The organism is Mojavia sp., assembly GCF_059505145.1.
This window is the reverse complement of the sequence record NZ_JCACKA010000036.1, coordinates 57672-115342: the sequence shown is the minus strand read 5'-3', so window position 1 is coordinate 115342 and position 57671 is coordinate 57672. Positions and strand designations below refer to the sequence as shown.

At 41.3% G+C, this 57671-nt stretch carries 53 protein-coding genes and 1 pseudogene (1 of these 54 only partly in view); 20 read left to right on the top strand and 34 right to left on the bottom strand.

Translation table 11 applies throughout. From position 1 onward, the window contains the following. Nucleotides 1-60 precede the first annotated feature (60 nt). The 4 genes from AC5JL8_RS06835 to AC5JL8_RS06820 all read right to left on the bottom strand — a co-directional run bounded on the left by AC5JL8_RS06835 (nt 61) and on the right by AC5JL8_RS06820 (nt 5213). Entirely contained in the window at nt 61-1284 is a 1224-nt protein-coding gene (locus AC5JL8_RS06835) for a family 10 glycosylhydrolase (RefSeq protein ID WP_495879029.1), read from the bottom strand. Nucleotides 1285-1811: 527 nt separating this feature from the next. Next, the gene (locus AC5JL8_RS06830) at nt 1812-3956 is read right to left on the bottom strand and encodes a peptidase domain-containing ABC transporter (protein WP_495879028.1); all 2145 of its coding nucleotides are present in this window, start codon (nt 3954-3956) and stop codon (nt 1812-1814) included. Nucleotides 3957-4058: 102 nt separating this feature from the next. Beyond that, nucleotides 4059-4313, bottom strand: a complete 255-nt coding sequence (locus AC5JL8_RS06825) for a hypothetical protein (protein WP_495879027.1) — start codon at nt 4311-4313, stop codon at nt 4059-4061. A 657-nt stretch (nt 4314-4970) separates the two neighbouring features. Continuing rightward, nucleotides 4971-5213: a hypothetical protein gene (locus AC5JL8_RS06820; protein WP_495879026.1), complete on the bottom strand. Its 243-nt coding sequence runs from the start codon at nt 5211-5213 to the stop codon at nt 4971-4973. An 881-nt stretch (nt 5214-6094) separates the two neighbouring features. On the opposite strand from AC5JL8_RS06820, the gene AC5JL8_RS06815 reads away from it, so the two are divergent. Continuing rightward, nucleotides 6095-7429 (top strand): beta-barrel domain-containing protein, encoded by a 1335-nt coding sequence (locus AC5JL8_RS06815; protein WP_495879025.1) that lies wholly within the window; start codon nt 6095-6097, stop codon nt 7427-7429. A 221-nt stretch (nt 7430-7650) separates the two neighbouring features. Here AC5JL8_RS06815 and AC5JL8_RS06810 read toward each other — a convergent pair whose 3' ends face one another. Next, on the bottom strand, nt 7651-8850 hold the full coding sequence (locus tag AC5JL8_RS06810) for a DUF4336 domain-containing protein (RefSeq protein WP_495879061.1): 1200 nt from the start codon (nt 8848-8850) through the stop codon (nt 7651-7653). 171 nt (nt 8851-9021) lie between these two features. Next, complete coding sequence (locus AC5JL8_RS06805) at nt 9022-9459, bottom strand: hypothetical protein (protein ID WP_495879024.1); 438 nt, start codon at nt 9457-9459, stop codon at nt 9022-9024. A gap of 513 nt (nt 9460-9972) precedes the next feature. Here AC5JL8_RS06805 and ypfJ point away from each other — a divergent pair. Next, a complete protein-coding gene (ypfJ, locus tag AC5JL8_RS06800) occupies nt 9973-10830 on the top strand; it encodes a KPN_02809 family neutral zinc metallopeptidase (protein ID WP_495879023.1) in 858 nt (285 codons plus the stop codon). Nucleotides 10831-11162: 332 nt separating this feature from the next. After that, a complete protein-coding gene (locus AC5JL8_RS06795) occupies nt 11163-11561 on the top strand; it encodes a nuclear transport factor 2 family protein (RefSeq protein WP_495879022.1) in 399 nt (132 codons plus the stop codon). A 48-nt stretch (nt 11562-11609) separates the two neighbouring features. On the opposite strand, the pseudogene AC5JL8_RS06790 reads toward AC5JL8_RS06795, so the two are convergent. The 5 genes and pseudogenes from AC5JL8_RS06790 to AC5JL8_RS06770 form a co-directional block, all read right to left on the bottom strand. Beyond that, nucleotides 11610-11774 (bottom strand): annotated as a pseudogene (locus AC5JL8_RS06790) (zinc ribbon domain-containing protein); the annotation flags it as partial. A 141-nt stretch (nt 11775-11915) separates the two neighbouring features. Further along, a complete protein-coding gene (locus AC5JL8_RS06785) occupies nt 11916-12188 on the bottom strand; it encodes a hypothetical protein (protein ID WP_495879021.1) in 273 nt (90 codons plus the stop codon). An 89-nt stretch (nt 12189-12277) separates the two neighbouring features. Continuing rightward, on the bottom strand, nt 12278-12451 hold the full coding sequence (locus tag AC5JL8_RS06780; protein WP_495879020.1) for a hypothetical protein: 174 nt from the start codon (nt 12449-12451) through the stop codon (nt 12278-12280). Between the two features lie 220 nt (nt 12452-12671). Then, nucleotides 12672-14531 carry a response regulator gene (locus tag AC5JL8_RS06775; protein WP_495879019.1) on the bottom strand — a complete coding sequence of 620 codons (1860 nt, stop codon included), beginning with the start codon at nt 14529-14531 and terminating at the stop codon, nt 12672-12674. A 1307-nt stretch (nt 14532-15838) separates the two neighbouring features. Continuing rightward, a complete protein-coding gene (locus AC5JL8_RS06770; RefSeq protein ID WP_495879018.1) occupies nt 15839-17968 on the bottom strand; it encodes a hybrid sensor histidine kinase/response regulator in 2130 nt (709 codons plus the stop codon). A 182-nt stretch (nt 17969-18150) separates the two neighbouring features. Between AC5JL8_RS06770 and AC5JL8_RS06765 the strand changes: the two genes are divergently transcribed. The 10 genes from AC5JL8_RS06765 to AC5JL8_RS06720 all read left to right on the top strand — a co-directional run bounded on the left by AC5JL8_RS06765 (nt 18151) and on the right by AC5JL8_RS06720 (nt 27709). Then, entirely contained in the window at nt 18151-18522 is a 372-nt protein-coding gene (locus AC5JL8_RS06765) for a response regulator (protein WP_495879017.1), read from the top strand. A 507-nt stretch (nt 18523-19029) separates the two neighbouring features. Beyond that, nucleotides 19030-19665 (top strand): hypothetical protein, encoded by a 636-nt coding sequence (locus AC5JL8_RS06760; RefSeq protein ID WP_495879016.1) that lies wholly within the window; start codon nt 19030-19032, stop codon nt 19663-19665. A 170-nt stretch (nt 19666-19835) separates the two neighbouring features. Then, a complete protein-coding gene (locus tag AC5JL8_RS06755) occupies nt 19836-20636 on the top strand; it encodes a hypothetical protein (protein WP_495879015.1) in 801 nt (266 codons plus the stop codon). Nucleotides 20637-20747: 111 nt separating this feature from the next. Then, entirely contained in the window at nt 20748-21572 is an 825-nt protein-coding gene (locus tag AC5JL8_RS06750) for a hypothetical protein (RefSeq protein WP_495879014.1), read from the top strand. 53 nt (nt 21573-21625) lie between these two features. Next, nucleotides 21626-24094, top strand: coding sequence for a glycoside hydrolase family 31 protein (locus AC5JL8_RS06745; protein WP_495879013.1), 2469 nt, complete (start codon nt 21626-21628; stop codon nt 24092-24094). Between the two features lie 40 nt (nt 24095-24134). Next, entirely contained in the window at nt 24135-24293 is a 159-nt protein-coding gene (locus AC5JL8_RS06740; RefSeq protein WP_495879012.1) for a peptidoglycan-binding domain-containing protein, read from the top strand. 170 nt (nt 24294-24463) lie between these two features. Next, nucleotides 24464-25021: a hypothetical protein gene (locus tag AC5JL8_RS06735; protein WP_495879011.1), complete on the top strand. Its 558-nt coding sequence runs from the start codon at nt 24464-24466 to the stop codon at nt 25019-25021. Nucleotides 25022-25363: 342 nt separating this feature from the next. Continuing rightward, the gene (locus AC5JL8_RS06730) at nt 25364-25681 is read left to right on the top strand and encodes a hypothetical protein (protein WP_495879010.1); all 318 of its coding nucleotides are present in this window, start codon (nt 25364-25366) and stop codon (nt 25679-25681) included. A 187-nt stretch (nt 25682-25868) separates the two neighbouring features. Continuing rightward, the gene (locus AC5JL8_RS06725) at nt 25869-26723 is read left to right on the top strand and encodes a DUF1206 domain-containing protein (protein WP_495879009.1); all 855 of its coding nucleotides are present in this window, start codon (nt 25869-25871) and stop codon (nt 26721-26723) included. Between the two features lie 260 nt (nt 26724-26983). Then, a complete protein-coding gene (locus AC5JL8_RS06720) occupies nt 26984-27709 on the top strand; it encodes a hypothetical protein (protein WP_495879008.1) in 726 nt (241 codons plus the stop codon). Between the two features lie 126 nt (nt 27710-27835). Here AC5JL8_RS06720 and AC5JL8_RS06715 read toward each other — a convergent pair whose 3' ends face one another. Beyond that, on the bottom strand, nt 27836-28138 hold the full coding sequence (locus AC5JL8_RS06715; RefSeq protein ID WP_495879007.1) for a hypothetical protein: 303 nt from the start codon (nt 28136-28138) through the stop codon (nt 27836-27838). A 77-nt stretch (nt 28139-28215) separates the two neighbouring features. Next, entirely contained in the window at nt 28216-29229 is a 1014-nt protein-coding gene (locus AC5JL8_RS06710) for an alpha/beta hydrolase (protein WP_495879006.1), read from the bottom strand. 107 nt (nt 29230-29336) lie between these two features. On the opposite strand from AC5JL8_RS06710, the gene fdhD reads away from it, so the two are divergent. Next, nucleotides 29337-30176, top strand: a complete 840-nt coding sequence (gene fdhD / locus AC5JL8_RS06705) for a formate dehydrogenase accessory sulfurtransferase FdhD (RefSeq protein WP_495879005.1) — start codon at nt 29337-29339, stop codon at nt 30174-30176. Here the strand turns inward: fdhD and AC5JL8_RS06700 are convergent. The 4 genes from AC5JL8_RS06700 to AC5JL8_RS06685 form a co-directional block, all read right to left on the bottom strand. Next, nucleotides 30136-30459 (bottom strand): hypothetical protein, encoded by a 324-nt coding sequence (locus tag AC5JL8_RS06700; RefSeq protein ID WP_495879004.1) that lies wholly within the window; start codon nt 30457-30459, stop codon nt 30136-30138. The genes fdhD and AC5JL8_RS06700 overlap by 41 nt on opposite strands. A gap of 32 nt (nt 30460-30491) precedes the next feature. Further along, nucleotides 30492-30740, bottom strand: a complete 249-nt coding sequence (locus AC5JL8_RS06695) for a hypothetical protein (protein WP_495879003.1) — start codon at nt 30738-30740, stop codon at nt 30492-30494. A gap of 24 nt (nt 30741-30764) precedes the next feature. Next, complete coding sequence (locus tag AC5JL8_RS06690) at nt 30765-31052, bottom strand: GIY-YIG nuclease family protein (protein WP_495879002.1); 288 nt, start codon at nt 31050-31052, stop codon at nt 30765-30767. A 218-nt stretch (nt 31053-31270) separates the two neighbouring features. Then, the gene (locus AC5JL8_RS06685; protein ID WP_495879001.1) at nt 31271-31477 is read right to left on the bottom strand and encodes a winged helix-turn-helix transcriptional regulator; all 207 of its coding nucleotides are present in this window, start codon (nt 31475-31477) and stop codon (nt 31271-31273) included. Nucleotides 31478-31666: 189 nt separating this feature from the next. Here AC5JL8_RS06685 and AC5JL8_RS06680 point away from each other — a divergent pair, with 189 nt between their 5' ends. Continuing rightward, nucleotides 31667-31978: a TRADD-N-associated membrane domain-containing protein gene (locus tag AC5JL8_RS06680; RefSeq protein WP_495879000.1), complete on the top strand. Its 312-nt coding sequence runs from the start codon at nt 31667-31669 to the stop codon at nt 31976-31978. Between the two features lies 1 nt (nt 31979). Here AC5JL8_RS06680 and AC5JL8_RS06675 read toward each other — a convergent pair whose 3' ends face one another. The 12 genes from AC5JL8_RS06675 to AC5JL8_RS06620 form a co-directional block, all read right to left on the bottom strand. Continuing rightward, nucleotides 31980-32252 carry a hypothetical protein gene (locus AC5JL8_RS06675; RefSeq protein ID WP_495878999.1) on the bottom strand — a complete coding sequence of 91 codons (273 nt, stop codon included), beginning with the start codon at nt 32250-32252 and terminating at the stop codon, nt 31980-31982. Between the two features lie 360 nt (nt 32253-32612). Then, nucleotides 32613-34256 (bottom strand): acetolactate synthase large subunit, encoded by a 1644-nt coding sequence (locus AC5JL8_RS06670; protein ID WP_495878998.1) that lies wholly within the window; start codon nt 34254-34256, stop codon nt 32613-32615. Between the two features lie 201 nt (nt 34257-34457). Then, entirely contained in the window at nt 34458-35825 is a 1368-nt protein-coding gene (locus tag AC5JL8_RS06665; RefSeq protein ID WP_495878997.1) for an NAD-dependent succinate-semialdehyde dehydrogenase, read from the bottom strand. A 252-nt stretch (nt 35826-36077) separates the two neighbouring features. After that, a complete protein-coding gene (locus tag AC5JL8_RS06660; protein WP_495878996.1) occupies nt 36078-37694 on the bottom strand; it encodes an adenylate/guanylate cyclase domain-containing protein in 1617 nt (538 codons plus the stop codon). 536 nt (nt 37695-38230) lie between these two features. Further along, a complete protein-coding gene (ylqF, locus tag AC5JL8_RS06655; protein ID WP_495878995.1) occupies nt 38231-39112 on the bottom strand; it encodes a ribosome biogenesis GTPase YlqF in 882 nt (293 codons plus the stop codon). 24 nt (nt 39113-39136) lie between these two features. Next, nucleotides 39137-39544 (bottom strand): VOC family protein, encoded by a 408-nt coding sequence (locus AC5JL8_RS06650; RefSeq protein WP_495878994.1) that lies wholly within the window; start codon nt 39542-39544, stop codon nt 39137-39139. A gap of 98 nt (nt 39545-39642) precedes the next feature. Beyond that, on the bottom strand, nt 39643-40332 hold the full coding sequence (gene hpsJ-A, locus AC5JL8_RS06645; protein ID WP_495878993.1) for an HpsJ-like protein, cyanoexosortase A-associated: 690 nt from the start codon (nt 40330-40332) through the stop codon (nt 39643-39645). Between the two features lie 98 nt (nt 40333-40430). Then, nucleotides 40431-41291 carry a cyanoexosortase A gene (crtA, locus tag AC5JL8_RS06640; protein WP_495878992.1) on the bottom strand — a complete coding sequence of 287 codons (861 nt, stop codon included), beginning with the start codon at nt 41289-41291 and terminating at the stop codon, nt 40431-40433. Beyond that, entirely contained in the window at nt 41288-42154 is an 867-nt protein-coding gene (locus tag AC5JL8_RS06635; protein ID WP_495878991.1) for a PFE-CTERM domain-containing protein, read from the bottom strand. The genes crtA and AC5JL8_RS06635 overlap by 4 nt, the downstream gene beginning before the upstream one ends. 360 nt (nt 42155-42514) lie before the next feature. Continuing rightward, nucleotides 42515-42967: a response regulator gene (locus AC5JL8_RS06630; RefSeq protein WP_495878990.1), complete on the bottom strand. Its 453-nt coding sequence runs from the start codon at nt 42965-42967 to the stop codon at nt 42515-42517. Between the two features lie 56 nt (nt 42968-43023). Next, nucleotides 43024-43455, bottom strand: coding sequence for a response regulator (locus AC5JL8_RS06625; protein ID WP_495878989.1), 432 nt, complete (start codon nt 43453-43455; stop codon nt 43024-43026). 216 nt (nt 43456-43671) lie between these two features. Continuing rightward, the gene (locus AC5JL8_RS06620; RefSeq protein ID WP_495878988.1) at nt 43672-47670 is read right to left on the bottom strand and encodes a PAS domain S-box protein; all 3999 of its coding nucleotides are present in this window, start codon (nt 47668-47670) and stop codon (nt 43672-43674) included. A gap of 665 nt (nt 47671-48335) precedes the next feature. On the opposite strand from AC5JL8_RS06620, the gene cas6 reads away from it, so the two are divergent. The 5 genes from cas6 to AC5JL8_RS06595 all read left to right on the top strand — a co-directional run bounded on the left by cas6 (nt 48336) and on the right by AC5JL8_RS06595 (nt 52594). After that, a complete protein-coding gene (gene cas6 / locus AC5JL8_RS06615; RefSeq protein ID WP_495878987.1) occupies nt 48336-48998 on the top strand; it encodes a type I-MYXAN CRISPR-associated protein Cas6/Cmx6 in 663 nt (220 codons plus the stop codon). 2 nt (nt 48999-49000) lie between these two features. After that, the gene (gene cas8a1, locus AC5JL8_RS06610) at nt 49001-50578 is read left to right on the top strand and encodes a type I-MYXAN CRISPR-associated Cas8a1/Cmx1 (protein WP_495878986.1); all 1578 of its coding nucleotides are present in this window, start codon (nt 49001-49003) and stop codon (nt 50576-50578) included. Beyond that, complete coding sequence (locus AC5JL8_RS06605) at nt 50556-51524, top strand: CRISPR-associated protein (protein ID WP_495878985.1); 969 nt, start codon at nt 50556-50558, stop codon at nt 51522-51524. Before cas8a1 ends, AC5JL8_RS06605 begins: the two co-directional genes overlap by 23 nt. Next, a complete protein-coding gene (gene cas5 / locus AC5JL8_RS06600) occupies nt 51521-52159 on the top strand; it encodes a type I-MYXAN CRISPR-associated protein Cas5/Cmx5/DevS (RefSeq protein WP_495878984.1) in 639 nt (212 codons plus the stop codon). The genes AC5JL8_RS06605 and cas5 overlap by 4 nt, the downstream gene beginning before the upstream one ends. A gap of 276 nt (nt 52160-52435) precedes the next feature. After that, nucleotides 52436-52594, top strand: a complete 159-nt coding sequence (locus AC5JL8_RS06595) for a hypothetical protein (RefSeq protein ID WP_495878983.1) — start codon at nt 52436-52438, stop codon at nt 52592-52594. A gap of 188 nt (nt 52595-52782) precedes the next feature. Here the strand turns inward: AC5JL8_RS06595 and AC5JL8_RS06590 are convergent, their stop codons facing one another. The 5 genes from AC5JL8_RS06590 to AC5JL8_RS06570 form a co-directional block, all read right to left on the bottom strand. Continuing rightward, nucleotides 52783-53166 carry a hypothetical protein gene (locus AC5JL8_RS06590; protein ID WP_495878982.1) on the bottom strand — a complete coding sequence of 128 codons (384 nt, stop codon included), beginning with the start codon at nt 53164-53166 and terminating at the stop codon, nt 52783-52785. Nucleotides 53167-53217: 51 nt separating this feature from the next. Beyond that, the gene (locus AC5JL8_RS06585) at nt 53218-53511 is read right to left on the bottom strand and encodes a helix-turn-helix domain-containing protein (RefSeq protein WP_495878981.1); all 294 of its coding nucleotides are present in this window, start codon (nt 53509-53511) and stop codon (nt 53218-53220) included. 102 nt (nt 53512-53613) lie between these two features. After that, nucleotides 53614-54696: a hypothetical protein gene (locus AC5JL8_RS06580; protein WP_495878980.1), complete on the bottom strand. Its 1083-nt coding sequence runs from the start codon at nt 54694-54696 to the stop codon at nt 53614-53616. A gap of 1 nt (nt 54697) precedes the next feature. Continuing rightward, nucleotides 54698-56323, bottom strand: a complete 1626-nt coding sequence (locus AC5JL8_RS06575; protein ID WP_495878979.1) for a restriction system-associated AAA family ATPase — start codon at nt 56321-56323, stop codon at nt 54698-54700. After that, nucleotides 56320-57671 carry the 3' portion of a restriction endonuclease subunit S gene (locus tag AC5JL8_RS06570; protein WP_495878978.1) on the bottom strand. It continues 313 nt past the right edge of the window, so only the last 1352 of its 1665 coding nucleotides appear in the window; the start codon falls outside the window, past its right edge; its stop codon occupies nt 56320-56322. Before AC5JL8_RS06570 ends, AC5JL8_RS06575 begins: the two co-directional genes overlap by 4 nt.

The following is a 57671-nucleotide window of genomic DNA, read 5'->3' as shown; positions in this document are numbered from 1 at the left end:
GCAGGGGAGAAGGTTTCTGATGTTGCTAAATCATTTCGCAAATATGCAACGCCTAAAAGTTTATTCAATCCTGGCGCGAAGTGCGGGAGAGCGGAATAAAGATTGAAGTCCAGCCTGTCTTTCTGCAACTTCTTCTGGGGCAGATTCCCACAAACTTTCGTAGTAGAAGAAGGCTACACCCAAGCCGCGTTCTTGAGCAGCCCGCACTTGTGAATGAATTTGCCGCATTGGGACTGGCTTATTTCGCAATCCTGCCATAATTCCAACTCCGGTTGGAATCACTTGCTGCGCTTCTCGAATTTCTGTTCGGGAAAGATTGGCAATAAAATTTTGAAGATTGGGACGATAAATTTGCACAATTAACTCGTCTACAATATTCAATCGTATCCAGGTAAGCCAGTCTTGTAGTTGAAACTTGTAAGCAAAGTCGTAGTAATTGGGGGAAACAGAAAAAATTGCTTTGGGTTTTCTGGCTTTGACAGCTTGGTTGAGTTTTACCATGAACGCTGTGATTTTATCTGCCCGCCATTTTACCCATGCTGGATCTTGAGGATTGCTTGGGGGATTATTCTTAGTTTCTTGAGTGTACAGTGCCACTGTGTATGGATCGTAGCCAAATTCGTGGGGTAAACTCATGTGATCGTCAAACTGAATGCCATCAGCATCATACTGGGTGACGTTTTCTAACACGAGATCAGTGATAAACTGCTGCACTTGTGGATGAAAGGGATTGAGCCACATAACCTCACCCGCAGCACTAATAGAAGTTTGGCTACCATCCCGCTTTTGCGTAAACCAATTTGGATGATTCAATACCAGTTCTGAGGTTGGCGGAGCCATAAAACCAAACTCAAACCAGGGAATCACGAGTAAGCCTTGGCGATGGGCTTGGTTAATTAAGTCTGCAAGGATATCATGTCCATCGGTTCCTCGCAAAACAAAGGGTTGGATACCTCTACTTTTTGCTACGGCGCTGGGATACATCACATAGCCAGAATTCCATATTACGGGATAAATAGTATTAAAGTTCATCCGCCGCAGTTGGCTCACGGCATCCTGCACTTTGGCTCGTTCCTTGAGAATATCGATATCGTTGTTGGTCATCCAAACCCCGCGAATTTCTTCACGGGGTAGCTGGGCGATCGCAGGGGTGAAGTTACCTACCAGTAATGCCGTCACGCACGATATTAAAACAAGTATCGGGAAAAAGCGTTTGAGCCACGCCTGACGAAAACTCACTCCGCGTCTATGTCGCCAACCTGGAATTAGAAAAATCAATTTCATAGGTTTGAATGATGCGTTAACTACCCACATGCGCCATTGCTTGCTTTGTGATGAAGTCCACTAGTCATATAGTCTACAAGCATTTATGCTTACTAAAGAATTAGTTAATTGGTAGTCGCGCATCCCTGGATCAAAATTTGTCCTCAGAGAACCTGGAGCAAATTCAGCAATTTCAGTAAATTAAGATAGTTGACGTAGCTAGTATCTATTAGTGCCCAATATACCCTACACATTTAGAATAAAAGCTCAATTTAGTCGTAGATAAAGCATTTTATTTATCTGCAACCCAAAATTTACGTATAAATTTTGTATTATTCAAAACTTAAATTTTATCAAGTATGGAAGTGTTAAAATAATATGTTAGAGAGTGTCAGAGCTTCTAACTTTTGGAAAGAGGTTTTGATACAGCTGGCAGCCCTTATCCACAAATTGGACTATGGGCGCGGGTGGACAAGGCTCAACCATAGTCTTTTTCTCAGTTTTGCGATCGCCTTCAATTATACTTTGACAAGAGTGATAAAACAGAGTTAAGGGGTTAAAAAGTCTAAATGGTTTCCTGGTTGGGCACGCAAATCTTCTACAGTCCCCTGAATTTGTAATTTGCCTTGGTTTAGTAGCACAATCCAATCAGCACGCATAATTACTCTAGGACGGTGGCTAATCAGAATCGTAGTTTTACCTTTACGATGTAACAACAGTTGATTCAAAACTTGAGCTTCACTTACTGGATCAAGTCCAGCAGTTGATTCATCTAAAATTAAGACTGGTGGGTCGTTGATGATGGCTCGTGCTAGAGCCAGTCTTTGGCGTTGTCCACCAGAAATATTTGATCCAAATTCACCTAAGACAGTTTGATATTTTTCAGGGAGTTTACTAATAAAATCGTCAGCCTCAGCAATTTGGCAAGCGGTGACAATTTGCTCAAAGGTGACATGAGGAGAACCTAAACGGAAGTTTTCAACAATCGAGCGACTCCAAAAATGAGCGTCTTGAGGAACAAGGACAACTTGTTGCCGTAAACAATCAAGGGCTAGGTCTTGCAGATTATAAATACCAATGCGAATATTACCAGAATTAGGTGAATATAATCCGGCAATCAGTTTAGCAAGAGAACTTTTTCCACAGCCTGATGTACCAATGAGGGCAACAACCTTACCGCCAGGAATCGTGAGGGAAAAATCCTCCAGTAGCTCTAGCCTGCCGGCGTAGTGAAAGTTTAGATTTGTGCAAATAATATCTGCATTGCCAGGAATTTTAGCAAAGGGTTTTTTAGTATCGTCTGGATTTTCAGGTGTAGAGTCGATAACTTCTGTTAAGCGCTGCGTGGCAGTTTTGGCACGAGTGAATTCATCTATAAATCCAAGTACAGCACCGATTAACCCCAAAAAATTACCATTCATCCCGTTAAATGCCAAGAGTTGACCGATGCTAAGTTCTTTATTAATAACCAGGATGCTACCAAAACCAAGCAAACTAACGCTGCCAATACCATAAACTAACCCAGAGAATATATTATTAATAATTCCAATCTGAATTGTGCGAAATGTTTGGTTTGATAGCCGACCAAATCTGTTTTGAAATTCTTCCCAAAATTGAGGAGCAGCAGTAGTAGTTTTGAGTGTCAGCGCGCCTTTAAAGCTTTCAACGAGAACGCCCTGGTTTTCTGCGTCTAAGACCAATACACTTCTGACTTTTTGTTGAAGCGTAGGCAAGAAAACCACTGTAGATAAACTCATGACAATAGCAACAATGATGGCAACAAAGGTGAGTTTCCAGCTATAGAACAGCATGAAACCCAAAGAAACCACTCCAATAAACAATTGGCTAGGCAGACCGATAACTGCCTGAGAAACTAGCTGATTAATTTGTTGAATATCTTGCAATCTGCTAACAATCTCGCCACTGCGACGGGATTCATAGTAATTCAGAGGCAGCCGCAGAATTGTTCTAGCAAATTCTAGAACTAGCCCTAACTCAAGCCGTTGGGCAAAATGGGCAATCAGGTTATTTTGAACTAGTTGCAGACTACTTGACACCAAATTCATCACTACAACGGCAATAATCACAGCACCAAGAAGCTTGATATCACCTCGAACTAGGACATCATCTGTAAGAATTTGCAGCAGCAAAGGAGAAGTTAACGAAAGCAGTCCGATAACTAGAGCGCAGAGAAAAGCCTCGAATATTATGCCTTTATAAGGCAATACACGCCGCACAAAGCGCCAAAGACCGTCGATTTTATCATCCGGTTGAGCATAAAAGCGAACCGAATCTGGCTCTAGTAAAAGCATCACCCTATCTGACCAAGCCTCCGTTAATTCTTTTCTAGAGACATAACGGATGTTAACGGCTGGGTCGGCAACTACATATTTCTTGCCTTTTTGACCATACAAAACAACCCAGTGGTAGCCTTTCCAGTGAATGATTGCTGGCAGTGGCGCTTGATTCATCCGGTCTAATATTTCATTTGATGCTCTGACTGAGCGTGCATTGAAACCAAGCGCCTCAGCTCCCCGCCTCAATCCCAATAATGTTGTTCCTAATTGTCCAGTACCGACTGCTTCCCGGATGCGATTTAGTGTAAAGTTACGCCGATAATGTTTGGCAACAGAAGCAAGACAAGCCGCTCCACAATCTTCTTCACTATGTTGTGCAACAACTTGATATTTCATTTCACACTCCAATACCCAATAACATCGTGATCAAACCCAAAAAAATAGCAGGGTTGTTCTCCCTGCGTGGTTAAAAATTTGACCAACAGTTGAGTTGTAGTATCATTCCCACTCACTTTCTAATAGGGACAATAGATCATCTAATTCTTCTAACTCTGCAATTTCACCTTCTTCGAGAGTTCGAGTAACTTGGACTTTTACATTTTTTCTACCTGCTTTCCCAGATGATCCCTTTTTTATAATAATTTTACCAGAAATCACCTGATTAGAAAGCACCAAACTCTGACCGCCAGACAGGTTTGCTTCTTCGATTTCATTCAATGGCATAAACATTGGGGTTGTTTGAGCGCTTTTCATGAGCTTACGTTAAGCTAGGTTGCTAATTATCACTTTTGAGCCTTTTACAAAGCTATTTTCATTTGTCTTCAAATTCCCGCAATTAGCCTTGTGAGCTTTCTTACAGAATCTCCCCACTTTTAAATAATCTTCTTTTATTATATCAACAGAGAAAATATCGGTAATTTTAGTATGTCTACCTTTAGACAGATTTACTTAACTGTTAGGAATAAGCTCTGTAAAAACAGTTTCGTTATCGTTCAGAAATTCCTAGCTAGATTGTGATGAAGATGGTCGATTTTTCAGAAATTAGCGTTTAATTTTCCTACTTCGCTAGTCAAAACTCAGCAGTATATTTAGGGAAACGCGCTAATGAAGCCTTATTGACGGTTGTATAATAGCAACCGTCAATAAGGCTTTCGTCAATAAGGCTTTTTTAAGTTTTTTGAAGAAAAGTAGGTGGGTAGGAAAAGGTATGTTAGGATAACCGCAATAAATAGCTAATGGCTACGTAGGATTAAGTCGATTAGCTATTAGGTTCCTACGTAAAAGTAACTTACACCTGCGTCAACAGGGTAATTTTTAATACGCGATCCTTTGTCCAGTAAAGACGCGGTTAAGCGTGTCTTTACGTTAATTATTTCCCTCCTCCTAAACCTCATAAGTTTGCCTATTACTCTAAAGTTTTACGGTGTTCGTTCCACCATCTCCACCAGCTCCACCGGTAAGGGTAATAGTAGACTTGATAATTTTACTCTTATCATCAAGACTCAAAGTAACATCTCCACCATCGCCACCATCGGCTGATTGCGTGATATCAACCTTGACGAGGACAGGTCTGACTTTAGCGGGCTTCCTCTTACCACCAGAAATATTGGCTTCTTCGTTGGGATTGAGTGTAGTAAACAATGTGCTTTCCATAATCTTAGTTCTCACTTAGTAAGGGGAAATGTACAGTTGCACCACATAAAAGTAACCAATAAATAGTATATTTAGTAACTTTTTGTGCTGCTGTTTTGATTATAGAGTTTTTAATAGCTGATGTAGCATTTTTTTTTTAAGAAATATTTAGGACAAAAGTCCAAAAAAATATATTTTTAGGCAGTATTTTATACTTCATTTTAATTTAAAAAGTTATTGCCTACCTAGAAAATATAAGTTTTCTTATACTCTCAGTATGCTGATTTCAGATTATTTCAGATTATTTTTGTAATTTTATTGTTAATATTATTAGTCTAAATAAATACTAATAATATTAAGCATTTATGTGTAAACGACCGTAAAATGCTTTATTTTAGAAAGCTTATAGCGTCTTATATCAATAAAATGATTATTTTTTATACAGATTTTTGTCAACTAATACTGGTTAAATAAAACAGTAGGGTTCTACAATTTAATATAAGTATTATGTCTGAAATAGAGTTTGGTGTTGATTGAATTTATACACTCAGTATTTTAACAAGTATAAGCTATTGTCATATAAATACATTTAAAGCTGCTGGATTTGAGATTAAACGATAAATCAATCTCGACTCTAACGCTCCCTACTATTACCTCTTCATACCTCAAACAATAGAACCTTAACTGAAGGAAAAAGCTTATTTATCTACATATAAACTTTTTAAATAGAAATCAAGATTGGATAAATTGTAGAAGAAAATATAAAGGTTAGGTAAGAATTTTTAGTTGATTCTGGAAATTTATACCAATAGATAGAGGCTAAATCTTGCCTATTTAGCTAGATCTAGCTAGCTAGATTTTTTGCTAGATTATTTGCACAACCAAAATGTCTTTTAGCGCTCATGTTTATAGACCCCCAACCAGACTTTCTCCGCTTAGTCGAAAACGACGAATATCTTCCCCCAATCAATATATGGACAAGGATGGGAGGGATATTTTTAATCGGAACTGTTGGCGTAGCCTTCGGCTTTGCTAGCGTCATTCAATACAACATTACGGTGAAAGCTGATGCTACCGTCCGCCCAACTGGAGAAATACGATTAGTGCAAGCAGCAACCGAGGGAACGGTTACAAGCATCAAGGTGAAAGAAAATCAGGTGGTAAAAAAGGGAGATGAGATTGCACTGCTCGACAACTCCCAATTGCAAAGTAAAAAAAGCCAAATTATCGGAAATATCCGGCAGAATCATTTACAACGAGCGCAAATCAGTGCACAACTAAAAGCGCTACAGGCTCAAATTGCTGCTGAGTCCAATTCGACGCGGCGAGCGATTATCTCTGCTCAAGCTGACCTCAGTGGTAACCAACGGGAATATCGAGACAAGCAAATTACAACTCAGGCAGAAGTGCAAGAAGTAGAAGCCTCTGTAGAGTTAGCGAAGGAGGAACTGAAGCGATATCAGCAGCTGGCAAATACTGGAGCGATCGCAACTTTACAAATCAAGGAGAAAGAACAAGCTTTCAAAGCGGCAAAAGCCAGATTAGAACGCACCAAAGCTGCACTGAATCCCATTGGCGCAAATGTGGCGATCGCACAAGAACGCATTGCCCAAGAACGAGCAAAAGGTGAGTCTACCCTCGCTACATTGAACAAAGAAAAACAACAACTCATCGGACGTCAAGTAGAAATCCAAAATCAAATCAGCAGCGCTCAAGAAGAGTTAAAACAACTCTTATCACAACTGCAAAAAACTGTAATTCGGGCTTCAGAGGCAGGTACTATCCTAAAACTAGAATTAAGAAATCCTGGGCAGATTGTGCGTGTTGGCGATGCGATCGCTCAAATTGCCCCTAGTACAGCTCCTCTGGTGATCAAAGCTCGTGTTGCCGCTGCTGAGATTAGCAAGGTACAGGTATGTAAAGCAGCACAAGTACCAGAATGTACAGAGGGAAAAGTACTAATGCGAGTTTCTACCTATCCTTACCCGGATTATGGCATCCTCAAAGGTGCTGTTAGAGCTATAACTGCCGATGCTATTACACCTCAAGTTAACGGCAACAGTCAAACTGCGCCTTACTATGAGCTGACAATTGAGCCAGAGAAACTTAATTTAAACAAGGACGGTAAATCCTATCCTATTCAACCAGGGATGGAAGTTACAGCTGATATCATTTCCAAAGAAGAAACATTACTGAGATTTATTCTGAGAAAAGCAAGGCTGCTCACAGATTTATAGGTTGATTGATATCGTGTTCGGTTAAAGACTTATCATTAAGACCGCAGGGAGCAGGGGGAGAAAGGGTTTTTACGTTTTTGCACAGATGCGGGAATTATAACTAATTATCCGAACTTGATATGAGAAGGAGAGAAGAATTCTTTTCTTTTGCGGCTTCTTCCCCCAAGTGTTCAGAATTTTGACTGCAACCAGGATATCATCGCTTAAAGAGAGCGATCGCTTTATATTTTCTCTTTGGCTGGTGTAGCAATACCACGCCTAACTAAACTCGCCTCAAGTTCCTTAATAAATCGTAAGTCTTCTTCCGGTAAGGGTTGGCTTTGGGATGGATTCTTCTCCAAAAAAGTGAATGCTTGGCGAAATTGCCGTGAACTGGCCGCAATTGGCGAGTCAAAATGACAGCTGATAATCTGTTGAAAATCCCAACTAGCAACTTTGTCGGCCCAGTCAAGTACTTGTTTTGGCGCTTGGGGAAGAATTAGAGTTTGCAAAATCGGCGCTACAAATAAACGTCCATTTCCTCTTAAAGCATCAAATGAGTACTGCCAGTTTTTTTGCCATCGGAACGGAAATAAACCGAAGTAAGCCTTACTTGAACGATCAGGTGCTTTGAGAGCATCTTGAAATATCTGCCTCAATCCAGCGACCTCCAACACCCTGGGACGGAAGTAAATCGCAAACAATGAGATACGTTGCCATCCTTTGCGACGATTCGCTTGATTATCTTCGATTACCTGCAAAGCGTTGTCTCTGGCATGAAACAGCAAGGGGTATGGATCTAATTGCGCGATCGCAGGTGGATTATCTGGTACAGAAAGTACAGAATCAGTAACAAGCAAAGTGCGCGATCGCTTGTGAAAGATTGCAACTTCACCAAAAGATCCCCGTCCAAGGTTGATGTCTAACACCGCATACTCAAATTCATTGGCGAAGGGAACTTGGCTGTTGTCTTCTGGTAGCACCTGGGTACGTCTTTGGGGAAAGCCAAGCCAACTCAGCGGTAAGTTGATTGGAAAGCTCCATTGGTGCGGAGCAACAAATACCTGCGCTTGGGGAAATTTTCTGGCAAAAGGGCCAACAAAAACTTTATGCTCCAATCCAGAACTAGTTGGCAGGATAATATATTTAACTTCACCGTGCCTTGCCACTAATTCGTTAAGGAGGTAGATACACTCGGTCGTTGGAGCAACAGGTGCGTAGACCAACAAACCACCTACTTCAAGCTTGACCACGGTCATCCGAATTGGCACGATGGTGTAGAGGATGCCTTGAAGCTGGTCGAATGTCCAAATAGTGTCCTTAACTACTTCAAAGCAAAGTGTCCGCCGTTTGCTGTAGGGGTAAAGTGGTACAGCAGGCCAAAACGGCCATGACCAATCTCGCGGATGCATCTGTCGTTCTTGCGACCCTTGTATATTCATCACTGGAAGGGTTGTTGGTTGTGTAGGAATGAGTTTTTAGTAAATATTTTGCGATCGCAGTTCTTTCTAAAGAATTGCCTAGAGACAGGGAGCAGTTCTTTCTAAAGAATTGCCTAGAGACAGGGAAATGAAGGTGTACCTAGCTTCGCAAAAATCAAATAGGGTTTTATATCAAAATTGAGTAACCGTAACACTGATACCAGAATCAAGCCGAGGCACTTTTAAATACTCAATTGGTTCGCTGTTATGTTGAGGAATTTGATTATTAGTTTGGTTCTGGCATTTCTTAAATATAGCTTCTGGATTTTCAAGAAACTCAAGGGGATTAATCTTTTTACATCCTTGCTCTTGCGTAATATAAATTGAATTAGCCGTTTGTTTTAGATCCTGACTTTGCTCACTGACATTACTCCACTTAGCATTAATCGTAGCGGGTTCAGTTATCAGAACAGCTGCTTGATTAGGTTCATCTATTACAGGCAGGATAACAGCAGCTTCATCAAGTTTGCCTGTTGCCGATGGAAAAATATTTTCTTGGTTGGCATAGGCGCTCTGAGTTACAGCGAATGCGCTAACCAGAACAACGAAGACTAAGAGCGAGAATTTCATAATTAAATTTCTCAAGATTCAATGTAAGTGTAAAAATGACAACGAGCTAAATAAAAAACTCAAAAATAGTAGCCTGATATCAGTAGCTACAATAATATTGGTAGTTATAAATACATTTATAGCAAAAATAGTGTTGCGAGTGTGGAAATTAATTTTATACTGGTTTTGTGAACCTACCTAAATCCCTGATTAATGGGTAAATAGTGCGCCCCACATTTTTGTTCAAAAGTTTACAACAGACATATAGAGGAATAGATAGCGCTGTCAGGCTACATCTCTGCTCTGAATAGACATTTTGCACCTATCGCCTTAACAGATAAACCTTACTATAAAATAGCCTTCCTTAAGTTGGAATGACTATTAAATAATTGTTGTCCTTTGGGCAGAAGATTTTAATTGATGAAACTACTAATATTTTTGATGAATTAATAGAACGTCTAACTTCCGTGTGATGTCTCTTGATTCGCCACTGATTCACTTATGTCAGGTTAATTAGCTTGGAGACTCTAGATTATGCGCTGGGAATTTGGCCGTAGAAGCACTAATGTTGAAGACAGGCGTGGAACTCGGCTTTCGGCTCCTGTTGTAGGAGGTGGTATTGGCGCAGTTATTCTATCGCTGGTTGTTGCCTTATTAGGGGGTGATCCAAGTGTAATCTGGGAACAAGGACAAGCACCGAGCGATCGCCCCTACTCACAATCTCCTCAAACACAACGTTCTGCGGGTGATGACCGCATGGCTGATTTTGTTTCAGTTGTCCTAGCAGACACAGAAGATACATGGCGCAGTCTGTTTCAGCAAAGAGGACAGACTTATGCGGAACCCACCTTAGTTCTTTATTCGGATGCAGTGGAATCTGCTTGCGGTTTTGCGCGATCAGCTGTTGGCCCATTTTACTGCCCTAGCGATCAAAAGCTCTATATTGACTTAAGTTTTTATGAGGATTTGAAGACTCGGCATCAAGCACCAGGAGACTTTGCCCAAGCGTATGTAATTGCTCATGAAGTTGGGCATCATGTCCAGAATCTTATGGGCATTTCTAATCGAGTTCAAGCATTGCAGCGTCAAGCTGATAAAGTAGAAGCAAATCAACTCTCAGTCCGGCAAGAGTTACAGGCAGACTGTTTTGCTGGCATTTGGGCGCACCATGCCGAGCGCTCACGGCAAGTATTAGAAACAGGTGATGTTGAAGAAGCACTAAATGCTGCCAGCAGTATTGGTGACGATCGTTTGCAAAGTCAAGCAAGAGGGTATGTTACCCCTGAGTCTTTTACGCACGGTAGTTCAGCCCAAAGAGTCCGCTGGTTTAAGCGGGGCATTGAAACAGGCGATCCAGCGCAATGTAATACTTTTGCAGTTAAAAATCTTTGAAATTGAATTGCGTAGCGTTATCTTTGGGACGACAGCGATCAGTTGAGGCAATCATATCATGTTCGGTTAAAGACTTATCATTAAGACCGCAGGGGGAGCCAGCGCGTTGGTGAGGCAGCGACGGGTACGCAGGGGGTTTCCACGCCACTTGCTACAACGCGGGAAACCCGCGCAACGCAGTGGCTCCCCATGAGCGACTGCCGAAAGGGTTAAGCGACTTGTAGCGACTGGCGTGGCAGGGTGCAGGGGGAGAAAGGCTTTTTACGTTTTTGCACAGATGCGGGAATTATAACTAATTATCTGAACTTGATATCAAAACTCAGGAGAAAGCAATGGGTGAGTCTCCAGAACAAGAAATTGAAAACTTGGAAGTAGAACTAGCTCAGGCAATGCTGCATAATGATGTCGCAGCTTTGGATAAGTTCTTATCGGACGAGGTAATTTTCACCGATCCTCAAGGTGATGTAATCGACAAAGCACAAGACTTGACCCTTCACCAATCAGGTGGCTTGGTGGTCACAACTTATGAAACAGCTGATTTAATCATTCGAGTGTTTGGCTCAACAGCAATTACTAACTTGAAGGCGAGAGTGGGGGGAATGTTCAAGGGTTCACCCTTCTACGGTGTCTACCGTTATACACGCACATACCTGAAAGAGCATGGCAAATGGCGAATTATTGCAGCACAAGCAACAGCGATCGCTTCGGAGGGTGGAATAGATAAGCAATAACGGTTACCTTGACATACTCCCCGCAATTGAATTGCGGGGATTCTGGGATCAGACAGCGATAGCAGGATTAGCCCGTCTTACATCACCTAACCTAACAGTCGATGCCCCGACTGCACAAATATTCCGAGCGGCGTTTTCATCGCGTCCGTTCACAGATTCACAGGATGGGCAACGCCACTCTCTAATAGACAAATCAAGAGTTTCTAAAACGTATTCACTTAACAGAATTTTATTAGTGGGATAGATTCGTATTTCATATTCTGATTCAGCAACGCCAATATTTATTTCACTACCTTTTCCATTCCTCAATATTCTTGTTGAACGCAACTTAGTATTAATAATCTTTATCAAGGATTACCTTTGCTGCTTTCCGTAGAGTTTAGCCAAGGGTACAGCCGTGCAACCGTGGACGAGGATTGAAGCACAAATGACTAGACTACCTATAATCCAGGGTTCTTCCACACCTGCCTGACGCAGTGAAAGGAAAGCATAGAAGAGCGCCGCTACACCAATAGGGCCAAACCACCCTAAAAACAGGGCATCCTGTATCCCTCGCAACCGCCCAAGAAAAGGACGCAGTAACAGTACTGCTGGTAGTCGGCGCAGCAACAGAATCGCTACCGCCAATAGCACACCCTTCCAACCTAACTCGAACCATTGCTGCTAGGGTAGATATAAACCCAATAGCACGAAAATATACAAAGTAAAAAAGCGGTCTACTGCTTCCTGTACGTTTTCTTCTTCAGCTCTGTCACGACCGCCCACAACCATATCAAACGCGATTCCTGCCGCAAAAACTGCCAGATCGCTAATCTTGCTCCTTGTTCTAAAATCATCTCTGGTTTACCCCAGTGAGCAAGGTCGATTAAGCCAAACACAGATGGACTCAATAACACTCCAACTACCAAAGCTATGAGAGGATCTCAGAGAAACAACCTCTCTTTGAGCCAGCCAGACAACAGCCCAAGCCCTAGCACTAGCCCACCAAGTGTCATTAGGGCTATATTTATCTCACTTGGAGTTAACTGGCTCATAGTTTTATTCCTTTAGTAACTCAACAATTCTTTGAGTTGATAATCCAGAGTAGAGACATTAGATACAAAAATTTGTTTAGCATATATAAGCAGAACACCTAGCTTTAGACATCTTGCTAATTAATTGAGTTCGCTCCAGACGGTTCAAAATCTGGGTGATTAGTTTTGAACTCACTATAGGTTTGCTCACACAATCATCGGCACCGAGCGCAAATATTTTCTCAACAATATCTGCTTGTAAATCATCAACAATAAACAGTACTAGTAAAAATTTCCAATACGGATCGTTACGTACTATCTGACAAAGTTCAATGCCATTAATATAAGGCATTTCTACATCTAAAATTAGCAAATCTGGAGAAAATTCTGTCAAAATATCCCAGAAGTACCGTGGGTCTTCAAGAGTTTTTGAAGTAAGTCCTAAAGCTTCTAGAGATTGTTGTATAACAGTTAATATCTGCGGGTCATCGTCTACAACCATGATTCTCGCTTTAGTAATACGAGTTTGTTGTAATACTTGGGTGACTGACTCGAAAATTTGGCTAGGAGGCATGGATTTTTGCAAAAAAGCACGTCCGCCAATTCGTGCAACCTCAACGCGATCGCTAAAATTATTTCGTTCTGTCAAAACTAACACTGGTATTGACGGCGTTGGCGTTTCGCTCACCGTAGGCGATCGCTGGGATAATTCTATTAGTAACTTCAAGCTGTCTTTCTCAATATCAATATCAAGTAGCACCACATCAGGATTTAAAGATGCGATCATCTTTCTGGTGGCCGCGAGATTAGTAGTAATTTTAACTTGTATTTCTTGGTTTACAGCCTCCTTTAGTAATTGCTCAGTTACTTGCTGATCATTGCTAACTACCAATAGTAGAGTTTGAGTTTGTTCAACTGAAGTTTTTTCTAGCTCTCGTTGTAACTCCATCAAGAGCTTATCTAAATAAAAACATTGAGTTTGACTGATGGATGTTTTGCTTTGAAATAAATCTTCTATCTCATTAGCCAGTAGCGAACCCTCTGGAAAACCAAAACTACCCAAAGAACCAACTAGCTTGTGAGCTTCCTGCTCTGCTTTTTGCCGTAGTTGAGCGTCAAGTGTTCCTTTTGTTAAAGCATCAACTGCTTGCTTCAAGACTGCAATGCGCGAACCAACCTTAGCTTTGAAATTTTCCCGTTCTTTAGCAATGGCTGCTAGTAGAATTTGCTGCTGGTTTGAATTTGTTTCTGGCTCAGTTATCGGACAATTTTGCTCATGAGATAGAGCTTTTAAACGATAACCCATCCCGTAAACAGTTTCTATAAAATCGTAGTTAGCACCTGCTGCTTTTAATTTCTGGCGTAAACTTTTGATATGAGATTTAATCGTATTTTCTTCTGGTGGGTCTTTTTCAGCACCCCAAAGTTGATCTACAATCGCACTCCGGCTAAAGGTGCGTTGGTTGTTGCGTAAAAAAAGCTCTAAAATACTAAATTCTTTTGCCGTTAAATGTAATGTAATGTCTGCATAAGCCACTTCACAAATATTAGGATCAAGACGCAAACTTCCCCATTCTAAAACAGGAGGTAAAGAAGTATTTCCCCTGCGTAATAAAGCACGAATACGAGCTGATAACTCTTGAAAGTCAAATGGTTTGACTACATAATCATCTGCACCGGCATCTAAACCGAGAATTTTATCAGTTTTAGTATCTTTTGCCGTTAAAAGCAGAATCAGCATTTTATAGCCTGCTTGCCGTAATTGCCGACAAAGACTGATACCATCCAGCTTTGGCAGAACGACATCTAGCAAAATTAGGTCGTAGTTACAAACACTTACCAACTCCCAACCGGCTTCACCATCAGCAGCAACATCAACCACATAATTTTGTTTAGCAAGAGTCGTTGCTACGGCTTGAGCAAGCAGATCATCGTCTTCAACCAAAAGAATTCTCATGGAAATGTTTGCTTGTAGAAGCAACCTTGAGCGCTATAATCAAATCTCTATAACTTAGGTTATGCCCGTTTTAGCTTTATACGTCATCTATCAAAGGCAAGGCTTAGGCTGGTAGGTCAGTAGAAAACCCCTTATCAGCCAGGAAAGAGCTTTAGTTAGGAAAGCTGGGTATCGTGTTAGCTTGCCGACACGTAATGAAACACAAATCTTTTTTATGTTTCTATATTAAATATAGGGCGTTGCTGATTAATAGGATGAATTTTATTTCGTGCAAAGGCGCAAAGGCGCGAAAAATCAATCTTTCACTTTGGTTAAACATCGTAATTCATCCCGCATTTATGCAACGCCAAATATAGTTACTCTATAGTTACTCTGCAACTAATTGCGAAGAGCAACCTTCAAAAGCTTTGATAACTCTAATTTCTTGTCAAATTTTAATTGTAAAGTTAACTTTTGATTAAATTTATATTAAATGTTAACTAATTAATATATTTATATCAATATATACTTCTACAGACGTAAGAAATAAAAGTTGAAATAAAAGAAAATCTTATTGTTTTCCCATAAAAAAGTATTCAGAGCATTCTTGGAAAATCAACGCTTGTTACACAGCTAAGACTAAGTAAAGGTGACTGGAGCAATAATTAAATATACTTTATTGGGCTGAGACTTAGAAAGCTTTAAGCAATTTCCTAATGCTATTTTGCAGATCTTGCTGACGAGTGGTCATATTTTTTGAAGCAGCATTTTTTTCCAAAAATCAGAGAAATAAACAAAAATTAAGCTCATGAGGGTATTGGAGTATGGAAAGTGCGAATACATCCAAATTAATAGTAATTGCAGTCCTGTGTTCGGTCATATTCTTCATTACTTTGACACTATTCGAGATGATACCTGAGATTCCTGTTGATATCGACTTTAAACCATTTTTTATTCCCCTAGCATTTACTGCCCTTGTTCCTAGAAAATTCTGGCCGCTCTTGGCTGTTTCATTAGCAGATAATCCACTTCCAAACATTGAGAGTGTCGAGAAAACAAGCAACGCAGAAAATCGCTGTGACCAATTACTATTCATTGTTCAATTTTCCAAATATTTTTACATGAACAAATAAGGCGTTGGAAAGCAATCTAATATGCTATGCAACTATATTGTTGTTACTTTCCTAACTGGTTCAAGCTGATGTCAGGCGGTAGTATAACTTCATTAACCGCATGGATAACACCATTTATCGCCTGAATTACACTTTTGAAGATATCTTGAGAAAGTGGAAAACTTGTGGATTATTGACTAATATTGTCAAAATTGCTCATAGTTTACCAGACATTTTACCCAGGCTGGCAACAACCGCAATTAACTCAGCTGCTCTAACTGGTTTAGCTACGTGTAGCTGAAAGCCTGCTGCTAATGCTTCTTTGTAATCTTCTACCCTGGCATACCCCGTCAGCGCCACAGCAGGAATGCGTCCGCCTAGCTCCGGTTCAAGTTCTCTAATTTTACGCATCAGCGCGTAGCCATCCTCGTTTGGCATCCCAATGTCGCTGATCAAGACATCTGGATGTAATTCTTCTAGTGCCTCAAGTGCCTGGCCTGTAGAGCTAAAAGCAGTAACTTTCGCTCCACACTCTTTGAGTACTGCGGTAATCCACTGTCGTACATCGGCTTCGTCATCTACAACTAGTACCCGCAACCCAGTAAGGAGATTGGGGACTGGGGACTGGGGAGAGAAGTGTAAGTTATTCTCTCGTGTCCGTCTGCTCCTCTGCTCCTCTGCTCCTCTGCTTTCCTCTAAAATGGGCAATTTGACTGTAAATATCGCTCCTTGTCCTATTCCCTGGCTTTGGGCTTCGATTATACCACCATGCAGTTCTACCAGATGACGTGCGATCGCCAATCCTAAACCTAGTCCTTTATTTGACCGAGTATGGGTACTATCTGCTTGACGAAAGCGCTCAAATACGTGAGGTAGAAAATCAGCACTAATACCCTGACCTGTATCAGTCACTTGAATTTGAACATAGTTAGGAATTGAACATTGGGAAAACTCTTCCCTAGTACAGACGCGATTAATCGCGTCTGTACCCACTTCCTTTGACAACCGCACCTCAACTCGTCCGCCGTTGGGTGTAAATTTAATCGCATTGGTGAGTAGATTTAACACAACCTGTTGCAAGCGGTCTGAGTCACCCCAAATTTTTTCTATGGAAGTATCAAGTATAGATTCAAGTTGAATATCCTTTGCATCTGCCAGTGATTGTACAACCTCAATTGCGGCTGTAATTACTTCTGCTAAATCAACCAAGTCAATGGAAAGTGAAAGTTCTCCCCTTACAATACGTGAAATATCAAGTAAGTCTTCAATCAGTTGCATCTGCAAGTTGGCGTTGCGTTCAATTGTCTCAAGTGCAAGAGTTGCCCTAGCTTCATCTAGCGCACCGGTTTGCAACATCCCAGCCCAACCGATAATTGCAGTCATGGGGGTACGTAGTTCATGAGAAACTATAGCTAAAAAGTCGTCCTTGGAACGGTTTGCGGCTTCTGCTTCGGCGCGTGCGGCTTGTTCTCGCAGCAGCAATTGCTCTTTCTCTTCTTCAGAGCGTTTGCGTTCAGTAATATCTTGCATAATTTTAGAGAAGCCACGCAGATTTCCAACTTCATCTCGTAAAGGTGTGACTACACAATGTGCCCAGAAAAATTTACCATCTTTGCGGACATGCCAACGATTTTCCTTAGAAAAACCTTCGGTTACGGCTTTTCTTAATACTTGTTGTGGTTGTCCCTGCTCAATTGCTTCGGACGAAAAAATTCGCTCAAAAGGTTGACCAATAATTTCTGCTTCCTGATAGCCTAAAATACGTTCTGCTCCAATGTTCCAACTGGTAAAGTTACCATTTGGGTCTAGCATGAAAATTGCGTAATTAGTTACTCCTTCTACTAGTAACCGATAACGTTCTTCACTTTGACGCAGGCTATATTGACTTTGACGTAGACGCTCATAATTTTGCTGGGCTGCTCGCGCGTTCATTTGAGCTTGCGATCGCGCTTGGCGTAGTGCAGAGTTGAGTGAGCTAATCAACAATCCCACTAACACAAACTGAACCAACCCCACTACACTGAACCCACTTACAGTCAAAGAATAAAAGGGGGGCAAGAGGAAGTAGGCGCAGACTATAGCAGACAAAAAAGTTGCCAATATTCCTGGGTTGAAACCACCATACCAGGAACTAACCATGACAGCAGCTAAAAACAATGGGTAAATAGAATTCAGCCTGTGTAGCTGCCATAAAAGCAGTGTAAGCAGTAAAGCCAGTAAAACGCTTAAGGATGCAATACTATAGCCTTGTAGTTGCGATCGCGTAGCGTCTCCGTAGGTGAATCGCCGTTCATGGAGTGTTCCGTAGGAAAGGCGGGGCGAAGCCCATCGCGTCAATCTCCGCATTTTCTATTACTTCTGGTTATGCCATAGGTTTATTAAACTTCTACACGAGTTTTCCACTTTCAAGTTTTACCTTAGAAAATTAATCTTAAGAGTATGGTAATTCTAAATAGTGCCCCTCACTACACTAAAGGAATTGAAGTAGTCAGCAATCATAATTTCAAACAGCAAGGAAGATAATAACGATGAATACTAAACAAATTTTAGTTATTGATGATGAAGATGATATCCGTCAATTGATTCAGACTTGTTTAGAAATAATGGGGGGTTGGAAGGTGTTGACTGCTACTTCAGGTAATCAAGGATTACTCTTAGCTCAGTCATCTCAACCCAATGCCATCCTTTTGGATGTAATGATGCCTGATATGGATGGTTTGACAACTTTTCAGAAACTACAGGCTAATCAACTAACTAAACATATACCTGTGATTTTATTAACAGCCAGGGGGCGTACATCTGACCAGCGTTTATTTACTCAACTGGGCGTTAGAGGCATAATCAAGAAACCATTCAACCCTCAAAAACTAGCTGTTCAAGTAGCGGCAGCCTTGAACTAAATTATATCGTGTTTGCTTCAAGTCTTATCATTAAGACCGCAGGGGAGAGAAAGGGTTTTTACGTTTTTGCACAGATGCGGAATTATAACTAATTATCTGAAATTGATTTCACATTAATAAATTATAAAGGTTGTTTCAACCTCAGCTATTTTTTGCTTTAAATTCTTAATATTAGTTAGTGTTTGAAATTGATGGCTTATTTACTATAATCCTACTCTATCGATGGTTTTAGCAAGCTATTTCTTAAGTAGTAATTTTTCATAAAATATATATTTTCCACTAGTTTTCCACCTTTACTCCTTAATCTTATAACTAATTCATTATTGAGTTCGGAATACAGTCTGTCCTCATGTCTAATCTTTTGGTTGAGCGGCTCAATATTACCTGAATTACATTTTAAAGATTTAGATTTTTCCAAAAAGAATACTTAGCGGGTGACTATGAGTGTTTTGTCCTTTTATCTCTATTAGATAAAGAAAAAACAAATAAAATTATCAGGAGGTATTTATGTACAATCTCAATCACTTTTCGTTGAAAAAAATTGGATTAGCAGGAACAGCTTTTGGGAGTTTACTAATCAGTTTATCTACAATTTCTCAATCGGCAGTAGCACAACAACAAACTCCTAAACTTAACCCTTGTCCTAGTATTTTCTACGAAGCACCACACCGCGATCGCGTTATGGTTCCAGCAGGATGTCCACCGAATGCTGCAACTTTAAGATTGCAACAACAAGGGCAAACATCAGGCCAATCAACTATTTTGGTGGTTCCTCGCCGTACAGGTGTAAGACCTATACAACCACCTGTTCCAGAAAATAGGCAAAGTGCGATCGCCAATATTACACCAACAGCAGGCACAGTCGATGTGAAATTAAAAAATAACACTAATGTTGGTATCTCTTATCAAGCAATTGGTCATACAGAGCCTCGGTATCTTGCAGGTGGACAAGAGTTTGTTCTACGAGACTTACCAACGCCTATCACTATCACTTTAGTACGTCAAGATGATGGACTGCTAAAAGTTATGCCTATGTCTACCTCTGAAGGGACACTTGCAGTTTCGTTAGATGAAACAACCAATTTCGATAATAATCAAGGTGTATTAAGAATTCAAAAAGATGGTCAGGCCTTCTTGAATTAATGTGCTTTACCTTTACTGCTACTGCAAAAAATCAAAAGTTTTGTGGTCATCCAAAAATATCAAGTTCAGTTGAAAATTCATCACTAGGACTGATGGCAAAATGTGAAAATTTTTGAATAATAATTCATAATCTGGACTTGATATTAGTCAACTAAAATGGAGATTTTGAAATGATTAATTTTCTTCAAACTAAGTGGAGTTCCAAAGGAGCTATTGTTTTAGCACTCTCCACAGTGCTACTTGGAGCTTGTGAGAACAACTTAGAGCGAGAGGCCGCAGTACCAGAAACCAACGTTACTACAGAAGAAGTTGCAGACAATACAAATCAACTAATCGGTAAAACTGTAACGGTTAGAAGTACACCCATTAGAAAATTGGGCCCCTCAACATTTACAGTTAGCGATAAGCAATTCTTTGGTACCGAACCGATTTTAGTTGTAAATGCTTCTGGCAAAACTTTCACTTTACCTACTGACCCAAACATACCAATTCAAGCAACAGGTCAAGTTCGTAATTTTGTGATTGCAGATATTAATCGAGATTACAACTTGGGCTTAGATCCCAACTTGTATAAAGAGTACGAAAGCCGACCTGCGATTATCGCTCAATCAATTGCACTTGCTCCTAAACCAGGTGAAATTACCACAAACCCCAGCCTATACTACGGCAAAACCCTGGCGGTGACAGGTGAAGTAGAAGATATTAGAAATGCCAGTTCTTTCACCTTGGATGAAGACAAGTTATTTGGTGGACAGGACTTGTTAGTGATACGCGCTGCTACTCCCAAAGCAACTGTCAATGAAGGTGAAAAAGTTGCAGTCACGGGGGTGTTGCGTCCGTTTGTTGTAGCTGAACTAGAACGAGAATATGACCTGAACTGGGATTTGACTTTACAGAAGAAACTGGAAGCAGAATACAGCAATAAACCTGTGTTAGTTGCAAATGAAGTTTATCCCTCAGCAATTCCGTAATAGACAATAGAAAACAAGGGAGGTAGAAGAGGTGAGTAGGATTTTTTCAAAAATCAGGCTTTTCACAACTATCAAAACTTGAGTAACCATAAATAAAGACAGCTTTTTACCATGAATAGCCTCAAGACCAACCAGAATAAAAGCAATGACAGTACCCAACGTCGAAGTTTATTAGAATGGCTTGGTCATGCATCAGTATTAATTTTCCTGCTATTTTTGGCTTTGCTAGTTAGAGGAAGTAGTTTTTTTAATTCAGAAGCAACTTTCACTAATACATCTGAAATTGCTAACGATACAGACGAATTTCTCGATAAATCTGTGACCATTAGAAGCAGAGCAATTCAAAAAATTGGTTTGAGTTCCTTCACTGTCAGTGATGCACGATTCTTTAACGGCGAACCTATTGTAGTTATCAATGCTTCAGGTGTGCCTTTCGATCTACCACTTGACCAAAATATAGCAGTTCAAGTTACAGGTCAGGTTCGTAATCTGGTGATTCCGGAAATTGAGCGAAAGTTTAATCTCAACATAGAGCAGGAGGATTACAGAGATTACATCAACAAACCTGCCATTATTGCTCTATACCTTGTACTAGCGCCCCAACCTGGCCAAATAACCCAACGTCCCGAACAATATTATCACCGTCAAGTTGCAGTTAGGGGAAAAGTCGAAAATATCCGCAGTCCGGTTTTATTAACGCTAGATGAAAACCAGTTGTTTGGTGGACAAGATTTACTAGTTTTATTAACAGCACCACCCAAAGTAGCAATAAATCAAGGTCAGACAGTATCGGTAATAGGTGAAGTCCGTCCTTTTGTTGTTGCTGAAATTGAGCGAGACTATGACTTTACCTGGGATCTAAATGTAAAAAGGGAGTTAGAGGCTGAGTACGGTAACAGAACTGTTTTAGTTGCTGAAACTGTATACCCTTCTTAAAAATTCTAAGTTTGTCATGATGGTTTTAAATGCGGTATTTTCTGTAAGGTTTTATGGATATCCTCAACAAAGCATCTCTCAACCTGCGAACAATTAAACTTCAACGGTTTTTAGGGTCATTCTTCTACCCACTCCAACGAGATTGGTTAGAACGTCAGTTTCGTAAGTCTCAATTAGAAGCTGTTGAGGCAACTGGAGAAATTCAGAAGGCTGAAGCAACTAAAAGAGGCGGACAATTCAACTTCAAACACTTTGAGTTGGAAATTTGTTTTTTGACCGCCGATTTAGTCCGGGTTGAGTGGAAACCTGGGATATCTCCTATTCCTTACGGTATCGCCCGTAATGATTGGCCAGAAGTAGAGACGGTGTTTGACCAGATGGAGGAGTGTTGGACAATTTCTAGTCCACAGCTAAAGGTGATTGTTGGCGTGGATGGCAGTTTGACATTTCAAAATTCTTTAGGACAGACATTAAGAGAAGAACTACCTCCCCAGCGACCAACAAAGCTATCGCGCCAAGCAAAAAGTGAGGGTTGGGTACAGCAGGCGAAACTGCGTCCAGAAGAACATATTTACGGTTTGGGGGAACGCGCCGCACCTTTAAATCTGCGATCGCCTCTGGCGTTGCGATCCGCGCAATCGCAGCCTCAAACAAATTACCGGATGTGGAACTCCGATCAACCTGGCAAATACGGCCCAGGAGACGATCCGCTCTACTTGTGTATTCCTGTTTACATGAGTCTTTATCAGGGCGGGAGTTACTTAGTTTTCTATGAAAACTTCTTCCCCGCCACCTTTAACTTTGCAGATGTTGCTACTGCTAGCTTTGAAGGAGGGACGCTGCGTTATTATTTTACCTTTGGTTCCCCAGCGCAAATTCTAGAACGCTATACAGAATTGACAGGCCGCCCTCTTTTACCACCTCGTTGGGCTTTGGGTTATCATCAGTCCCGCTGGGGGTATGAAACTGAAGCAGAAGTCCGAAAAACTGCTCAAGGATTCCAGACTCACAACTTACCTTTGAGTGCTATTCACTTAGATATCGACACTCAGCAGGAATTTCGTGCTTTCACCATCGATCCAGACCGCTTTCCCAAACTAGCTGAATTTAGCCGCGAACTTGCAGACTTGGGTGTACGGCTAATTGCAATTAACAGCCCTGGGGTGAAAGCTGACCCCAACAGCAAACTCTTTCAAGAAGGTAAGTTACAAGAAATTTTTTGTCGGCGTGCAAATGGTGAGATTGTCACCGCACCAGTTTGGCCTGGTTTATGTGCGTTCCCAGATTTTACGAACCCTTTAGCCCGCCACTGGTGGAGTCGGCAGTATGAATATCTTTTAGATTTAGGTATAGCGGGCTTTTGGCATGATATGAACGAGCCTGCCGTTTTGGTGTTGTGGGGCGATCGCAGTTTACCCCCAAAAACAACTCTACATTACATGGAAGGTAGAGGTGGCACCCACCACGAGGCTCATAATGTTTATGGTTTACTCCAAGCTGAGGCTGCATACGAAGCACTATCTGAGTACAAACCTCAACGACGACCTTTCATCGTTTCGCGTTCTGGTTGGGCAGGTTTGCAACGCTACGCCTGGACTTGGACAGGAGATATTGAAACTAGCTGGGAAGGATTACGCCAAACCATTCCCACAGTTTTAAATCTAGGGTTATCTGGAATTCCTTATAGTGGTTCTGATATTGGTGGTTTCCAGGGCGATCCCAGTGCAGAATTATACTTGCGTTGGTTGCAAGTATCTTGCTTTATAGCATTTTGCCGCACCCATTCTGCCGATAACACTAAAAAGCGTACACCGTGGAGCTTTGGCGAACCAACACTGAGTATTATTCGGGAATTCTTGCGACTAAGGTATCGCTTGCTACCCTATTTTTATACCTTAGCCTGGGAAGCAACTCAAACCGGACATCCTCTAGTACGTCCTTTATTCTGGGCAGATCCAGAGGATTCTCAACTTTGGGGTATAGATGATGCCTTTTTGTTGGGTGATGCACTTTTAGTTTGTGCGATTGTTCAAGAAGGCGCAACCTCAAGAACAATTATATTACCTAGAGGACACTGGTATAACTTCTGGGATGATGCACTGCTAGAGGGAGGAAAGTCGGTCAACTTAAAAGCACCTCTGGAACAAATACCACTATTGGTAAAGGCGGGGAGTATCTTACCAATGGAGGAAGATAATCAACTGATTCTCCATCTCTACCCATCCGCCCACCTATCTACTGAAGCTCAGGTTTACAGTGACGCAGGAGATGGTTATGGTGAATCGCGCTTAGATCGTTTTTACTTAACGCCGAATCAAGACTCCTTAGAACTGACTTGGAAACAACAAGGAGATTACGCTTTTCCTTATGCAGGTGTCCAATTGCACCTCTACGGATTTGAGCCGCAACAAGTTTGGGTGGACGGCAATGAAGTTGTGAATCAGGGACGATGTTTGGATGTAGAGCAGTTTGAGCAAGTTCGCTGGCAGGGAGTGTTCACCAATTCTGAACATCGTAGTTAGCTTGAATCAACTTATGTCAGCGTAATGCCTTTGCCACACAATGGGAGGTATTGATGGTATCTATGGCCCTAGAACCGCTAGGGCAGTTGCGGCCTTTCAGCGATCGCAAAGATTGGTTGGTGATGGTAGAGTAGGTGCGCTAACGTGGCAAGCATTACGCAATTGCAAGAATGTACCACCCGTGCGTGGCCCCTTCTAACAGGCTCAATTCCCACATTCTGAGAAAATCTATCTGGAATTATAGCTCAATCCTCCCAAAGACAGATTGAGCATCACTGCTTGGATATGAATTCATAAACGGTATTGGTGTGAGTGAGATAGCAAAATAATGAATAGTAAAAGCGGGTCGTTGGTGCGCTGTTAGCAGCATTGTCTTTCTTGATTCTCGGTGGTGAACTGCTGCGTCCACAAGGACTTGTGCCAAAAGAAAATCAGGTTGCGGAAACTCTGGGTAGCTTGCTCGGCCACCTTTGGGGGCCGTTTGGCTTTTGGTTTATGGTGGCGCTCGTTTTTATTACCTTCTGTAGTACCGTACTATCGGTAGAAGATGGTTTTGGAAGAATGTTTGCTGATGGTACGCAGATATTACTGCAAGGGTTTGGCGTGCGGGGTCGTTGGACAAATGAAAAGTTTTTGCAGCGTGTTTATATTGTAGTGCTACTGGCAGCTTTGCCCATCGCCATTTACCTATTCTTTGGTGAACCAGTCGGCTTATTACAAACCGCAGGCGGAATTGAAGCTGCTCACATCCCCATCGTCACCGCACTGACTCTTTATTTAAATCATCGAATGTTGCCCAAGGAACTGCAACCATCAAAGATTATTTTTGGTGGAACAGCGATCGCGGGCATATTTTTCAGTGTATTTGCAGTTATCTATCTTTTACAACTACTGGGAGTGATTGGATCTGGTGGAGGTTCAAGTTGAAACAACAGCGTTGGGAGTAGTTCCATGCAAAATTATTTAATTGCTCTGGCTTTGTCTGCTCTACCTGCGATCGGTAACTTTGCTGGAGGAAACTGCAACTATCAAGTTGCTTTTGTTAATTAGCATCCTTGCATTCTGTTTGAAATTTTGATTATGTCTGTTTCCACCAAACCCCTATCTAATCGCATCGCTGTAGTTTTTGATTTCGACGATACTCTTGTACCAGATACCGTTGATGCTTTGTTGTCAAGTTTGTAGATTGATGCGCTTGAGTTTCGGAAAAATAAAATTCGCCCTTTAATTGACAAAGGTTGGGATAAAATTCTGGCCCGATTTTACGCCTTGATTGCAGAATCAAAGCGACAAGGAAACAAAATAACGCAGGAATATATTGCCAAATTTGGTCAAAACTTAGCTCCTTTTGATGGCGTTACTCAAATGTTTAACCGCTTGCGTCAATCTGCCCATGAAATCAACCCAAAGCTAGAAAGCGCTCCAGAAGAATGGGGACGGGAGTTAAGCATTACCCAAGGTCAACGAGTTGCAAACCTCGCGCCTGTGGATTACAGCGAAAATTCTGAACTGATGCAGTCTCTCACACTGGCGGTAGAAAGTCTCTGCAAACAGATTTCTCTACAGCAATTAAGTGTTGGTGAATAAACATTTAAAGATAATTATCAAGATATCAAATTGAATCAATTGGTCAAGCCTTATTAACCAGTGCTATCGCATATTTATCTACTAGGGAGGATGAATAAAATTGCCATAATCTCCACATTATTAACAGAAGAAATTTTGGGGAAGGCTGAAAATATTTAGTCCTAACCCAACCTGAATAAATAAAAACATGACACTACGCGATCCACTTCCTGAAAAAATTAAACAGCCAGTTAGACAAGCAGCTTCTTATCTTTGGGTTGAGCGATTAGCAAGATTAGGCTATGTTGCAAAAGGTCTAGTTTATTTTATCGTGGGTTTGCTAGCAGCACAGGCAGCATTTGGTTATGGTGGCAAAACTACAGATACTAGTGGTGCGTTGGAGGCGATTGTCACCCAGCCTTTCGGTAAATTTTTGCTGGGGATCGTCACCCTTGGGCTGATTGGGTATGCATTCTGGCGTTTTGTGCAAACTATTCTCGACCCCGAACATTCTGGTCAACAAATGAATAGTAAACGAATTGCCCAGCGTCTGGGCTATGCTTTTAGCGCGATCGCTTACTTCAGTTTGGCTGTGACATCTATAAAAATAATTATTATGGGTTCAAGTAGTAGCGATAGCGATTCAGTCGAAGATTGGACAATATATTTTCTACATCAACCTTTTGGACGATGGTTAGTAGTGCTTTTGGGTTTGACAGTGATTGGCGTTGGGATTTCTTACCTTTATAAAGCATACAAAGGCAAATTCTGCCGCTATTTTAAACTTAATCAAATGAGTCAGACTGAGCAAATTTGGGCGATGCGTCTGGGTAGGTTTGGGATTTCTGCCCGTGGCGTTGTTTTTGGTATCATCGGCACTTTTATGATGGTGGCAGCAATTCAATTAGATGGCACTCAAGCTAGGGGATTAGGTGGTGCATTGACAGCTCTGGCACAGCAACCCTTTGGCCCCTGGATTTTAGGTGTGGTGGCTTTGGGTTTGATTGCTTACGGTATGTATTGCGTAATCGAGGCTCGCTATCGACATATTAGTAATTTATAAATTCGCTGATAAAAATACACTTTTGATTCTAATTTTTATCAAAAATGCAATATTGAATTGGGGTTTGATGAACGGCATTGCATAATTGCGGGATGAATTGACATTTGAAACCATTGAAAATTCGTTCCAAGTTGGGCTAAATAATCCCATGATTCAGCAATGCCTGGTGAACTGATTTTGCACAACGTTAACCGGGAACAGCAGCAATTTATCGAAGTGTTTGGTGAGAAAGTTATTCCAGCTTTGGTATAAGAACAAATATGTACACAGCAATATGTGCGATCGCCTTAGCCATCATACATTTATTTTCAGGTAAACTACGATTTCTCGAAGCTAAACCGCGTAGTCGTTGGCTCTCTTTTGGCAGTGGAGTATCTGTTGCTTATGTGTTCGTCCACATTTTGCCAGAATTGAGTAAAGCTCAAGTAATACTCCAAAGCAGTTTGAATATTGGACTTGCTTTCTTAGAACATCACGTTTATTTGGTGGCACTTTTAGGTTTAGCAGTGTTTTATGGCTTAGAGCGATTTGCAAACAAATCGCGTCAACGTAGTCAACAAATAGGCAAGGGAGATGTGACTTCTTCAGGAGTTTTTTGGATACACATCGCTTCTTTTGCTGTTTATAATGCCTTAATTGGTTACTTGTTAGTACATCGAGAAGAATCAGGTATCAAGAGTTTGTTGTTCTTTTCTTTTGCGATCGCGCTGCATTTTGTAGTTAACGATAATGGTTTGCGCGAAAACCACAAACAAATATATGACCGGATTGGGCGGTGGTTGTTAGCAGCCGCGATAATTGTTGGTTGGGTAATTGGCATTGGCACGGTAATTCATCAGGCGGCCGTTGCGGTTCTCTTCGCCTTTTTAGCCGGAGGTATTGTACTCAATATACTTAAGGAAGAACTACCAGAAGAGCGAGAAAGCCGCTTTTGGGCATTTGCATTGGGTGCGATCGGTTATGCAATTCTTTTATTAGCTCTTTAATTTTTGATTCCTAATCTTTATTGTAATGCTTGTTGTAGTTGTTCAAATTTCAGGGATTTAATTAAACTTAACGGTAGTGGTTGCTGACTAATTGTACTAACGTAATCTGTACTCAAATGGCGATCTTTATTGTACTACGACCTTCTGGAAATGCAAATTGATAGCTATAGTCTCAACGCTTTTCTCAACCAGAGTCTGGAAGCAAACCCAAGTATTGATCATAGGGACAATTCTAGCGACTGCGACTTTTGATAGGAGATTTTCTCTAATCATAGTGACAGGCTGGTGTGGCAGTGTATGTGGTTTGATGATGTCGAAGATTTGGTTACTAATACGCCGTCTAAGAATCAAACTTTGGATGATTTTGTAACTTAAAGGATAAGCTTGCGGTGAGTCTAAAAAATAGGTAGAGAAAAATGCTCTCTTCACAAGAGTTTGATGGCTAGCATCAGAGCGATCGCTATTTTTTAGCTAGCTACGAATTTGCATTTTGAATTCAAAAATGGTCATTTAGATGGATTGATGCACTTGAGATGATCGCAACCAAAACGTTGAGTCATCATTGCAGATAGCTGTTGGGAAGCTTGACCATCAAGGTTTAATTGTCGCTGGATCTGGTCATAAGCTTCTCCCTGCGCTATCCACCTTGCCATTTGCTGAAACTGTGCCCAAGTTAAATCACTATCAACAAATGCTTTGGCAAGGGTAATCACCAGCTCCTCATAATCATTGTCTTCGAGTTTTGTCATCATCCGGTGTTCAATGTTGAGCGAATCATCAAAGCAGTAATACCAGGATTTTGGTTGCTGCTTGAGTACCATTTTGAAAAACTCTTGCTGTTTAGAACGACTAACAGCGCGATCGCTCTCGCTACATACAATTAAACTAGGAGCAGAAACACTCTTTTGAGCCTGTTTTAAAACCTGCTCTCCCAATTCCAGAAATATCCGTAATGCCGGCAGCCGGAAACCTTTATAGCCAAAATTGCCAGGTGCGTCTTTATTGAACCATTCAAAGTAAATTGGCAGAGTTTTGATCAGTCGATCAAATAGTGAATGATGGCTCCCCAAATAAGGCGCGAATAATAATGCACGCTCAATCTCCTGGGGATGCTCCAAAGCTAACCAAGCAGCTAAGGTTCCACCCGTTGATAATCCACCGACTACAACTTGTTGACCTAGCATTTTGGCAATCTGCAACCACTCCAGCACAAATTGTTGATAAGTCTGAATATCTGTTGGTAGTGGTGGGGGATTTTGGCGGTTCCAGTCGCCTGAGCGTCCATGGCCAGGTTGTAAAGGAACCAGAACGTTATATCCTGCATCAAATAAGGCTTTACCGAGTGGTTCAAATTGATAGGGCCCTGCTGTAAAACCATGCAAAAACAGACAAACTTTTGATGTAGAGTGAGGATGAACAAAAAACTTTGAACGGCAGGCTTCGTTCTTGAGTCCAAATGCAGACTCTGATTTATGAACTTGCTCCAAGCTCTCTGTTATCTTCTGAATGCTAACTGTCATTTGGTTACTTGTCGTACTTCGGCATATACTTATCATTGTCTTAACTCAGTCAGCCGATCGAATCTAGCAGATGACATATTGTTGATTTAACCGTCAGAAATCACAGAATGACTAAGCCTTTTGGAAGCAAGACCAAAGCTACTGTCTGGGTGGTAGAAAATGGCAAAGTGCGATCGCGCTCAGATTATCTCACCACCGAAGAACCTTTAGAAATTCGCTTAGTTTCTCAAAATCGCACCATAGCCGTTACCATGCGAACACCAGGAGCAGATTTTGAATTAGCTGCTGGTTTTCTCTACGGTGAGGGAGTCATTAACTCTAGAGAAGATATCCAACGCATGAGCTATTGTGTAGATGATGCCGTCGATGGTGAGCAGCGCTACAACATTGTAAACGTACAACTACGGCAAGGATTGATTGCAGATTTACAGCCTTTAGAGCGTCACTTTTACATTAATAGTGCTTGTGGAGTTTGCGGTAAAGCCAACCTTGAGGCTTTGCATTTGCGGGGTTGTTCCATAATTCCCCCACATCCAACAGTCACGCCTGAGATTATTTACAGCTTACCTGAAAAACTCCGGGCTGCTCAAGGTATCTTTACCGCTACAGGAGGTTTGCACGCTGCCGCTGTGTTTGATGCTCAAGGGCAACTATTAAACTTGCAAGAGGATATTGGGCGTCACAATGCCGTAGATAAATTGATTGGTTCAGCTTTACTTGCTAACGAGTTGCCGTTAAATAATCATATTGTTATGGTTAGTGGACGTTCTAGCTTTGAGATTTTGCAAAAATCTACCGTTGCAGGGATACCGATTGTTTGTTCTATTTCTGCTCCTAGTAGTTTGGCTGTTTCCATTGCTCAGGAGTTTGGCATCACCTTAATTGGATTCTTGCGGGGAGAGCGATTCAATGTTTACGCTGGGCGGGAAAGAATTGTAACTTCATAGAGAATTTGTATAAGCCAACCGTTAAATTAACTATAAGAGGCAGTATTATATATCCTTGAATTAGCAGTCGCCACAGAGCAAAATTCCACCATCTGCCTTGTCTTATAAAGTCAATTAAAGAGATATCGGTGTTTAAAGTGGGGTCAATGCGTTTGAGGTGGTTTCGCCAAGCTGCGGGACGGAAGAATAGCCAGAACAGCAGTTGTAGACTACCCAGTATTAAGTTGGGGTGCTGCTCAGGTGCATCGGTGTAGGCGTTGCGGAGTATGTTTGGCGATGCCATAGTTTCCCGGTTTGGGTTGACGCTGAAATTAACTATGTCATTGAGAATGTAACATTACCCTGGTGAAGTGCAAAGGCTGGGATTGCTTCACTTCGTACCCTAGCCTTCGGCAACCCCTTCGGGGAACGGGAACGCCAAGGGCGAACGCAATGACTCACACTGTCATTGCGAGGAGGAACGACGAAGCAATCGCTATGACTTGTAGGGAGTTGGGATTGTTTCACTTCGTTCGCAATGACAGCATAGGAACGACGAAGCAATCGCCATAACTGAGATGACAAAAGTGCGATCACATAACCTATAATTTACAATTCATCATATAAATCTTTCCATTCTTTATTGAAACTATTAACTAAATCAATCTTCTTTTGCCTAGAGCCAGCTTTAATCTGCTTTTCTCTACTAATCGCTGTATAGGCATCCTCAAAAATTTCGTAATACACTAACTTTGTAATATTGTATTTTTTGGTAAATCCCTCTACCAATTTTGATTTATGTTCGTAAATCCTTCTTTGCAAATCGTTGGTTACTCCTGTATAAAGCACACTGTTATGTTTATTAGTCATCATGTATAGATAATATTGTTTACTCATTGAGCTATGCCAAATATTTGATAATTTTGACAATCTTAACTGAGTAAATAACCTATTGTCATTGCGAGCGTAACGTAGTGAAGCGAAGCAATCCCAACCCTTGCGATTGCTTCGCTTCGCTCGCAATGACAGAATCTTTGTCATTGCGAATAAAGCGCCAGCGGAATGTAGGCGAAGCCTTCCCGTAGGCTAGCAATCTCCTTCCCAACGCAAAAATGTCAAATTAAATTATTAATTATTAAATTCCCAATCTTCCAAAGGCACAGCAGCTTCAAAAGGATCATCATAACGGTACAGTTTTTAACGGTGGATAGAGAAATCCCTACTGCATCAGCTAATGACTGCTGGCTGGGATAGCCATTACGCAAAAGTGCTGACTTAACTTTTTTAATATACTCTGGGGCTACCCGAAGCGATCGCGCCATCACGCCTCATTTATTAATACCAATTCAAAGTTAATTGTAGGGTAGTAACTACAACAGCCTAATACACTAAACTCTACCAAGACGACAAATCACCTAACAAATCCACTAAAACTCAGCTATCACTCAGCTATGTTCTCACCTAGTGCCCGATTTTAATAGATTGTAGAGTTCATTGGAAGGGCAAGCAATATGCATAACCAAAACCAAGATGAAACAAACATCTCTGTGAATCTAAATTACCAGGAACGCCACAGCATTTATCAGGAAAGACTCCGCCAAGCTAGTGCAGCATTTAACCTTGCTTTTGCAATGACAACGATTAGTGCGATCGCAGGTTTCGCTGGTATTATGCTACTGTTTTCTGGCAACATTTCCGCTGGAACTATCACAGCCGCAGGAGGTGGAATTTATGCTAGTGTTACAGCTTCATGGCTAAAACTGGCAAAAGATAGCAATGATAGGCTAGATAAAGCTGCACGGGCATTAGAAGCAGAGTCTTGATTTAGGATGCTATTTCGCTCACGAGTATAAAAGACTCGTCCGCGAGTATAAAAGACTCGTTGACGAGTATCAAAGACTCATTCACGAGTATAAAAGACTCGTTGACGAGTATCAAAGACTCATTGACGAGTATCAAAGACTCGTTGACGAGTATCAAAGACTCATTGACGAGTATCAAAGACTCGTTGACGAGTATCAAAGACTCATTGACGAGTATAAAAGACTCGCTCACGAGTATCAAAGACTCATTGACGAGTATAAAAGACTCGCTCACGAGTATAAAAGGCTCGCTCACGAGTATAAAAGACTCGCTCACGAGTATAAAAGACTCGTGGATGAATAAATAAAACTCGTAGACGAATATTAGAATTGCGTCTACGAGTATTAGAACCTCGTTAATGAGTATTTAGGACTCTAGGACTTACGCACTCAAGCCTGAAACCCCGATCCCCCCTAGCCCCCCTTTTTAAGGGGGGAACGTCTAAAGCCACGCCACTGAGGGAGTCGCTTAACCCGCAAGGGCGCAGGGCTGCCCCTTTCTAAGGGGGTTGGGGGATCTGAGTGCGTAAGTTCTGGACTCGTTGATGAAATTTAAGGAGCTATAGTTAACTACCGACTCATCACTTAAACTTCTTTACACCGCACAATTTAACTCACCGGCTTTACGTGTAAAGCGGCGATTTTCGCGGTAGTCTACAGGACAATCAATCACCGCGGGTACATCTTGAGCTAAGGCTTCTTTGAGGACAGGAATTAAATCAGTAGCAGATTCAACACGGTAACCTTTTAAACCCATGCTTTCGGCTAATTTAACGAAATCGGGATTACTAAAATGAACAAAAGATGAGTTTCCTGGGCCAAAATGATTTTCTTGCTTCCACTCAATTAAACCGTAGCCACCATCATTAAAAATCAAGGTGACAAAGGGAGTACCGACACGCAAAGCAGTTTCTAATTCCTGGCAATTCATCATAAAACCACCATCACCAGTTGCAGCCACTACTTTGCGGTTAGGATGAACGAGTTTTGCTGCTAAAGCGCCAGGAATAGCAATACCCATCGCCGCAAAGCCATTGGAAATAATGCAAGTATTGGGGCTATGACAATGATAATGTCGAGCCAGCCACATTTTATGTGCGCCGACATCAGAAATGACAATATCATCAGGGCCCATTACCTGGCGTAAATCATAAATTATCTTTTGCGGCTTAATAGGAAACCCATCATCATGGGCATGGTATTCGTAATCTTCACGAATATTCGTCCGTAAGCTGATAGCGTAGGGATTTGATTTGCCCTGTCTATCTGCCAACTTGAGGATTTCAAATAGGGAATCAGAAATATCTCCTACGACTTCAACGCTGGGAATGTAACTACTATCAACTTCAGCCGAAAGAGCTGCAATATGAACAATTGGAATCTTGCCTTCTGGATTCCATTTTTTTGGAGAAAACTCGATTAAATCATAGCCAATAGCAATTACTAAATCTGTGTTATCAAAACCACAAGTAATAAAATCTCGTTGCTGTAAGCCTACTGACCACAAAGCTAAGTGATGAGTATAAGGAATAACGCCCTTGCCCATAAAAGTATTGGCAACGGGAATATTCATCTGAGTAGTAAATTGCGTTACCGCATCACTAGCTTGGGCACGAATAGCCCCATTTCCTACTAAGATTAACGGATTAACTGCCTGAGAAATTGCTGCTGCTGCTGCCCGAATGCTAGCAAAAGCTGCATAAGTTTTTTGAATATTATCCTTATGCAAGGGTTTGCCTTCTACTGGCATAGCGGCAATATTTTCTGGCAAATCGATGTGAACTGCACCTGGTTTTTCGGTTTGTGCTAGCTTAAATCCTTTGCGGACAACTTCTGGTGTAATACTTGGGCGGACAATTTGTTTATTCCACTTAGTTACAGGTGCAAACATTGCCACCAAATCCAAATATTGATGGGATTCGATGTGCATTCTATCTGTTCCCACTTGCCCGGTAATAGCAACTAAAGGCGCACCATCGAGGTTAGCATCTGCTACCCCAGTCATTAAATTTGTTGCTCCAGGGCCAAGAGTAGAAAGACAAACACCTGCTTTTCCGGTCAGGCGTCCATAGACATCGGCCATAAATGCCGCGCCTTGTTCGTGACGAGTAGTAATAAATTTAATAGAAGAATGTTTTAGGGCTTCTAAAACGTGTAGGTTTTCTTCACCTGGAAGTCCAAAAACATATTCTACTCCTTCATTTTCTAAACACTGTACCAACAAATCTGCCGTATTCATTTTGATTTCCTCAATAGGGGCTAGGGACTAGGAACTGGGGGCTGAGGACTAGGGATTGGGGACTAGGGACTGGGGACTAGGGATTAGGGACTAGGGATTAGGGATTAAGAAAAATCTTTCCTAATACCCAATCACCAATCCCCAGTACCCAGTACCCAATACCCGATCCCCAGTACCCTATACCCGATCCCCAATCCCTAATTATTTAACCCACACAGTTTTAACATTGACAAACTCATGTATACCTTGGATACTCAATTCTCTGCCATACCCAGAACGCTTGATACCACCGAAGGGCAAGCGGGGATCGGATTTTACCATACCGTTGATAAAGACCGAACCGGCTTCGATTTCTTCAATTAGGCGATCGCGTTCTTGGTCATTTTTTGTCCAAGCACTTGCACCCAAGCCAAAGGGTATGTTATTCGCTAGTTGAATAGCTGCATCGATATCCGGGACGCGGAATAATAAGGCCACTGGGCCAAAGAATTCTTCTTGGGCAATTGGACTATTTTGGGGAATATCTGTAACTATCGTCGCTGTATAGAAATTACCAGGACGATCTGATAACGGATGTCCACCCGTGAGAATTCTGCCACCACTTGCTACAGCAGCTTGCACTTGTTGGTCTAAATCCTGGAGAATATCCGGGGTCGCCAATGGGCCTAAGTCGGTGTCTGGTTGCATGGGATCGCCAACTTTTAATGCCAAGAATTTGTCTAATAACAGCTTTTCAAATTTATCAGCGATCGCTTCTGCCACAATGAAGCGTTTCGCTGCTATACAAGATTGCCCGTTATTCAACATTCTTGCTGTAGTAGCTGTGACAACTGCTGCCTCTATATCAGCACTTTCTAACACAATGAACGGATCGCTTCCTCCTAATTCCAGGACGGTTTTTTTTATTTGTTTGCCAGCTGCAACAGCTAAAGATGCGCCTGCTGGTTCACTTCCTGTTAAGGTAGCGGCTTTGATCCGATCATCAGCCATTAAATCAGCAACTTTGGCAGCACCGATCAACAAAGTTTGAAATACACCTTGCCCAAAACCTGCCCGTCGAAAAATATCTTCAATAGCTAAGGCACATTGGGGCACATTGGAAGCGTGTTTAAGTAAACCAACATTCCCTGCCATTAGTGCCGGCGCTGCAAAACGGAACACTTGCCAAAAGGGAAAATTCCACGGCATGACTGCAAGAATTACACCTAATGGCTGGTAGCGCACAAAACTTTTACTAGCATCGGTTTCCACAGAAACATCAGCAAGAAAGTCGGCGGCGTGTTCGGCGTAGTAACGGCAGACAAGAGCGCATTTTTCTACTTCAGCGATCGCAGCCTTTAAAGGCTTACCCATTTCCAGAGTCATCACTTTAGCAAATTCTGCTTTTTCTTGCTCTAAAATTTCCGCGGCTTTTTGCAGAGCGTGCGATCGCTCAGTAAAACTAGTTTTGCGGTACTGCTCAAAAGCCTGACCTGCCAAATCGAGTTTAGTGGCGATTTCTGTATCATTCAGCGGCTCAAAAGTTTTGAGCGTCTCCCCAGTTGCGGGATTAATGGTGGCGATAGCCATTGCCTGACCTCCCGTTCAAAAAATAGCTTGAGGTAGCATTCCAGTGTTACACATATCTATTGCGGAAGCTACCATCTAGATTTTAGACTCTCAGCCAAGAATTGGGGGATCAATATTAAATTTTCGCAACTAAAATTGAAATAAAATATACATTTTTGCTCAGTATTTATGCCTGTAAAATACAAATAAGCAACCATAAAAATTATTGGTAATTAATAATTACCAATTTGATAATTTTGAATTTGGAATTTTTTAATGCATCTTTGTCTGATAAACCTTAACTAATCGATTAATACCTTTGAAACTATAACTTCCCATTTCTTGGAAGTCTACAGGTTGTGAAAGCATTCTATAAGTAACTTCACTAATTACACATTCACCAGGAGGGCAGATTCCTTCCATGCGAGCCGCAAGATTAATACTAGCGCCTAAAGCTGTATATTCTACCCTTTGGGAGCTACCAACATCTCCGACAACCGCCTTACCGCTATTAATCGCAATGCGTAATTGTAAGGGTTCTTGCCAAAAACCATTCATATTAAGACGCTCAAGACGAGTTAGCATACCCTTGGCAGCAGCAGTAGCGCGGTCGGCGTGATCTGGTTGCGGTTCTGGAGCGCCAAAGAACGCCATAATACAATCACCAATATATTTATCTAAAGTGCCGCCATAGGCAAACACTTCTTGTAGCATCTCTTCAAATAAATTATTGAGTAATTGGGCGATCGCAGTTGGTGTAACTCGTTCAGAAATTGCCGTAAAGCCAACTAAATCTGCAAATAAAACGCTAATTTCAGTTTCTGCGGGAAGTAAACGTCCATCTGGCAACCGATTTACAGATATTAACTGCTGCACTACAGCTGGAGAGTGATAGCGTTCTAGTCTGTGACGAATCACCTCTTCGTTTTTGAGTTTATCTACTAATAACCAGCGTTGCACACTAGAAGCGACAAGATTTGCTAAAGCCGAAAAAAAGCTAAGTTCTTCCTCGCCTTCATTGGCCCAATGGTAAGAAGAAAGATGAGCATCCGCGTAGAGAACACCTACAACTTTATTTTCATCCCATAAAGGCACTGCCATGACGCTGCGAATACCTTTGACTAAAATGCTGTGTTCTGCGGAAAACCGTTCATCTTTATGGGTATCAGCTGATTGAATAACGACTTTTTCCTCAAAAACTTTTTGACAGATACTACGACTAATCCAACTGCCATCAGCTGCTAGATGTTGTTGCTGAGAACTGTTTCTGGTGGCAGAATTCATTAACTCCAAGTTACCACCACCAGTGACATCAATTAATAATGCCAAACGATCAATGCTATCGAGGTAACGAAAAACGACTTCTTGCACCTGAAAAAAAATATCTTCAATGGAAGTTGCCGCACAGAGATTTTTAGCGATATCTACCAAGTCTTTAAGCCGGGCAATGGTGATGTCCTTATTGCTGATGTCGCCATCTTTGCTATCAGCTTGTATCCATTGCTGTTGCAGTTGTTTGACGTTGCGAAAAATTGTTCTTTGTTCAGCAGCGTCCCAGTCATCTGCCTGATTAGTCATTGACTGGGCAATAGAAGTTGTGAGCAACACTACCAGACTCACATTCCCTAACCAAACAATATCATCATGATGTAACTCTTGAGGACAGGTAATCAGACGGTCATTTACTTGTGTCCCATTTTTACTCCCCAGATCCTTAATAGTCCATACACCATGAGCTACTTTCACAATCTGGGCATGGTTACGGGAGACTCCCCCAAAAGGTAAGTATAAATTACATTCTGGTAAACGGCCGATAGTGAATACATCTTGATCCACCAAAACTGTTGTTTCGGTATCTCCCTCTTTTAGAAGTAGTTTGAGTTCAGTCATGAGTATGAAATATTTGTCCTGGAATCTAAGGGTTCAAGCATATCTGAGGTTAGGAATAAACTAAAAGTCAACCCTTTGCCTTTTATTTATGACACCGCTAAGAACTTTACGACAACTTGATGTAGTAAATATTACAGATTAATTATAATCAGAGATTATTGATGATAGTGCGATCGCAAGGTTAAGGTGATTATACGGTTTCACTTTAACCTTGATACATTACTAACTTTACGTGAATTCGATGAACCTCACCCCAACCCCTCTCCAAGGCGGAGAGGGGCTTAAATCTTCCGAAATATCAATGAAAAATCGAGGTTTTAAAGCCTCTCACCTTGTAGGAGAGAGGAATGGAAGCGGGGTTTTCTCCAGCCATCGAATTCACGTTAACTTTCAATCCACTGTAGGGAATTAGGAATTACCAATTACAAATTAATAATTATGGGATTTTAGTCCACTTAAGTGGACTTACGCTTTTAGCCTTGCACTTCAGTACAGGGGGAATGCTGTTGTAAAATAGAGCATTTTGGCGAACCAATTCAGTTTGGTGGCAACTCTAAAGGTATCGTACCTAAAAAGCCCTTACGATAATCTGTTAAAAGTTGCCTTGCGGCTCTTTCTACATCACCTTTGTAGCGATGTTCTGCCAAAGCGTGCAAGTAAACTTCTCCTGTGTGGGGTGAAGAATCTAATTCATAGCGTGATGCTAATGGCTTATCTGGCAACAAATTAGTAGCTACATCTTGGAGATAATTGAGCAAATTTACTAACTCTGCTGCTACTAACTGATTATCGTAAGATGCTTCGCCAATATCATCACAGATAGCTAATTTTAATGCTGCTTCTTGATCTTCCAGCCTGAGGGGAATCACACCAGGAGCATCTAACAATTCTAATTGCTCAGAAATTCGTACCCAACGCAAAGCACGAGTTACTCCAGGACGGGCAGCACTTTCTACCACCCGCTTTCCTAACAAACGGTTAATCAAAGCTGATTTACCGACATTGGGAAAACCAATCACTACTGCACGGACTGGACGGGGTAACATCCCGCGATCGCGTCTTCTTTGATTGAGTTCTACCCCAGCTGCTTGTGCTGCTTTCAAGACTGCGGCGACACCTTGACCATGTTGAGCATTAGTAAAATAAGCTGTTTCTCCTTGGCGTTTAAACCAGTCTACCCACAGCGATCGCACTTGCGAAGAAATCATATCTAAGCGATTCAGTACCAACACCCGCGTCTTATTGCCTACCCACTCTTCTATTTGGGGATGGTGTGTCGCTAAGGGAATCCGGGCGTCTCTTACCTCCAATACCACATCTACCCGCTTGAGCTGTTCTTTTAGGTTCTTTTCAGCCTTGGCAATGTGACCTGGATACCATTGAATTACATTTAACTTATAGTTTTGTGTTATAGACATTTGTTATTAATTACTCGTAACTGTTCATTGTTTAGTGGCTTGATGCAGAATTAGACGATTGCCATCGGGGTCATAGGCATAAATTTCTCTCCCGTGAGAAGCAATGGAAATCTCTCCGGGTGGAGAATAGCCTAAATTGGTAAGGTGGGCGATCGCACTTTCTAAGCTACAGACCTCTAAACACAAACTTAGCTTACTTTTGGCACTCGTTTCAAATTCAGACTCGTGTATTTTTTTGGGTTTAAAGATACCTATTCGTAGTCCAGATATCTGAAACTCTGCATAAATATTAGGAATTACCGAGGTTGGATTCTGCTCTAATAATTGACTATAGAAATTTACCAAAACCTCAAAATTAACTGTTGCGATCGTTACGAGTGCATCATTGCAATGAAACAGTTCTGCTTGTGGTTGGGGCTGTTGATATTTCATATGAGCCTCTGAATTCAAGCAACTGGCGCAAATATTGTTTATTTACCATCCTATTCCTTATAAAAGGATACAGTATACCAGTGAGCAATGTTAGATTTTCACCAGGGTATACGTGCCCAGTCTGTAACATGCCAAATCCAAATAAACGCAAATGAACAAATTAAAGCGCCTAAATTCCATTTAACAGAATTTCTGATGAGTTTTTTGTGGGTATTGTTTTGTGCTGCTTGAGCTTCATCATTGATGTTTTTTTCTAATTTTCCGATTTGTGATAACAGTTGATTTTTCACCTCTTGAGGATTTTTTACCTCTGGCGCATTCTTTTGTTGATTTAACGATTTAAAAATTTGATTTATATCTTGGTCAGTAGTAGCTTTTCCCAGAATGTCTTTAATCTGTCGTATTTGGGTAATTTTTTGTGAAGAATTATTTTTAATTTGGAGATAATTTTGATTATCAATCCGCCAAGTATTATTAATCCCTAAAGGCAGTAGTAATAAGAATAAAACCCCAGCCAAGAGAGAACCCCATGATACAAGACTTAATAAATAAATTTCTACTTTATTACGATAATCTCTTTCTCCAAATACTACAAATATCAAACCTATTAAAGGTAAAGGTGCATGTTCTACAAGTGCCCCTATCATTTGAAATTCCCAAACAGGATTGGTAAAGTAAAATGGAATTAAAATATTAATAACATCAATAAAAGCTAATACTAATAATATATAACCAACAAAACGTAGCTTAAAAATAGCAGGCCAAAAATCTTTTTCTAATTGATCCATAAAAAGCTCAACCTAGAGTAAAACAAACCCAACACAAGTTACAGCAAGCAATGTTAATCGGATTTATTGTCGAAGTTATATCTCCTTTTTCAGTTTAGTTAATTGCGACATACTTGTTGATTTTTTTGTAGTATCAGATGACAGACAAACCCGAAAGCGAAAATAGAAATAGTAGAAAATATTTGTGTTCCAGGCTGTCCGTGCCAGTATTCAAAACCCTCATGGTTGGAGGCTGCTACTAGCAGTGTTATCAATACAAGTCGAAACACGTTAATTATAAATGCTAGAAATACTGCAATAATGGGCAAGAAAATTTTCTGAAATGTATTAATAGGAAACACTAATATAAAAATTAATGCTAATTGTAAAAGTAGTAATATAGCATTTAAGCCTGAACACGCAGGATATATCTCAATAGCTCCTGTAGGAAGAATTACATTAACGCCTTGCCGAGAAACTGCAAAGCCTAAATACCAAAGCACGAAACTAGAAAACTTAGCAGCTAATAGACTGAAATCAACTTTGGATGAAATTAGTGATATTAGCAAACCTTCAGATATTAATAAGAGCAAAATTATAAATTCTTTAGTGTATTGCTTTAATCCCTTAATGCCAGATGCCATCAAAGCCAAGCCAAAACAAGAAAATAAAGCATAAATTTTAACAAAATAAGTCTCGAACCAAAATAATGATGAACTTTTAACCAAAACAAAACTAATTAGTAAAAAACCAAATACACTAGAAACAATATCACTTTCTAGGTTAAGAGTATATCGTTTTTTCCAAATCAAATTTAGTATAGCTGCCCAAAATAGAACTTTGATGCTTAGAGTATCTGAACTGCCAATAAATTTCCAAGTTAAATAAATTTGAATTAATAGTAAATCAATAGCGATCGCAGATAGCCAAAAGTTAGATTTATTTAGTTTTTTTACAATATCCAAGCCTGATGCTTTCATGAATTTTTCTTTTTTGAACAATGATTTACAGCACCCACAACAACTAATGCCAATATTCCAGTGGTTGGCGAAAATTCGTAAGGTACAGCAGCAGTGTTAGTTATCAAACCGACAGATTGGAGATCGATATTAGCTCGTGCAGATGTAGTATTATCTCCCAAGAAAACAAAGTTAGAAGTTCTATAAACATCACTTCCAAATCCGCTAGCTGTTGTGTAATCTCGTAACAAACCGCTAAAAAGATTAGTAGCACCGCTACTTAAAGTGTAGGAATTTCCAGAGACATTTAAATTATAGGTAGTTAGGTTTGATAACAAGCTGGAAACACCAGTTACTTGTTCGCCAATAGAATTAAAAGAGGAACTAGCCTGAGAAAAAATATCATCATTTCTAAAACCTATTTCGATTCCTTGCTTGTCACTACCAAGAACTATAACGCTGAAGCCAGCACGATAATTCCCATTAGTACCATCGTTAGCTTGTGAGTTAATTCTTACTCTAAAAGAAAGGTTGTAACCAGCATTTCGATCAAGTGCGGGAAATAATGGATTGACTAGGGTGGTAGGGGTAATGACAGAACTAGGAGAGGTTGGGGGGTTGGCGACATTGTAATTACTATAGCCAGCATATATACCGTTATTGAAAGTGGTGTTCAAATTCGTTATACCTCCGCTGGCGCTTTGTGTGCCACCATTAGGAGATCCAAAAGTTAGCGCTGGCGAATTATTTAGCTCTGGCGAATTATATTGATCTGGCGTGACACCTGATGATCCATCATAAAGAGTGATTACTCCAGCCATGCTGCGGTTGGCTGTCATCAGCAAGGTCAACCCAACGATAATACCAGCTATTTTGTTTCTCATGATGAATTTATATACCGTAGAGGTAATTAAATATAAGGTTAGGATTATTACTGGGTATTTGGGCGTATCAGGCTTTTAAGCGAGGCTCCATAAAAGGCTGTGTAATTTATAACGCATCATTGTATACCATGAAATTACAATTTTGTGTAATCTGGAGATAATCGTATAAAATTTGTTAAAAACTAAACATAACAGCAATTTTTAACCAGTGTAAACACTTAAAATTGTAAGGGTACAATAATCTTGTACCCTTATTACTTGTTCTGAATAACTGGAGATTCTGCATAATTAACTGTGCTATCAGCTACTTCTATCAGCAAAAATATATCTTGTGATTGGGAGTGTGGTGTATCAAGCAAATCAGATAGTGGGCTTGGTTGGTGCTGGAATCCAATAAACGCTGAGTGCTAGGATAATGCTGACTAACATATCAACTTCGACTGGCTTGACTAAGCAAAAATTAACGCCTAACTCGTAAGCCATCTTGATATCTTCGTCTAAAGCAGAGCCAGTCAACATTACAACCGGAAGTTGCTGAAATTCAACTTGTTCGCGCACCCATCGCAAAAGTTGCAGCCCTGACTTTCCAGGTAGCCTTAAGTCTGTCAACAGCAAGTTTGGTAGCGGATTAGCAACTGTGTCTTCATAAGGAGTCTGCCCCAACAGATAACGTACAGCATCTTCTGTTGTCCCTACAACTCGCAAATTAGGCAATTTGTCTAACTTAGATTTTTGCAGGGCGCGTCTAACCAATAAGACGTAGGCAGCATCGTCCTCAACATATAAGACAGTTTTGGAATCAACTTCTGCCATTTCTAATAACCTTTAGTTAAGCCTATGTTCAAAATTTAGTGAGGACTGTTTAGCGTTCATTGAACTGAGTTTAAATATGTAGCAAGTTGCTTCATGATTTCAACTAGTTCACTAAAAGATCCAGGTCTAACAATATAGGAACTTGCCCCTAACTCAGTTGCTTGATTAATATCTTCCATCTCGCCAGAACTACTGAGGACAATCACAGGCAGGTTAACAAAGTTTGGTTGTTGTTTGATCCAAGCAAGTAGTTCCATGCCGTTCATACGAGGCATTTTGATATCTGTAACTATTAAATTAGGGAGGGGATAGTTATTGAGATAGGCATCATCTACGGTTTTTTTGAGATAGTTGACTGCCTGTTCGCCATCTTCAACCGCTTGGATTTGAATGTTGCGTTCAACCTTACTCATTGCCCGCCTAATTAGTAATACATTACCTGGTTCATCGTCTACTAGCAGAATATAATTCTGCTGAGTATTACTCATAGTTTGTAATTGTTTCTTTCTAAACGATACTGTCAAGCGATGCTCGTCTTTTTAAATTCGTATTTAGGATATCGAAGTTAAAAGTAAAACACTTTTGCCTCAGATTGAACTTTAAAGTAGTTACAAATGTATCTCATACCAATTCGTAATTAAAGAAGTTAAGTTGAATCTGGATTTCCAAGTATCTATCTGTAGTCTTATCTTGGAGAATTGGTATCAGCCTTGTGGCAGTTCTATCCAAAACTGGCTTCCCTGCCCTAAACTAGATTCGACCCCGACGCGTCCTCCCAAGCGTTCGATGCCCTTTTGAACGATCGCTAGCCCTACTCCCGTTCCCGAATAAGTATCTGCGGCATGAAGCCGTTCAAATACGCCAAAAATCCGTTCTTGAAATTCAAGTTCAATACCAATACCGTTGTCGGCAATCCATAAACGAATCCAATCTTCGCGTTTTTCTGCCCAGACACGTACCTGGGGCTTAACATCAGGATTTACATACTTGAGCGCATTTGTCAATAAGTTGAGCAGTACTTGAGTCAGAATGGTGCGCTGACCAATAACCTGAGGTAGGGGAAAAGCCACGGTAATTTCGGCCTGCTTGGCTTGCCGTTCAGGTTCTAACTGAACCAAGACTTCCTGCATTACAATTGTCAAATCAACTGCCTGCAACTGAATCTCGGTTTGGCTAAGTCGGCTATAGGCGAGTAAGTCTTGAATTAGCTGATCCATGCGTTGAGCAGAATCGGCAATGTGTCGAGCATATTCCTGTCCCAGGTCATCTAAGCGATCGCCGTAGTCTTCCACCAGTGCCTCAATTAAGCCTCTGATGCCACGTAGGGGCGATCGCAGGTCATGGGAGACTGTATAGGCAAAGCGTTTTAACTCCTGGTTGACTTCTGCAAGTTGGGCTGTCCGTTCCTGTACCCGTTGCTCTAGGGTTTCATTGAGATGCCTGACTGCCATCTCTGCGGCTTTGCGATCGCTAATATCTTTAATAACACTAATAAAGTAGTCTGGTGTTCCTCCGCTTTGCCGCACCAGCGCCACAGTTAAGTAAGCCCAAACGAGAGAGCCGTCTTTACGAATATAGCGTTTCTCCATTGAGAAAGTCTGAATTTCACCTGCCAATATCTGCTGGACATAGGCTAAATCAATTTCTAAATCATCAGGATGAGTAATATCTTGAAACGTTTTTTGGAGTAATTCTTCGTAGGAATACCCTAAAATGTCGCAGAGTTTTTGGTTGACTCGCAGCCACCGTCCATCGAGAGCAACATGGGCAATGCCGACGGCTGCCTGATTAAAAGTAGCTCGAAATCGCTCTTCGCTGGCTCTCAATTCTTCTTCGGCTCGTTTGCGTTCTCGAATATCACGGGAAATGGTTGCCAGATTCAGGGGTTTTCCTGTTTGGCGATCGCGGTTCATAAATGTAATCTGAAGTATTGGGATCACTTCTTGCGAGGAAATGTGTTGCAAGAGGTTTTCTCCCTCCCAATGCCCCTGCTTGAGAATTGTGGGCAGAACATCATTCAGGATGAATTCTTGGTATTCAGGCGGATGAATATCTGACACCCGCAGGTGGTTTATCGGTGCAGTGGGTGACAGCCCAATCATCGCTCGACCTGCCGGATTGATATAAATTATTTGACCGTCGAGATTTGCCATACCGATGAAATCAGAGCTATTTTTTACAATGGATACCAACATTTGCTGCTCTTGTTCAATTTGCTTGCGTTCGGTAATATCTCGATTCACTTCTAAGAATCCTGTTGGGCTTCTCTGCTCATCTCGAATCAACACCTGACGACTCTCAACGATAATTTGCTGGCCGTCTTTACGAGTATGGGTTAATTCGCCCTGCCAGCGTTCTTGCTGTAGAAGAATTTCATCAAGGCAAACCCCTGGCTCAGGCAACTGGGTGTGCAAGAAGGTATGAGTTATATGACCAATTGCTTCTTCTCGCGTCCAGCCATACATTGTTTCTGCGCCTCGGTTCCAGTAAGTAATGGCTCCTTGCTCATCCCGAACGATGATCGCTTCGTATGTCAACTCAAGGAGGTCAGCTTGCCTTTGCAATATCGCTGCTTGTTGCGCTAGCTGCTGTTCTGCTTGCTTTTGAGCCGTCACATCTCGCGTCACGGCATATACTAAGCCGTTTTCAGGAGTTAAAACTGATGACCAAGAAAACCACTTGTATGACCCATCTTTACAACGGTAACGATTTTCAAAGACGAATGTAGAATTACCCAGTACCACGTTTTCAGCTTCTACAATTGTCTTTTCCTGGTCTTCAGGATGCACAAAGTTAATATACGGTTCAGCCAAAAGTTCTGCTTGGCTGTAGCCTAGAACTCTCTCCCAAGCCGGGTTAAGCTGCTTGAAGTAGCCATCGACCCCAGCAATGCACAGCATATCAAGGGAAAGGGTAAAGAACTGATTGCGCTCTTGTTCGGTTTGCTTGCGTTTGGTCACATCGATCGCTGTTACAATCACCAGCCTCCTGCCATCCGACAACTGACCGACAGGGGCAGCATAGAAATCCCAAATCCGGGTTTCACTAGTATAGGTAGTGATGGAATATTCTCCCATAGAAGTTCGGGATTCTAGGGGGAAGACGCTGGAGATCGCAGCTAGCACTTGTTCTTGGCGATCGCTATAGGCTCTTTCTGTCCAGGCTGCAATTGTGGGAATATCTTCGATGCTGTAACCTGTAATCTCTGTCCAGGCATGGTTAATTTGCAGTACTTCCCCATCTTCAGTGTGCAGGATTATGGGCAGGGGAGCATCAAGGATAGCCTTACGAAAGCGTTCTTCGCTCTGACGTAAAGCTTCTTCCGCCTGCTTGCGGTTGGTGATATCAAAGCGAATGGCAATATATTGATATGGCTTGCCCGTGTCATCCGAAAACGGCACGATAGTGGTTGCCACCCAGTAGTATGTACCATCCTTGGCGCGGTTTTTAATCTCTCCTTGCCAAACTTGCCCCCTAGCAATGGTTGCCCACATCTGCTGAAAAAACGTCTTTGGGTGATAGCCAGAATTGATAATACGATGGGTTTGCCCAATTAATTCTTCTCTGGAGTACCCAGAAAGCTCACAGAATTTGTCATTAATATAAGTAATAATTCCTTTAGCATCTGTAATTGCTACGATTGAGGATTCATCCAACGCAAACTTAATATCTGCCAGATCCTTCAGGGATTGTTGCAAAGCCGCTTCTGTCCGCATTCGCTCGGCAATTTCTTGTTCTAGAATTTGATTTGCTTGAGATAGTTCAGCCGTGCGTTGCTCTACCCTCATTTCTAGTTCAGCATAGGCATCTCTTAATGCTGACTCTGCTTGTTGACGCTTGATATCTAATCGATACAGCCCTTTTGCACAGTACCAAGTTAACCCCATAAAGGCAAGCACGTTACCCGTCACATGGAGGGAAAGTCCAAAGAAAGCATCAAACCAGCCAATTCTTTCTCCCAGCAACCGCAGCCATCCCAGCGTGAAGGGGACAGCAACCGCCGCGGGTAACAGCACCCGCGCTGTGATTCCACCAGCCGTATTGCTGGCAAATAGGCTCATCCACCCTTGATCGGGAGCTGCAAACAATATCCCAACCGAGAGCATCACAAATGCGATCGCAGTATGGAAAGCACCATACGTATACGATGCTAGACCTAATATCGGTTTGGCTCCATAAGTATAGCCGATTAAAATCTGGAGACTTATTAAAGCTGTGCTGAGTGCTGCCAATTGAACCAGCCGATAACGGACAATCCTGCTAGTCAGGAGCGACAAAGCAGTACCAAGCAGGGTAAAGTTGAATGCTGATACGGGTGACATCCGACCTGGGCTAGAGGTCGCAATGGCTCCTGGTTCTTCTGGAAACAGCAGTTGATCTATCCCCAGGTTCCAGCCGAACAAATACTCACTCAGAGTCAGCAGACCCATAATAGCAACAACTAAGGCACAACCCTTAGCCAACTGCCGTTTAATTTTTCTGGTTGATTGTAAAAAATACAACGCCAAACCCGACAGCACAAAGCCCGCTGCTGTATTGGGTTTCATCGTCACCCACTGAGGCAAGATACCCTTTAAAACATCGATGTCAAACACCCAACCAAGCAGCACAACGCAGCCGATAAAGACAACGCCAAAGCTGCAAACCTGGGAAGTTGCTTTTAGCGCAGTCAGGAGACGGCGATCGGACTGAGCAATAGTCATGATACTGAGAGTTATTTATAGAACTGAATAACAGCCAATAAGCCATTAAATTCAACCTTTTTCCATAATGCCTGTCATTATGGTTATTCGCTTGCTCCAAATGATTGAAAACAGCACATTTAGAGTACAGCCATGCGATTTAGCATCATGCACACTACCGAGACTTACAAGCATAAACTGCGATTTTGTGACAACAAGCATAAGTTGCCACAAAATTTTGTGACTTTACCCATAACTTTGCCGCTACTGGAACCATAACTTTGCCGTCAATGTCACTATAACCCTCATTCTTGCGTCAGCTAATTTTGGATGCAATTGCCAGTTTGGAACCATAAATTTGCCGCAAGTCCCAGTTGGAAGGATAAGCTTGCCGTGAGTCCAATTAAGCATAGAAAGCAGGAAAGCGCCGGATTTTTTTAGAAGGGAGCAGAAGCGGTTCATGCTGGTATGGGATAGAGACTTTCGGCTATCGAACTGTTGTGAGTAACTACTGGAGTAGTATAATATCCTCCTAACCATTGAGAACATTGCGAACAATAGCCTAAACTGGATTGCTAGTCTAACCAAATTAGTTGGCGATGACAATGAGAGCAATTTTGCACAAGAGAATGTTGATGTATTAAACAAACTCTGCCATCTTTAAATTTTTCTCGAAATTTCCATCTATGGCAGCCATATTAATTCAAAGTGAGGAATATGTAGACTTAACGTTTAAGCTCAGAGGCGCACCGATTCCTCTTGATAATGGTTATGTTATCTATAGCGCATTGTGCAGGATTTGTCCTATCCTTCACGAACTAGAGTCTATTGGTATTCATCCGATTGCTGGAATACCGACAAGAAATAATTTGCTTGAACTTACTGCTCAATCTCGCCTCAAAATTCGGATTCATCATCAACAAATTCCTTTAATTTATCTTTATTTAGCAGGTCAAGCTTTTCACATAGGTCAAAATTCTTATCAACTAGATATTCCCGACTACAAACCGTTAATTTCTTCAGAAAGTGTCTATTCCAGATTAGTCATAATTACAGGTTTTCAAGACTCGACTAACTTTATTGAAGCTGTGCAACGGCAACTGGATAATAAAGGAATACAAGGAAAAATTGAACTTCTTACCCGACAAGATGGAACACCTCAAAAAAGACAATTAACCATCAATCAAAAAGGGAAACAGTTTAAAGTTAGAGGATTTGGCATAAAAATTAGCTCACTCAACCCAGAAGATTCCTTAACGTTGCAAGAACAGGGAATTGGCGGGAAACGAAAAATGATGTGTGGAATATTTGTCCCAGCGACTCGCAGCAAGGAAGAAGAGGAAACCTGATCATGGTTGCTACCCAACCCAAAATCTCCCTATCTCTCAATGCTGCGGATACGACAATAATGCACCGCGTGGGAATGACGGGACTATACATGACTTTAAAGCGATTAGAAAAGCAATATCCCTCATCTCGTCAACGCGGAGGACATATATCATGGTCTTTGACTGCTGATACTATTGAATTATTCTGGCAAGGAAGTGTTTTTGTCGCCCTATCTTGGTTAATTAAAGGGTCTTTTCAATTAGATGATACAGGTTTAATTCATTTAACAGGATTAGACAATGATGCAATAGATTTAAGTCAGAAAATTCATATTCATGAGGGAATGTGTGCTGTTTTTCTGCGTCATAACCAGTTTTATCAAGCGGGAGAGATAGTTAACACTGAACTAAAGTTTGAAGAAAAAAAAGTCGAGTATCAATACAAATCCCTAACTTGGTACGCACATCAAACCTTTGCAGAGAAGTTATACGAAGTAGATACCCAACAACTCAGACATGATTATGTTCAAATAACCAGTTGGTTGTATTTAGGGGGAATTGTTCGCCATGCTAGGACGCAGAATACTACAAAACTAGAAGAGAAACCTGAATACGCCTTAGCATTATTATTTGTACCAGTAGTTTGTCATTATTGCTTACTTCATATCCCATCAGAAGACTTGAAGGGAAAGAAACCCCATCGCTACCTGGTGGTGATTCCAGAAATCAAGGATTTTGAAGACGCTTCTCAAAGAAGATGGCGATTACAGCAATTAGAAACAAAACAGCTTCATGTTAGTAGCCTTGGTGAAGCAGGATTACTTTATTACAGCTTAGACGATATTCAGCTTGAAGGCGACTACTATCAAGCTTGTCAAGTTTGGTTATATGAAAAAATGAATCAAGCTTCTCGTCAAAGAACATTGATGAGTATACAAGAAATTGAAATTGATAAAAATACTTTAATCACTTATCAACAGGTTCAAAAATATTTTCAAGCAAATTATCAGAAGATTAAACCTAAGCAAATTTTTATTAACGTAAATCCAATTCGCTCGCTGATTGCTGATAATTTAGTGACGGGAATTCATTGGTGGTCTAATTTTTGGGAAAAATTGGTGATAGAGGATTCAAAAGAATACTTATTTAACCAAATATTTCCCAATCGGGAAGGATTCATAAGAATGGCAGAGAATAGCGAAGAAGACAAGCAGTATCTTATTTTTATCAAGGTATTTCAGCAAGCGATGAAAGGCAATTTTGCTAAAATGTATGCTAAAGCTGAGGAAGGGAAAGACCCTCCCATTAAGAAGAAGGTTGAACGATTAAGGGCGGAGCTAAACTATTGTTATGATGAATTGTCGTTTAAGGAATATTTATCTGACTTTTTAGTAAGAGGGGGATTAAATAAGTATTTTAATCAGCATCAAGAAGAAATTTCACTACTAATCAAAAAATCACCTTGGCAAGAACTAAGAATTTGGTCATTGTTAGCGATCGCCAGTTATAAACCCAAAGATAAATCCACCAGTGGGGATGATAGTTTATCTACAAACAATCAAAAACCAGAAGAAGTGAATGATGAGTCAGAAGAAGAATGACAATAATATCCCCAATTATTATCTTTACGGAACAGTCCTCACTCGTTATGGGTTAGCCTCCTTAAATCATGACATCAGACGAGGAAATAAAACTATTCTACAAAAAGGCTATTGGAATGGTAAAATTCATTCTTTTGTAGGTTCTAGCGCGATTCGTTGGGCGTTACGCTTTTATCTTCAAAAGCAAGGTTATTTAGTTAATCGAGTTTGGGATGAAGATGAACATATTAATCGGTTAACAAGTGAAGATTTTGATCCAGAACAATTTTATGATGATGATATTTTTGGGTTTGCTTTATTAGAGTCTGCGGAGACAGAGGAGGAGACTTCAACAACAAAGAGAAAAAAGAAACAAAAAAAAACCAGCACTCCTAATCAGCGAATTGGTGCTTTAGCGATGAATATGGCTGTTTCGCTAACGCCTTATGATGGTGCAGTCAAGTTAGGGGCGAAAAGTGGCAGGGAAAAGGATAGTACATCGCTCCATATTACAGAATATCACGCAACTCGATATCAATATTATTTTGGAATTAATGCCACTCATCTCAAAAACTATTCGCGGATTTTACCTCTGATAGATGGGATTATGGAATTACCCAAGGTAGGAGGGAGTAGCAATATTTTTAACTATCCTTTCTGTCCCGATAGTTTGGTATTGCAATGGACAAATAATTTTGCTTCATACATTTCCTATTGCTTTGAATATTGTGAGCCTAAGAGTAAGGAAGCAAAATTTACAAAAGAATTTATCGATGAAGTGGAATGCGGACAGATTGACCCTAGCCAATTGTGGATTGGGGGAACAATGGTCAAAGAGTTACAGGAATTGGATAATTTTGAGAATTCCACTTTTAATAAGGCGCATATTTATCGTAATCGAAATGAACTGATTGAAGACTTGAAAACAGTCATTAAAAGAGATTTGGGCTTAGAAGAATCAAAATGATTGCACCATTAATTCTCTATTTGGATGTTCCCTTTGCGACTTTTCGGGAGTCCCATGCAAGAGAAATGGGAAAAACCTATCCTGTCCCATCTCCAGCAACAGTGTATGGGATGTTGTTGTCTTTGGTAGGGGAAACGGATGTTTATCGCCACTGTGGGGTAGAATTGGCGATCGCAATGTTATCTAGCCCCAAAAAGTCGCGAATTTTGCGTCAAATGAGACGGTTTAAAAATGCTGATTTTAGCCATCCAGAGAATGTTATTCCCGGTTATCAAGAAATTTTGTCTAATCTCAAGTGTTTGATTTGGGTTCGTTCTGAGGGGGAGAAAATACAACCAAGTTTAAGGGAGAGGATACAGTTAGCGTTTGACCATCCTGAGCTAGTAAGACGATTTGGTTGTTTATTTTTAGGAGAAAGTGATCAGTTGATTAAATCAATCAAACTTGTCTCCCAAGATTATCTTGGGGGGGTGAGACAGTGGGTAATTAGGGATAATCGAGGTAGGTTAACCTTACCCTATTGGGTTGACCATGTGGGGTCAAGAAATACCCGATTTTTGAGGTATCGGATTGAGGAAATGTCAAGCTCACCTCCTCCTGATTTGGCGTGGACGATGATTCAATCTCCAATTTGACAAGTATCTCTTATTGGAAAGGGAATTCAGGGTAAAAGAATGGCGGCAAGGTTTACACGGTAAGGGATATGGGAATTGAGGCAAGGAAAAAGGTGCTTGCTATTTTTGGAAAAGTTGATCAGCACTGGGTTTGAGGGGCTGAAAATAAGGGAAACTTTGGTAGGTTTTGAGTTTTTGGTTTCTTGATCTGGAAGGTACTTGTAAGATTGTAAATGAGCCTTCCTCAGTTAAGGATTTTCAGCTTTGCTGTGATTCGTGGCTTGATGCCGTTAGGCGTTGCTCAAGTACGGGTCTCAACAAGCACAAATTCCTTTTTTGCAGGTGATTCGTGGCTTGATGCCGTTAGGCGTTGCTCAAAATAGAGAAGAATGGTACGAACGGGGTAGACAAATTTGTGATTCGTGGCTTGATGCCGTTAGGCGTTGCTCAAACTAGGGCGAATCAAGCAGCTTGATGAATGTAGAGAAGAAATTATGCGCTGGAAGGTTGTCAGAGTTGCTGCTTTGCGAGAAAACTGTTCTCAAAGAGCCAGTGCATTTCTAGAAAGTGAACTTGACAAAGCATACAAAAAAGAGAGGTGATTGAATCACCTCTCCAAGTCGATGGGATAAATGCTTTGTGTGTTATGCTACGTCGGCTACAAGTAAGCCATTAACAGCGATGATGATTATTTGCGCTGCCAAAGGAGTGTCACAGCATTGCCTGTCATCGCTATTACAGGGTTGTGCTATCCATTTACTTTCCAGATTTTGGTAGAAAGTGCCAAGTAGTTGAGAACCATTCCAGACTCGATACAGTTCACCCAAGTCATCTGCTACTGAGTCAATTTCAATTTCTGGTGCTACTGGGTCGGCCAGGTGGTCAATATATTCCTCAAACTCTGATTCAGCCAAGGCTGAGTTGCTAAAGTCATCTTGTACAATCATCATGAGTGACCTCATTAACGGGGTTGAACAAAAGGCGATCGCATTTCTCTTGCCGGAGGGCGATCGCCTTTTTGATTTCATAAGATATATTAGTAACTTTAGTAGCTAAAAAGCAAGAAGATATCCAAAACTTTAATGAGTCACTTCTACAACGCTAAGGAAGTCGCTCAGAGAAATATTCAATGCAGCACAAATAGCCTCTAATACTTTTATAGAAACACTTTCAGACTCACCATACTCTAGTTTTTTAATGTTTTGATGGGAGCATTCACCTCCCTTGGCTGCAATTTCATCAGCTAGTTTCTGCCGCGATTTTTTCCCACGCAATCGCTTTAAAAGCTCTCCTCTGTCTTTATTCCAAGCAACGAATACAACATCTGTAATATAAATATACATTTTTGTTTCTTTTTTACCCTTATCGCTCATATAATAGCTACACCAGTAAACAAATAGTAGAATTTTGGGCTACTACAGTTTACAAACTATGAGGATGTAGGATAAAAGCGATCGCGTCAAAATTGATTTAGTTTACGGGGCTTGCCGCAAATTGGTTTGTCCTGGGTTCACAATACTCATGATCAATGAAATAAGTCGTTGATCACCTTGCTGGCAATGTGTGTGCAACATTCGGAATACAGCGGCTTTTAAGAACGCGCGATCGCTAATCCCCATCTCTTCGCAGTGGGTTGCACAACGATTGAGCGCATCCATCAATTCTTGGTCAGAACTAGGCGCAATTTTCGCAGATTTGCACCAAGACTGGAAATACCTTAGCCAACTTATAAATTCAGCGTTTAGCACGTCTCTTTCATATCGTTCTCTGATATGGAACACTTCATCCCAAGTAATCACCTCTTCAGTGTTTGGGCCAAACTCGATTTGCCATCGCGGTAGTTGACCAGTTGGTGCAAGTGTACCAGCAAAAGGCTGACTGTTTTCGAGAGAGAGTCTGATTCCTGTACAGTTGTAAGGGTCAAACGATTTGCGACGAGTGCCGTCATTCCTCAAGAGAATATCCTTCGCAAGTTTGTAGCGAGAGTTACATTTATTTCCCATTGGAACAAGGTTACGCAAATTTGAAGCAGCAAATGGGTATTTGCTTTCTGCCAGGTAATGATCCAATGCTTCACGGGGTGCTTCTGGTGCATCAAAGTACTCACACCCACAGAAAGGACATGTATGAGAGGGAGCCGCATCATAAATTACCTTGTAGTGCTTATCGCGGATTTCCAGTTTTGTGAGAAGTTCAAACCCAAATTCAAAAAGTTTTTTTACTGGCTCATGAATGACTTCTGGCAAATCACCGATAGCTTCACAGTTCAATTGGCAAGACAAGAGAAGATCAATCTGATTTTGGTCATGGAATGCTTGAAGAATTCGGTTCTGTTCTGCGGTGGTAAGCTTTTCTAAAGCTGTCTTGTAATTATTCAACCTATCTTCCAGCCCTCGGCGTTTTTCCAACCTTTTTCGGTATTGCGCTGGAATAATTTCAGGCCATGCTGGCAGAGTGGCTGCTGCTTTTAGGCTTGTATGAATTGAACACAGAATCTCGCGTAAGCATTCGTGAAGCCAATTTTCCGCTGTTGCCGAAACGGGATACCCAAACAGCATCCTACACCTCATCCCTATTTGTTAGCTGCAACAGTCGATCAACAAGAAATGCTTTCTCAACAGAATCACCTAGATGCTGCATCCCTGCCCTAATCTCTTCGGGATTTTCACTCTCCATAAGCCTTTTAATCTCATCATGAGGAACTTGTGACATAGGCGGGCGAACGTTAAAGCATTCCTCAATGATTGTGTCGAATGTAGTGCCAAATGTCTCAATATTAGGATTTTGGACTTGAATCTTCCCTTCTTCGTCTTTGCTAAAAATAAAAACTTTGTCTCTATGCATATCAGAGGGGACGAAAGGCGAGTGTGTTGTTAGTAAGCACTCTTGTTCAGTAGCTTTAGCTGATTCTCTGCGATCGCCATGTGTAGTAGGCAGATCCAATATGCGTGAAATGAATTTCACCCGCCATAGCGGATTGAAATGCGACTCAGGCTCATCAAGCAGGAAAAGTACATTAGGAAATGACAACATACAAAATGTTCCAAGAATCTGCCCAAGCTGATGCTCGCCATCGGAAAGCGATACGTAGTCTACCTCTTTGCCAGTCCTTTGAGCAGTAAACATAACGCTTTCAAATCGGAAAACCTTATCTTCATCCTGAGGCTCTGGAAGACGTGAAGCAAACCTTCTCGATTTGGTGTCTTTCCGAAACCGCTCACGGGTTTTCTTGGGAAGTACCAAGTCGTTTAACATTGCGAACTTGTGGAATGACGAGTACAAATCAAGCGTGTTGTTCCAAAAGGAGCGAAACGCTTCTCTTGTCTGGTCATTTATCCAATAGTCAAAGGTATACGTCTCTGTTTTATCGTCATAGGTGTAGCAGGTAGCGCAACGTTGGAGCTGATCGAGATAATCTTCCAGTTCCTTGGTAAGTTGTATTCCTTTTCGCGTACTTTGTGAGCCTCTCCTACTTGGAATCTTCGGGGCTGCACTGTGTGCAAGTTGGACTATGCAACGAAATGAGTGCAGGTTTTGCAGTTTTGCATCCTGTAGCAGAAAATCCCACTGGGAAGCATCACCCAACAGGAGATTTGCCACAAAAACTTCAAGGTGCGTTCCATAGTCAATCAGCATTAGCCGAGTATCGGGAACGCGTTTTGGCTCGTGTAATGCACTTTCGGTTACATCCTTCGCGTACCCACTGCGACTTAAGAGGAACGGCAAACTAAGCGTTTCATTATCGCCTGACGTATAGCCAACAATCTTTTGAGGTAAAAGTTTATGGGTTTCAGGAGCTTTGAGGTCACATTCTATCCAGTCGTATTCATCTTCATCTCTCCGCTCAATTACAAGGCTTGGACGATTTTTACGACTGGCTTTCCGTGAAATGCGGACACGGACAGGTAGCTGCTCATCTTCTGGGTGAATGAGGTACTCAAGCTCGAAATGCAAGTCTGGCCCTTCGGAACGTTCTTCATTGGGAAGGCATGTGTGGAAAACAGACTGAAAAATTTCTGTTAGCACTTGCAAGAATTGAGATTTTCCTGCGCCATTCGGACCAATAAGACATAAAGGATCAAACCCAGAATAGCCACTAAATGGACTTCGTAACTGTAAGTTCAGTCCATCAAGTAGCCCCCCGCAAGTTTTAGCATAAATGATGTGAACCCTTAAAAGCTTCATTTGCCTGCCCGAAAAAAACGCATCGCTTGCTCCTCTTGATCGAAGACCTGGGTAAGAATTGGCTTGGCTTCACTGAGGAGTGTAAACAGGATATCTTTTAGTGAGTCATAATCACCAGTGAGGTTTTCACGCAGTTCATCGAATGAAAATTTGTTCTGAGGTAATTGCCGAATTGCTTCTTTGACAGATTCTTTGGTCATTTTGGTCATGGCTGGTTTTCTAGAAGTTATGTCTCTCTTAGCTTTGGCGGGTTGTGCTGCTCGCTCAGCGTGAATCCGCTCCAACAGCACAGATGCTGATTCATCATTGGGGTCTTGGGGTACGAGTTCGCCACGAAAGGCTTTAGCCAAGAGTACTGGTGTTAAACGCTCGATCTGAGTACAGGCGGCTTGATAGTGGGCTTCGAGGCGATCAGCATAAGCGAACAGCGATTCGACACGACGAACAATTTCTTGCTGTTCATCAAGTGGCGGAATAGGTAGGGGCATAGAACGGAATCTTTGCAAGCTTATTTTTTGTTGGGCAACGCCAGCAGTTATCTCCTTTATTAGCGATCTAATCAAACTACTCTCGATAAACAGTGACAACAGTTTTATACTTACTATTTCAGGATTAACTTTTATCCGTATACAATCGGCTGTAATCACTGAAATAGGTCTATCTAGAGGGAAGACTGCGACATCTCCGGGTGGATCACCCATTTTAGTAATTAGTAGATCACCGGGTTCGACTCTATGTGCCCATAGTTCTTGAGCTTTTTGTTCACTTATAAACTTTGTTGTTTCGTTACCAAAATTTTTCCTGCGTATATCTCGCACAAATACCAATGGAATACCTGCATCTCTATAATCTTTAACAGTCAGGTTGCTTCCGAATGGACCAATTGAAAGTGAGTGCTTTTCAGAAAATTTAATTAAGTCAGGATTGAGCCATACCCAACCATCAGGAATAACATAATCAAGCGAATTGATTGCACTAAGAAAATCACCTATAGGTTCGATCTGTATTAATTCAACTGTGTTACTGATTCTGACAGTATTGTCTTCTCGCCAGCTTTCCGTTAGCTTTCCCGATACTGCTAAATCAAGAATGTTTTGGCGGAAACGTTTGAGAATGCGCGGCACACGATCTAGTCTCTCTTGACAGGCATCTACCCGCATCAGCAGGACATCGAGCTTATCGGCGATGCGTTTTTGTTCGTTGAGGGGGGCTAGCGGAATCTGATGAGCCTTTAGAATAGTTTGGTTTATGTTCTGTTGGGCTCCTCCCTGCCCTTTAGCAACCAATAGATCCCTAGCATTTTTGAGTGCGTGGAATAGGTAGCGCAGTTCTATAACTTCCTGATATG

Coding starts and splice junctions, on each gene's coding strand:
- AC5JL8_RS06835 (WP_495879029.1), bottom strand. CDS start 1,284: ATGAAATTGATTTTTCTAATTCCAGGTTGGCGACATAGACGCGGAGTG.
- AC5JL8_RS06830 (WP_495879028.1), bottom strand. CDS start 3,956: ATGAAATATCAAGTTGTTGCACAACATAGTGAAGAAGATTGTGGAGCG.
- AC5JL8_RS06825 (WP_495879027.1), bottom strand. CDS start 4,313: ATGAAAAGCGCTCAAACAACCCCAATGTTTATGCCATTGAATGAAATC.
- AC5JL8_RS06820 (WP_495879026.1), bottom strand. CDS start 5,213: ATGGAAAGCACATTGTTTACTACACTCAATCCCAACGAAGAAGCCAAT.
- AC5JL8_RS06815 (WP_495879025.1), top strand. CDS start 6,095: ATGTTTATAGACCCCCAACCAGACTTTCTCCGCTTAGTCGAAAACGAC.
- AC5JL8_RS06810 (WP_495879061.1), bottom strand. CDS start 8,850: ATGAATATACAAGGGTCGCAAGAACGACAGATGCATCCGCGAGATTGG.
- AC5JL8_RS06805 (WP_495879024.1), bottom strand. CDS start 9,459: ATGAAATTCTCGCTCTTAGTCTTCGTTGTTCTGGTTAGCGCATTCGCT.
- ypfJ (WP_495879023.1), top strand. CDS start 9,973: ATGCGCTGGGAATTTGGCCGTAGAAGCACTAATGTTGAAGACAGGCGT.
- AC5JL8_RS06795 (WP_495879022.1), top strand. CDS start 11,163: ATGGGTGAGTCTCCAGAACAAGAAATTGAAAACTTGGAAGTAGAACTA.
- AC5JL8_RS06775 (WP_495879019.1), bottom strand. CDS start 14,531: ATGAGAATTCTTTTGGTTGAAGACGATGATCTGCTTGCTCAAGCCGTA.
- AC5JL8_RS06770 (WP_495879018.1), bottom strand. CDS start 17,968: ATGCGGAGATTGACGCGATGGGCTTCGCCCCGCCTTTCCTACGGAACA.
- AC5JL8_RS06765 (WP_495879017.1), top strand. CDS start 18,151: ATGAATACTAAACAAATTTTAGTTATTGATGATGAAGATGATATCCGT.
- AC5JL8_RS06760 (WP_495879016.1), top strand. CDS start 19,030: ATGTACAATCTCAATCACTTTTCGTTGAAAAAAATTGGATTAGCAGGA.
- AC5JL8_RS06755 (WP_495879015.1), top strand. CDS start 19,836: ATGATTAATTTTCTTCAAACTAAGTGGAGTTCCAAAGGAGCTATTGTT.
- AC5JL8_RS06750 (WP_495879014.1), top strand. CDS start 20,748: ATGAATAGCCTCAAGACCAACCAGAATAAAAGCAATGACAGTACCCAA.
- AC5JL8_RS06745 (WP_495879013.1), top strand. CDS start 21,626: ATGGATATCCTCAACAAAGCATCTCTCAACCTGCGAACAATTAAACTT.
- AC5JL8_RS06740 (WP_495879012.1), top strand. CDS start 24,135: ATGGGAGGTATTGATGGTATCTATGGCCCTAGAACCGCTAGGGCAGTT.
- AC5JL8_RS06725 (WP_495879009.1), top strand. CDS start 25,869: ATGACACTACGCGATCCACTTCCTGAAAAAATTAAACAGCCAGTTAGA.
- AC5JL8_RS06720 (WP_495879008.1), top strand. CDS start 26,984: ATGTACACAGCAATATGTGCGATCGCCTTAGCCATCATACATTTATTT.
- AC5JL8_RS06710 (WP_495879006.1), bottom strand. CDS start 29,229: ATGACAGTTAGCATTCAGAAGATAACAGAGAGCTTGGAGCAAGTTCAT.
- fdhD (WP_495879005.1), top strand. CDS start 29,337: ATGACTAAGCCTTTTGGAAGCAAGACCAAAGCTACTGTCTGGGTGGTA.
- AC5JL8_RS06700 (WP_495879004.1), bottom strand. CDS start 30,459: ATGGCATCGCCAAACATACTCCGCAACGCCTACACCGATGCACCTGAG.
- AC5JL8_RS06690 (WP_495879002.1), bottom strand. CDS start 31,052: ATGAGTAAACAATATTATCTATACATGATGACTAATAAACATAACAGT.
- AC5JL8_RS06685 (WP_495879001.1), bottom strand. CDS start 31,477: ATGGCGCGATCGCTTCGGGTAGCCCCAGAGTATATTAAAAAAGTTAAG.
- AC5JL8_RS06680 (WP_495879000.1), top strand. CDS start 31,667: ATGCATAACCAAAACCAAGATGAAACAAACATCTCTGTGAATCTAAAT.
- AC5JL8_RS06670 (WP_495878998.1), bottom strand. CDS start 34,256: ATGAATACGGCAGATTTGTTGGTACAGTGTTTAGAAAATGAAGGAGTA.
- AC5JL8_RS06665 (WP_495878997.1), bottom strand. CDS start 35,825: ATGGCTATCGCCACCATTAATCCCGCAACTGGGGAGACGCTCAAAACT.
- AC5JL8_RS06660 (WP_495878996.1), bottom strand. CDS start 37,694: ATGACTGAACTCAAACTACTTCTAAAAGAGGGAGATACCGAAACAACA.
- ylqF (WP_495878995.1), bottom strand. CDS start 39,112: ATGTCTATAACACAAAACTATAAGTTAAATGTAATTCAATGGTATCCA.
- AC5JL8_RS06650 (WP_495878994.1), bottom strand. CDS start 39,544: ATGAAATATCAACAGCCCCAACCACAAGCAGAACTGTTTCATTGCAAT.
- hpsJ-A (WP_495878993.1), bottom strand. CDS start 40,332: ATGGATCAATTAGAAAAAGATTTTTGGCCTGCTATTTTTAAGCTACGT.
- crtA (WP_495878992.1), bottom strand. CDS start 41,291: ATGAAAGCATCAGGCTTGGATATTGTAAAAAAACTAAATAAATCTAAC.
- AC5JL8_RS06635 (WP_495878991.1), bottom strand. CDS start 42,154: ATGAGAAACAAAATAGCTGGTATTATCGTTGGGTTGACCTTGCTGATG.
- AC5JL8_RS06630 (WP_495878990.1), bottom strand. CDS start 42,967: ATGGCAGAAGTTGATTCCAAAACTGTCTTATATGTTGAGGACGATGCT.
- AC5JL8_RS06625 (WP_495878989.1), bottom strand. CDS start 43,455: ATGAGTAATACTCAGCAGAATTATATTCTGCTAGTAGACGATGAACCA.
- AC5JL8_RS06620 (WP_495878988.1), bottom strand. CDS start 47,670: ATGACTATTGCTCAGTCCGATCGCCGTCTCCTGACTGCGCTAAAAGCA.
- cas6 (WP_495878987.1), top strand. CDS start 48,336: ATGGCAGCCATATTAATTCAAAGTGAGGAATATGTAGACTTAACGTTT.
- cas8a1 (WP_495878986.1), top strand. CDS start 49,001: ATGGTTGCTACCCAACCCAAAATCTCCCTATCTCTCAATGCTGCGGAT.
- AC5JL8_RS06605 (WP_495878985.1), top strand. CDS start 50,556: ATGATGAGTCAGAAGAAGAATGACAATAATATCCCCAATTATTATCTT.
- cas5 (WP_495878984.1), top strand. CDS start 51,521: ATGATTGCACCATTAATTCTCTATTTGGATGTTCCCTTTGCGACTTTT.
- AC5JL8_RS06590 (WP_495878982.1), bottom strand. CDS start 53,166: ATGAAATCAAAAAGGCGATCGCCCTCCGGCAAGAGAAATGCGATCGCC.
- AC5JL8_RS06585 (WP_495878981.1), bottom strand. CDS start 53,511: ATGAGCGATAAGGGTAAAAAAGAAACAAAAATGTATATTTATATTACA.
- AC5JL8_RS06580 (WP_495878980.1), bottom strand. CDS start 54,696: ATGCTGTTTGGGTATCCCGTTTCGGCAACAGCGGAAAATTGGCTTCAC.
- AC5JL8_RS06575 (WP_495878979.1), bottom strand. CDS start 56,323: ATGAAGCTTTTAAGGGTTCACATCATTTATGCTAAAACTTGCGGGGGG.